52 protein-coding genes (1 of these 52 cut by a window edge) are annotated in these 56,629 nt (G+C 72.5%); 11 read left to right on the top strand and 41 right to left on the bottom strand.

What is annotated here, in order from left to right; translation table 11 throughout:
- Positions 1–688 precede the first annotated feature (688 nt).
- Positions 689–3,544 (bottom strand): DEAD/DEAH box helicase, encoded by a 2,856-nt coding sequence (locus ACFVXG_RS32295; protein ID WP_387932790.1) that lies wholly within the window; start codon positions 3,542–3,544, stop codon positions 689–691.
- Positions 3,545–3,800: 256 nt separating this feature from the next.
- Here ACFVXG_RS32295 and ACFVXG_RS32300 point away from each other — a divergent pair, with 256 nt between their 5' ends.
- Together ACFVXG_RS32300 and ACFVXG_RS32305 are read left to right on the top strand one after the other, a co-directional pair.
- On the top strand, positions 3,801–4,175 hold the full coding sequence (locus ACFVXG_RS32300) for a hypothetical protein (RefSeq protein WP_387932589.1): 375 nt from the start codon (positions 3,801–3,803) through the stop codon (positions 4,173–4,175).
- Between the two features lie 29 nt (positions 4,176–4,204).
- Positions 4,205–4,555 (top strand): ArsR/SmtB family transcription factor, encoded by a 351-nt coding sequence (locus ACFVXG_RS32305; protein WP_387932590.1) that lies wholly within the window; start codon positions 4,205–4,207, stop codon positions 4,553–4,555.
- Positions 4,556–4,592: 37 nt separating this feature from the next.
- Here ACFVXG_RS32305 and ACFVXG_RS32310 read toward each other — a convergent pair whose 3' ends face one another.
- On the bottom strand, positions 4,593–5,765 hold the full coding sequence (locus tag ACFVXG_RS32310) for an aminotransferase class V-fold PLP-dependent enzyme (protein WP_387932591.1): 1,173 nt from the start codon (positions 5,763–5,765) through the stop codon (positions 4,593–4,595).
- 168 nt (positions 5,766–5,933) lie between these two features.
- On the opposite strand from ACFVXG_RS32310, the gene ACFVXG_RS32315 reads away from it, so the two are divergent.
- Together ACFVXG_RS32315 and soxR are read left to right on the top strand one after the other, a co-directional pair.
- The gene (locus ACFVXG_RS32315; protein ID WP_387932592.1) at positions 5,934–6,311 is read left to right on the top strand and encodes a YrdB family protein; all 378 of its coding nucleotides are present in this window, start codon (positions 5,934–5,936) and stop codon (positions 6,309–6,311) included.
- Between the two features lie 298 nt (positions 6,312–6,609).
- On the top strand, positions 6,610–7,071 hold the full coding sequence (gene soxR, locus ACFVXG_RS32320) for a redox-sensitive transcriptional activator SoxR (protein WP_350507121.1): 462 nt from the start codon (positions 6,610–6,612) through the stop codon (positions 7,069–7,071).
- Between the two features lie 148 nt (positions 7,072–7,219).
- On the opposite strand, the gene ACFVXG_RS32325 is transcribed toward soxR, so the two are convergent.
- The 5 genes from ACFVXG_RS32325 to ACFVXG_RS32345 are packed head-to-tail and all read right to left on the bottom strand — an operon-like array spanning position 7,220 to position 12,998.
- The gene (locus ACFVXG_RS32325; RefSeq protein ID WP_387932593.1) at positions 7,220–8,242 is read right to left on the bottom strand and encodes an ABC transporter ATP-binding protein; all 1,023 of its coding nucleotides are present in this window, start codon (positions 8,240–8,242) and stop codon (positions 7,220–7,222) included.
- A complete protein-coding gene (locus tag ACFVXG_RS32330) occupies positions 8,242–9,249 on the bottom strand; it encodes an ABC transporter ATP-binding protein (protein ID WP_387932595.1) in 1,008 nt (335 codons plus the stop codon). The genes ACFVXG_RS32325 and ACFVXG_RS32330 overlap by 1 nt, the downstream gene beginning before the upstream one ends.
- The gene (locus ACFVXG_RS32335; RefSeq protein ID WP_387932597.1) at positions 9,249–10,235 is read right to left on the bottom strand and encodes an ABC transporter permease; all 987 of its coding nucleotides are present in this window, start codon (positions 10,233–10,235) and stop codon (positions 9,249–9,251) included. Before ACFVXG_RS32335 ends, ACFVXG_RS32330 begins: the two co-directional genes overlap by 1 nt.
- A 31-nt stretch (positions 10,236–10,266) precedes the next feature.
- Entirely contained in the window at positions 10,267–11,241 is a 975-nt protein-coding gene (locus ACFVXG_RS32340) for an ABC transporter permease (protein ID WP_387932599.1), read from the bottom strand.
- Between the two features lie 8 nt (positions 11,242–11,249).
- Positions 11,250–12,998, bottom strand: coding sequence for an ABC transporter substrate-binding protein (locus ACFVXG_RS32345; RefSeq protein ID WP_387932601.1), 1,749 nt, complete (start codon positions 12,996–12,998; stop codon positions 11,250–11,252).
- Positions 12,999–13,171: 173 nt separating this feature from the next.
- Here ACFVXG_RS32345 and ACFVXG_RS32350 point away from each other — a divergent pair, with 173 nt between their 5' ends.
- Positions 13,172–14,620, top strand: a complete 1,449-nt coding sequence (locus ACFVXG_RS32350; RefSeq protein ID WP_387932603.1) for an aminopeptidase P family protein — start codon at positions 13,172–13,174, stop codon at positions 14,618–14,620.
- Here ACFVXG_RS32350 and ACFVXG_RS32355 read toward each other — a convergent pair.
- The 3 genes from ACFVXG_RS32355 to ACFVXG_RS32365 are packed head-to-tail and all read right to left on the bottom strand — an operon-like array spanning position 14,613 to position 17,542.
- The gene (locus tag ACFVXG_RS32355) at positions 14,613–15,647 is read right to left on the bottom strand and encodes a nitronate monooxygenase (RefSeq protein ID WP_387932605.1); all 1,035 of its coding nucleotides are present in this window, start codon (positions 15,645–15,647) and stop codon (positions 14,613–14,615) included. The two genes, ACFVXG_RS32350 and ACFVXG_RS32355, sit on opposite strands and share 8 nt — an antisense overlap.
- A gap of 60 nt (positions 15,648–15,707) precedes the next feature.
- Positions 15,708–16,334: a response regulator gene (locus ACFVXG_RS32360; RefSeq protein ID WP_387932607.1), complete on the bottom strand. Its 627-nt coding sequence runs from the start codon at positions 16,332–16,334 to the stop codon at positions 15,708–15,710.
- On the bottom strand, positions 16,331–17,542 hold the full coding sequence (locus ACFVXG_RS32365; RefSeq protein WP_387932609.1) for a sensor histidine kinase: 1,212 nt from the start codon (positions 17,540–17,542) through the stop codon (positions 16,331–16,333). Before ACFVXG_RS32365 ends, ACFVXG_RS32360 begins: the two co-directional genes overlap by 4 nt.
- Positions 17,543–17,705: 163 nt before the next feature.
- Here ACFVXG_RS32365 and ACFVXG_RS32370 point away from each other — a divergent pair, with 163 nt between their 5' ends.
- Both ACFVXG_RS32370 and ACFVXG_RS32375 read left to right on the top strand, forming a co-directional pair.
- Positions 17,706–18,782: an ABC transporter permease gene (locus ACFVXG_RS32370; RefSeq protein WP_387932611.1), complete on the top strand. Its 1,077-nt coding sequence runs from the start codon at positions 17,706–17,708 to the stop codon at positions 18,780–18,782.
- Entirely contained in the window at positions 18,779–19,459 is a 681-nt protein-coding gene (locus ACFVXG_RS32375; RefSeq protein ID WP_387932613.1) for an ABC transporter ATP-binding protein, read from the top strand. Before ACFVXG_RS32370 ends, ACFVXG_RS32375 begins: the two co-directional genes overlap by 4 nt.
- 1 nt (position 19,460) lies before the next feature.
- Here the strand turns inward: ACFVXG_RS32375 and ACFVXG_RS32380 are convergent, their stop codons facing one another.
- From ACFVXG_RS32380 to arc, 25 genes are all read right to left on the bottom strand, one after another.
- A complete protein-coding gene (locus tag ACFVXG_RS32380) occupies positions 19,461–20,057 on the bottom strand; it encodes a Uma2 family endonuclease (protein ID WP_387932615.1) in 597 nt (198 codons plus the stop codon).
- Between the two features lie 100 nt (positions 20,058–20,157).
- A complete protein-coding gene (locus tag ACFVXG_RS32385; RefSeq protein WP_387932617.1) occupies positions 20,158–20,868 on the bottom strand; it encodes a GntR family transcriptional regulator in 711 nt (236 codons plus the stop codon).
- Between the two features lie 158 nt (positions 20,869–21,026).
- Positions 21,027–21,983, bottom strand: coding sequence for an ornithine cyclodeaminase family protein (locus ACFVXG_RS32390; protein ID WP_387932619.1), 957 nt, complete (start codon positions 21,981–21,983; stop codon positions 21,027–21,029).
- Positions 21,980–23,002, bottom strand: a complete 1,023-nt coding sequence (locus ACFVXG_RS32395; RefSeq protein ID WP_387932621.1) for a proline racemase family protein — start codon at positions 23,000–23,002, stop codon at positions 21,980–21,982. Before ACFVXG_RS32395 ends, ACFVXG_RS32390 begins: the two co-directional genes overlap by 4 nt.
- Positions 23,003–23,064: 62 nt before the next feature.
- The gene (locus tag ACFVXG_RS32400; RefSeq protein WP_387932622.1) at positions 23,065–24,429 is read right to left on the bottom strand and encodes an aldehyde dehydrogenase family protein; all 1,365 of its coding nucleotides are present in this window, start codon (positions 24,427–24,429) and stop codon (positions 23,065–23,067) included.
- Positions 24,430–24,466: 37 nt separating this feature from the next.
- On the bottom strand, positions 24,467–25,471 hold the full coding sequence (locus ACFVXG_RS32405) for a proline racemase family protein (protein ID WP_387932624.1): 1,005 nt from the start codon (positions 25,469–25,471) through the stop codon (positions 24,467–24,469).
- 110 nt (positions 25,472–25,581) lie between these two features.
- The gene (locus tag ACFVXG_RS32410; protein ID WP_387932791.1) at positions 25,582–26,445 is read right to left on the bottom strand and encodes a dihydrodipicolinate synthase family protein; all 864 of its coding nucleotides are present in this window, start codon (positions 26,443–26,445) and stop codon (positions 25,582–25,584) included.
- Positions 26,446–26,603: 158 nt separating this feature from the next.
- Positions 26,604–28,007: an NAD(P)/FAD-dependent oxidoreductase gene (locus tag ACFVXG_RS32415; protein ID WP_387932626.1), complete on the bottom strand. Its 1,404-nt coding sequence runs from the start codon at positions 28,005–28,007 to the stop codon at positions 26,604–26,606.
- Complete coding sequence (locus ACFVXG_RS32420) at positions 27,988–28,308, bottom strand: (2Fe-2S)-binding protein (protein WP_387932628.1); 321 nt, start codon at positions 28,306–28,308, stop codon at positions 27,988–27,990. Before ACFVXG_RS32420 ends, ACFVXG_RS32415 begins: the two co-directional genes overlap by 20 nt.
- Before the next feature lie 118 nt (positions 28,309–28,426).
- Positions 28,427–29,587: an NAD(P)/FAD-dependent oxidoreductase gene (locus ACFVXG_RS32425; protein WP_387932630.1), complete on the bottom strand. Its 1,161-nt coding sequence runs from the start codon at positions 29,585–29,587 to the stop codon at positions 28,427–28,429.
- 171 nt (positions 29,588–29,758) lie between these two features.
- A complete protein-coding gene (tatC, locus tag ACFVXG_RS32430; protein WP_387932793.1) occupies positions 29,759–30,652 on the bottom strand; it encodes a twin-arginine translocase subunit TatC in 894 nt (297 codons plus the stop codon).
- A gap of 156 nt (positions 30,653–30,808) precedes the next feature.
- Positions 30,809–31,108 (bottom strand): Sec-independent protein translocase subunit TatA, encoded by a 300-nt coding sequence (gene tatA, locus ACFVXG_RS32435; protein ID WP_387932632.1) that lies wholly within the window; start codon positions 31,106–31,108, stop codon positions 30,809–30,811.
- 212 nt (positions 31,109–31,320) lie between these two features.
- Positions 31,321–31,497 carry a hypothetical protein gene (locus ACFVXG_RS32440; RefSeq protein ID WP_387932634.1) on the bottom strand — a complete coding sequence of 59 codons (177 nt, stop codon included), beginning with the start codon at positions 31,495–31,497 and terminating at the stop codon, positions 31,321–31,323.
- A gap of 21 nt (positions 31,498–31,518) precedes the next feature.
- Positions 31,519–31,725, bottom strand: a complete 207-nt coding sequence (locus tag ACFVXG_RS32445; RefSeq protein ID WP_387932636.1) for a hypothetical protein — start codon at positions 31,723–31,725, stop codon at positions 31,519–31,521.
- 27 nt (positions 31,726–31,752) lie between these two features.
- Positions 31,753–32,679: a helix-turn-helix transcriptional regulator gene (locus tag ACFVXG_RS32450; RefSeq protein ID WP_387932795.1), complete on the bottom strand. Its 927-nt coding sequence runs from the start codon at positions 32,677–32,679 to the stop codon at positions 31,753–31,755.
- Between the two features lie 26 nt (positions 32,680–32,705).
- Positions 32,706–33,680, bottom strand: a complete 975-nt coding sequence (locus ACFVXG_RS32455) for a helix-turn-helix transcriptional regulator (RefSeq protein WP_387932637.1) — start codon at positions 33,678–33,680, stop codon at positions 32,706–32,708.
- A 199-nt stretch (positions 33,681–33,879) separates the two neighbouring features.
- Entirely contained in the window at positions 33,880–34,263 is a 384-nt protein-coding gene (locus tag ACFVXG_RS32460) for an FKBP-type peptidyl-prolyl cis-trans isomerase (protein WP_387932639.1), read from the bottom strand.
- 175 nt (positions 34,264–34,438) lie between these two features.
- Positions 34,439–35,758: an FKBP-type peptidyl-prolyl cis-trans isomerase gene (locus tag ACFVXG_RS32465; protein ID WP_387932641.1), complete on the bottom strand. Its 1,320-nt coding sequence runs from the start codon at positions 35,756–35,758 to the stop codon at positions 34,439–34,441.
- Between the two features lie 217 nt (positions 35,759–35,975).
- The gene (locus tag ACFVXG_RS32470; protein WP_387932643.1) at positions 35,976–36,965 is read right to left on the bottom strand and encodes an FKBP-type peptidyl-prolyl cis-trans isomerase; all 990 of its coding nucleotides are present in this window, start codon (positions 36,963–36,965) and stop codon (positions 35,976–35,978) included.
- Positions 36,966–37,114: 149 nt separating this feature from the next.
- Positions 37,115–38,476, bottom strand: a complete 1,362-nt coding sequence (pafA, locus tag ACFVXG_RS32475; protein ID WP_387932644.1) for a Pup--protein ligase — start codon at positions 38,474–38,476, stop codon at positions 37,115–37,117.
- A 120-nt stretch (positions 38,477–38,596) separates the two neighbouring features.
- Positions 38,597–39,352, bottom strand: coding sequence for a proteasome subunit alpha (gene prcA, locus ACFVXG_RS32480; protein WP_387932646.1), 756 nt, complete (start codon positions 39,350–39,352; stop codon positions 38,597–38,599).
- Between the two features lie 31 nt (positions 39,353–39,383).
- Positions 39,384–40,226: a proteasome subunit beta gene (prcB, locus tag ACFVXG_RS32485; RefSeq protein ID WP_387932648.1), complete on the bottom strand. Its 843-nt coding sequence runs from the start codon at positions 40,224–40,226 to the stop codon at positions 39,384–39,386.
- 162 nt (positions 40,227–40,388) lie between these two features.
- Complete coding sequence (locus ACFVXG_RS32490) at positions 40,389–40,607, bottom strand: ubiquitin-like protein Pup (protein WP_049652012.1); 219 nt, start codon at positions 40,605–40,607, stop codon at positions 40,389–40,391.
- Between the two features lie 183 nt (positions 40,608–40,790).
- Entirely contained in the window at positions 40,791–42,302 is a 1,512-nt protein-coding gene (gene dop / locus ACFVXG_RS32495) for a depupylase/deamidase Dop (protein WP_387932650.1), read from the bottom strand.
- A 228-nt stretch (positions 42,303–42,530) separates the two neighbouring features.
- Complete coding sequence (arc, locus tag ACFVXG_RS32500) at positions 42,531–44,297, bottom strand: proteasome ATPase (RefSeq protein ID WP_387932651.1); 1,767 nt, start codon at positions 44,295–44,297, stop codon at positions 42,531–42,533.
- Positions 44,298–44,582: 285 nt separating this feature from the next.
- On the opposite strand from arc, the gene ACFVXG_RS32505 reads away from it, so the two are divergent.
- The gene (locus tag ACFVXG_RS32505; protein WP_387932653.1) at positions 44,583–44,888 is read left to right on the top strand and encodes a ferredoxin; all 306 of its coding nucleotides are present in this window, start codon (positions 44,583–44,585) and stop codon (positions 44,886–44,888) included.
- A gap of 22 nt (positions 44,889–44,910) precedes the next feature.
- Here the strand turns inward: ACFVXG_RS32505 and ACFVXG_RS32510 are convergent, their stop codons facing one another.
- The 3 genes from ACFVXG_RS32510 to ACFVXG_RS32520 all read right to left on the bottom strand — a co-directional run bounded on the left by ACFVXG_RS32510 (position 44,911) and on the right by ACFVXG_RS32520 (position 47,895).
- Complete coding sequence (locus ACFVXG_RS32510) at positions 44,911–45,525, bottom strand: hypothetical protein (protein ID WP_387932655.1); 615 nt, start codon at positions 45,523–45,525, stop codon at positions 44,911–44,913.
- A 130-nt stretch (positions 45,526–45,655) separates the two neighbouring features.
- Positions 45,656–46,615, bottom strand: coding sequence for a tRNA (adenine-N1)-methyltransferase (locus ACFVXG_RS32515; RefSeq protein ID WP_387932657.1), 960 nt, complete (start codon positions 46,613–46,615; stop codon positions 45,656–45,658).
- Between the two features lie 65 nt (positions 46,616–46,680).
- Entirely contained in the window at positions 46,681–47,895 is a 1,215-nt protein-coding gene (locus ACFVXG_RS32520; protein WP_387932659.1) for a site-2 protease family protein, read from the bottom strand.
- Positions 47,896–48,107: 212 nt separating this feature from the next.
- Between ACFVXG_RS32520 and ACFVXG_RS32525 the strand changes: the two genes are divergently transcribed.
- Together ACFVXG_RS32525 and ACFVXG_RS32530 are read left to right on the top strand one after the other, a co-directional pair.
- Positions 48,108–49,016, top strand: a complete 909-nt coding sequence (locus tag ACFVXG_RS32525) for a RecB family exonuclease (RefSeq protein WP_387932661.1) — start codon at positions 48,108–48,110, stop codon at positions 49,014–49,016.
- Complete coding sequence (locus tag ACFVXG_RS32530) at positions 49,016–49,687, top strand: response regulator transcription factor (RefSeq protein ID WP_063346919.1); 672 nt, start codon at positions 49,016–49,018, stop codon at positions 49,685–49,687. The genes ACFVXG_RS32525 and ACFVXG_RS32530 overlap by 1 nt, the downstream gene beginning before the upstream one ends.
- 81 nt (positions 49,688–49,768) lie before the next feature.
- On the opposite strand, the gene ACFVXG_RS32535 is transcribed toward ACFVXG_RS32530, so the two are convergent.
- From ACFVXG_RS32535 to metH, 3 genes are all read right to left on the bottom strand, one after another.
- On the bottom strand, positions 49,769–51,373 hold the full coding sequence (locus ACFVXG_RS32535) for an ABC transporter substrate-binding protein (RefSeq protein WP_387932662.1): 1,605 nt from the start codon (positions 51,371–51,373) through the stop codon (positions 49,769–49,771).
- A 256-nt stretch (positions 51,374–51,629) separates the two neighbouring features.
- On the bottom strand, positions 51,630–52,334 hold the full coding sequence (locus ACFVXG_RS32540) for an HAD family hydrolase (RefSeq protein ID WP_387932664.1): 705 nt from the start codon (positions 52,332–52,334) through the stop codon (positions 51,630–51,632).
- A 139-nt stretch (positions 52,335–52,473) separates the two neighbouring features.
- Positions 52,474–55,983, bottom strand: coding sequence for a methionine synthase (metH, locus tag ACFVXG_RS32545; protein ID WP_387932666.1), 3,510 nt, complete (start codon positions 55,981–55,983; stop codon positions 52,474–52,476).
- A 142-nt stretch (positions 55,984–56,125) separates the two neighbouring features.
- On the opposite strand from metH, the gene ACFVXG_RS32550 reads away from it, so the two are divergent.
- Positions 56,126–56,629 carry the beginning of a hypothetical protein gene (locus ACFVXG_RS32550; protein ID WP_387932667.1) on the top strand. Its footprint extends 591 nt past the window's final position, so the window shows 504 of its 1,095 coding nt (coding positions 1–504); the start codon lies at positions 56,126–56,128; its stop codon lies beyond the right edge, outside the window.

The raw sequence follows: 56,629 nt of genomic DNA on the forward strand, positions 1-56,629 counted from the left end.
GGCCGCCCCCGCCGTATCACCCCGACGCCCCGCCCGCTGTAGCCTGCGGGGTGGAAACGAAGTCCCAAACCCGGGGGTGTTGTGGGCGCCCCCCGCCGGGGCCGAGCGAGGGCCGCCAACTGTCAAGGATGGAAGTCGAATCTCCAGCCTTGAGCATGCAAAGCGTGTGGGCAAGGGCAGTAACGGCAGTTGAACGGCCCAAGTCCGGTCTTCGAGGTCCTCGGAGACCGGCATCACGCCCCAGAATCACCCTCATTTCCCCTATCTGCGCAGGAAGTCGTTTGAATCGACTTCCTGCGCAGCCCTGCACAAGTCCGTCGACGCTTCGGTCCGCCGAAGCGGCGACGGAATGGACTCTCAGAGCTTCCTATGTTGCCTACGGCCACGTCCCCAACCTCTGGTGTGCAGTCTCTGCGCCTCTGCCTCCTGTCGACGGCAGGAGGCAGAGGCGCATTCATCTCCTTCTTCTGCACAGGAAGTCGGCCTGGCCGACTTCCTGTGCAGCGCCATCGCTGGGGGGTGGGGGGTGGGGGGTGGGGGGTGGGGGCCGCCAAGGCCGCAGGCCTGGCGGCTTCCACCCCCGTTCATCGTTAGAAGGTCGCCGGGAACGCCGAAGGGGCCCGCACGTCCGAAGTCGAACGTGCGGGCCCCTTCTGGTGTTTCGTGCGGGCCCCTTCGGGTATCCGGCTCAGCCCACCGAGGAGTAGGCGATGATGCCGCGGCGCAGGCCGTCGACGGCCTTGCGGGCGGTCTTGCGGAGTTCGGCGTCCCCGCCGGCCGCGTCCTGGATCTGGCCGAGGACGTCGATCAGCTGCTTGGTCCAGCGGACGAAGTCGCCGGCCGGCATCTCGGCGTCCCGCAGGACCTGGTCGAGGCTGTGGCCGAGCGCCCAGCGGTAGGCGGCCCAGGCGAAGCCGAGGTCGGGTTCGCGCTGGCCGACACCTTCGGCGGTGTTGATCCGGTGCTGCTCCTCGAGGGCGTCGAGGTGGCCCCAGATCCGGACCATCTGGCCGAGCGCCTCCTTGGCCGCGCCCTCCGGCACCCGGGGGGCGCCGGCGTCGTCGGACTGGCGCGACTCGTAGACCAACGCCGAGGCGCAGGCGGCGAGTTCGGCGGCGGCGAGGCCGCTCCAGACGCCCTCGCGGATGCACTCGGAGGCGAGCAGGTCGAGTTCGCCGTAGAGCCGGCCGAGCCGCTTGCCGTCGTCGGTGACGGTGTCGCCGCTGAGGTAGCCGAGGTCGGTGAGCAGGCCGCAGACCCGGTCGAAGGTGCGGGCGATGGTGTGGGTGCGGGAGCGCATCCGGCGCTCCAGCAGTTCGGTGTCGCGGTGCAGCCGGTGGTAGCGCTCGGCCCAGCGGGCGTGGTCCTCGCGGTCGCTGCAGCCGTGGCAGGGGTGCTGGCGCAGTTCGGTGCGCAGCCGGGTGATCTCCGGGTCGTCGGCGGCGGCCGCGCGGCCGCGCCGGAACCGGTCGGGCTCCAGGTGGCCGGCCTTGGTGCGCAGCGCGGAGGCGAGGTCGCGCCGGGACTGCGGGCTGCGCGGGTTGAAGGACTTGGGGATGCGCACCCGCTCGACGGCGACCACCGGGTGCGGGAAGTCGATCATCGCGAGCCGCTTGACCTGCCGTTCGGCGGTGAGCACCACCGGGCGCGGGCCGTCCTGGAAGTCGGGGTGGCGCGGGCCGCCCCGGCCGGAGCGGCTGACCGGCGGCAGGCCCGGGTCGAGGACCAGGGCGAGGCCGGCGAACTTGCCGGTGGGGACGTGGATGACGTCGCCGGGCTTGAGCTGCTCGATCGACTCGACGGCGGCGGCGCGCCGCTGGCTGCTGCCCTCGCGGGCCAGGTCGTTCTCGCGGTCCTTGAGCCGGCGGCGCAGCTCCATGTACTCGTCGAAGTCGCCGAGGTGGCAGGTCATGGACTCGCGGTAGCCGTCCAGCCCCTCCTCGTTGCGCTGCACCTGGCGGGCGATGCCGACCACCGAGCGGTCCGCCTGGAACTGGGCGAAGGAGGTCTCCAGCAGTTCCCGGGAGCGGTGCCGGCCGAACTGGGAGACCAGGTTGACGGCCATGTTGTACGACGGCCGGAACGAGGACTTGAGCGGGTAGGTGCGGGTGCCGGCCAGGCCGGCCAGCGCCTCCGGGTCGAGGCCGCGCTGCCAGAGCACCACGGCGTGGCCCTCGACGTCGATGCCGCGCCGCCCGGCCCGGCCGGTGAGCTGGGTGTACTCGCCGGGGGTGATGTCGGCGTGGGTCTCGCCGTTCCACTTAACCAGCTTCTCCATGACCACCGAGCGGGCGGGCATGTTGATGCCGAGCGCCAGGGTCTCGGTCGCGAAGACGGCCTTGACCAGGCCCTTCACGAAGAGCTCCTCGACCACCTCCTTGAACCGGGGCAGCATCCCGGCGTGGTGGGCGGCGATGCCGCGCTCCAGCCCGTCCAGCCACTCGAAGTAGCCGAGTACGTGCAGGTCCTCGTCGGGGATGTCGGCGCAGCGCTCCTCGACGAGGGCCCGGACCACGGCGCGGTCGGAGTCCTTGTTGAGCCGCAGGCCGGAGCTGAGGCACTGCTGGACGGCGGCCTCGCAGCCGGCCCGGCTGAAGATGAAGGTGATCGCGGGCAGCAGGCCCTCGGCGTCGAGCCGGTCGATGACGTCGACCCGGCCCGGCGTCCAGACCTTGCCGGGGCGGCCGTTGGGCATGGAGCGGCCCCGGCCGCGGCCGAACCGGTCGCGCGGGTTGCGGTCGACCTCGGAGCGGGCGAGCCGGACCAGCTCGGGGTTGACGGCCTTGCCGGGGTTCTTGAGGCTGTGCTTCGGGCGGCCGTCCCGGTCGGGGTCGGCGAACAGGTCGTACATCCGGTTGCCGGCCATCACGTGCTGCCACAGCGGCACCGGGCGGGTCTCGGAGACGATCACCTTGGTGCCGCCGCGGACGGTGTCCAGCCAGTCGCCGAACTCCTCGGCGTTGGAGACGGTCGCGGAGAGCGAGACGAGGGTGACCGACTCGGGGAGGTGGATGATGACCTCCTCCCAGACGGCGCCGCGGAAGCGGTCGGCGAGGTAGTGCACCTCGTCCATCACGACGTAGCCGAGGCCGTCGAGGGTGCTGGAGCCCGCGTAGAGCATGTTGCGGAGCACCTCGGTGGTCATCACCACCACGGGGGCGTCGCCGTTGACGGTGTTGTCACCGGTGAGCAGGCCGACCTTGGCGGCGCCGTAGCGCTTGACCAGGTCCCCGTACTTCTGGTTGGAGAGCGCCTTGATCGGCGTGGTGTAGAAGCACTTGCGGCCCGCCTGGAGGGCCAGGTGCACCGCGAACTCGCCGACGATGGTCTTCCCGGAGCCGGTGGGGGCGGCGACCAGGACGCCGGAGCCGGCCTCCAGGGTCTCGCAGGCCTCCACCTGGAAGTCGTCCAGCGGGAAGTCGTACAGCTGCTGGAAGCCGTACAGCGCGGTGGCCTGCTCCTTGGCCCGGCGACGGCTGGCCGCGTACGCCTCGGCGGGGCTGAGCTCCTGGTCTTCCTGGGGCTCTGGATCGGGGGTGTTCATCGCCGTCCGGGTGTGGTTGGTGTGATCTCGCATCTCAGCGAGAGGTTACCCGGGAGGAGTGACATCGATAGCACCGTTTTCCGTGCGAGGAGATCACTCCTCTCTCAGATCCATAGTTGCAAATGTCTTCAAGTGATCAGGGTCCAGCCAGATCCGAACGACTCCGGTCATTCGCGGTGGAGTCCGGGACTTGCTCCCTACCTTCATGAGCCACGGCCGTGCGCTACGGCCACCGACTCACGGGAGGACAGCCACGATGGCGAACCTGGAGACGTCCCTCAAGGACGCCATGTCGATCGACGGCGCGATCGGCGTCGCCCTGGTCGACTACGGCAGCGGCATGGCCCTCGGCAGCCTCGGCGACGGCGGCGAACTGGACCTCAACGTCGCCGCGGCCGGCAACACCGACGTGGTCCGCGCCAAGATGCGGGCGATGGAGATGCTCAACCTGCACGACAACGCGATCGAGGACATCCTGATCACCCTGACCAACCAGTACCACATGGTCCGGCCGCTCACGGCGCCCACCGCTCGCGGCCTCTTCCTCTTCCTCGTGCTCAACCGGGAGCGCTCCAACCTGGCGATGGCCCGCCACCGGCTCAAGCAGATCGAATTCTCGCTGGAGGTCTGAGCCCGCCGACACCAGGGAAGGGGGGCCTCGTGACGGTAGCCATCTACCAGGCCAAGGCCGAGTTCTTCCGGATGCTCGGCCATCCCGTCCGGATCCGGGTGCTGGAGCTGCTGCAGGCCGGACCGACACCCGTCCGCTGCCTGCTCGCCGAACTGGAGGTCGAGCCCTCCAGCCTGTCCCAGCAGCTCGCGGTGCTGCGCCGTTCCGGCATCGTCACCGCCACCAGGGACGGCAGCACCGTGGTCTACGCACTGGCCGGCGGCGACGTCGCCGACCTGCTGCGAGCAGCCCGGCGGATCCTCACCGGGCTGCTCGCCGACCGGGACGTCCTGCTCGCGGAGCTGCGGGCGGCGGGCGACCAGGGGCCGACCGCTCCTTGAGCAGCTCCACCGGCTACTCGTCGAGGAGCTGCAGCGACTACTCCTTGAGCAGTTCCACCAGCGCGTCCGCGAGCCGCTCGTAGTCCGCCGCCCGGTTGTACAGCTGGGCGCTCACCCGCAGCACCGCGCCCTCGGGCCCGGACCGGACGGCGACCCGGATCCGGTGCCGCCGCCACAGCTCGGCCAGCAGCGCCAGGTACTGCGCCTCGGTGTCGGCGAACCCCTCCGGCAGTCGTACGGTGCGCATCCACACCCCGGGCGTCGCGGGCAGCGCCCGCAGGCCCGCCCGCTCGACCAGCACCCGCTGGCCGTACGCGGCGAGCGCGGCGTTGTGGGCGGCGACCGCCTCCCGGCCCAGTTCGCGCAGCAGCCCGAAGCCCGCCGGGGCGGCCAGCCAGGGGGTGTAGTCGCAGGTGCCGCGCCATTCGACGTTGGCGGGGAAGCCCCGGTGGTGCTCCCAGGACAGCGCGAGCGGGCGCACCCGGGCGGTCCACTCGGGGCGGACGGACAGCACGCCGGTGGCGCGCGGGGCGAAGGCCCACTTGTGCAGATTGCCGAACCAGAAGTCGGCATCGGGGTCGACCGGCTCGGGCAGCATCCCGGGGGCGTGGGCGCCGTCCACCAGGGTGGTCACCCCGCGCCCGCGCAGCTCGGCCAGCAGGGCCGGGGAGGCCACCGTACGGGCGGTGAGCGAGGTGATCCGGTCCAGGACGGCGACGGTGGTGCGGCCGTCCACGGCGGCGAGCACCGCGTCGCGGACGGCGGCCTCGTCCGGGGCGTCCAGCGGCACCCGGGCGACCACCAGCTCGGCGCCGGTCTCGGCGGCCCTGCGGGCCGCGGCCTGGGTGACGGCACCGTAGCCGTGGTCGGTGACCAGGATCCGGTCGCCGGGGGCGAACGGGATGCTGTCCAGGGCGATCGCGGCCGCCTCGGTGACGTTGGCGACCAGCGCCAGCCGGTCCGGGTCGGTGGCCAGTTCGGCGGCGATCAGCTCCCGGGTCCCGGCGATCCGGGCCGGCAGGTCGGCGAAGAAGCCGTCCGGGTCCAGCTCGTGCTCGGTCCGCAGCTCCGCCTGCACCCGCTGCACCGGGAGCGGCACGGCGCCGAAGGAGCCGTGGTTGAGGTGCGCGGCGTGCGGCGACAGACTGAACAGGCCCTCGGCGGCGGGCAGCGGGGCCGGGGGCTCGGCGGTGCTCAGGTCGTCGACCACGGCGGTACTCCCTCTGGTGATGTGTGACATTGCATGCGCCAGGCTACGGCCCGGCCCCTGATCCGTACACGTCTTCGGGGCGATCCATTGAGTTCCCGCGGGCCGGACTGGGAAACTCCGGCTGACCGCCGCCCGACCGGGCGGCCCGGCGAACGGGGAGAGCACGGGATGAGGATCGAAAGACCGAAACCGGTCGGACAGCGGCAGTGGACCCCGCTGACCATGACCAACGCGGGACTCGCCTTCGGGCTGGAGCTCGCCCTACTGGCCTCGCTCTGCTACTGGGGGTTCAAGACCGGCTCCAGCCTGGCCACCCGGCTGCTGCTGGGCCTCGGCGCCCCGGCCCTGGCAGCCGCCTTCTGGGGGCTGTTCCTGGCCGCGGGCGGGCCCAGGTTCCGCCAGCCGCTCGGCGTGGAGATCGTGCTCAAGCTGCTGGCCCTGCTCACCGGGGCGCTCGCGCTGCACGCCTCCGGCCGGACCACCCTGGCGGTGGTCTACGCGGTGCTGGTGGTCATCAGCGTGACCGTGGAGTACACCGCGCACTGACCCGTGCCTCGCACCGACCCCGGACGGACCGGAAGGCCCGGACGGACGCGAAGGCCCCGGACGGACCGGAAGGCCCCGGATCCCCTCGACGAAAAGGGATCCGGGGCCAGGATCGACGCGGCCGCCGCGTCACGGCGGGAGAAGGGTTCGCGCCACCCGCCCGAGGCCCCGGCGGTCGGCGACTGCGGTGGGTAACTGGGCTTGTCGGCAAGGTCGGTGGCGGCTCGGACGGCGGTTGATTCGGTCACGTCCGATACGCTAGGACTTCAAGAGAGCTTGAAGTCAAGGAGTGGGGACCATGACCGGGACCGCGCCCGTCGACCTGCTGAGCGTGGGCGAGGTGGCCCGACGGGCCGGGATCGCCACCTCGGCCGTGCGCTTCTACGAGGAGCAGGGGCTGATCTCCTCCGAACGGTCGGCGGGCAACCAGCGCCGCTACCGGCGGCACGTGCTGCGCCGCATCTCGCTGATCCTGGTCGCCAAACGGCTCGGCATCCCGCTCGCCGAGGTCGCCGAGGTGTTCACCGGCCTGCCCGAGGACCGGATGCCGGGCAAGCACGACTGGGAACGGATCTCCCGCCGGTGGGCCGATCAACTACGCGCCCGCCGCACCGAGTTGGAGCACCTGGAGGCCGAACTGACCGGCTGCATCGGCTGCGGCTGCGTGTCGCTGCGCCGCTGCCGGGTGCTCAACCCCGGCGACGAACTCGCCACCGAGGGGCCCGGGCCCCGGCTGCTGCTGCCCCCCGAGGAGCAATAGCGGAGCAGTAAAGAAGTGGAACCCGGTCGGACGCGGCCCTCGTGAGGTTCCCCGCCGCGCCCGACCGGGGGCTTGTTCGCCGCTGCGGCGCTACCGCAGCTCTACTGCGGCTGCGCTGCGGCACTACTGCGGCTGCACTGCGGCTCCGCTACGGCCCTTCCGGGAAGTGGCAGGCCGCCTGGCGGCCGCCCGCACCGACCGGCTCCAGCAGCGGCCGCTCCGTCCGGCAGCGCGCCTGCGCCTTCGGACAGCGCGGGTGGAAGCCGCACCCGGTCGGCGGGTCGGCCGGGCTCGGCGGGTCGCCGAGCAGCACGATCCGCTCCCGGGCCCGCTCCGCCGCCGGGTCCGGCAGCGGGACAGCGGACAGCAGCGCCCGGGTGTACGGGTGCGCCGGGCTGCCGTACACCTCGGCCTTGTCGCCGATCTCCACGATCCGGCCCAGGTACATCACCGCGACCCGGTCGCAGACCCGCTTGACCACCGAGAGGTCGTGCGCGATGAATACGTACGCCAGGCCCAGCTCCCGCTGCAACTGCTCCATCAGGTTGACCACTTGGGCCTGGACCGAGACGTCCAGCGCGGACACCGGCTCGTCCGCGACCACCAGCTTCGGCGAGGTGGCCAGCGAGCGGGCGATGCCGATCCGCTGCGCCTGGCCGCCGGAGAACTCGTGCGGGTAGCGGTCGAGGTGCTCGGGGATCAGCCCGACCAGCTCCATCAGTTCGGCCGCCCGGCCGCGTGCCGCCGCGGCGCTCGCGCCCTGGACCAGCAGCGGCTCGGAGATGATCCGGGCCACCGTCTGCCTTGGGTTGAGCGAGGAGTACGGGTCCTGGAAGACCATCTGCAGGTGCCGCCGGTGCGGCCGCAGCCGGGCCTGGGAGAGGCCGCCGATCTCGGTGCCGTCGAAGGTGACGGTGCCCGAGGTGGGGTCGAGCAGCCGGACGATCATCCGGCCGGTGGTGGACTTGCCGCAGCCGGACTCGCCGACCAGGCCCAGCGTCTCGCCCGCGCCGAGGTCGAAGCTCACCCCGTCCACGGCCCGGACCGGCGCGCCGGCCCGGCCGGTGCGGCTGCGCCGGCCGGCGAAGGTCTTCACCAAGTCCCGTACGGACAGCAGCGGTTCAGTCGAGCGCGATGCAGTCGCCGGCTCGGACAGTACTGGTTCGGCCATCAGAGGGCCCCTTCCGGCACCAGTGGCAAGTGGCAGGCGGCCCGGTGGCCCACGTCGGGCGGGCCGAACGGGTCGAGCGGCGGGCGCTCCGCCAGGCAGCGGGCGTGCTCCTCGGCGGGCGCCGCGGTGGTGCGGGCGCAGCGCGGGGCGAAGGAGCAGCCGGGGGCGGGGGTGAGCAGCGAGGGCGGGCTGCCGGGGATGGCCCGCAGCGGCGCGTCGTCGGGGTCGTCCAGGCGCGGCAGCGAGTCCAGCAGGCCGCGGGTGTACGGGTGCGCGGGTGCGGCGAACAGCCGTTCCGCCGGGGCCTGTTCGGCCGCCCGGCCGCCGTACATGACCAGCACCTGGTGGGCGACCCGGGCGACCACGCCCAGGTCGTGGGTGATCATCACGACGCCGAGGCCGCGGTCCTGCTGGATCCGGGCGATCAGGTCGAGGATCTGGGCCTGGACGGTGACGTCCAGCGCGGTGGTGGGCTCGTCGGCGATCAGCAGGTCGGGTTCGCAGGCGAGCGCCATGGCGATCATCACGCGCTGGCGCATGCCGCCGGAGAACTGGTGCGGGTACTCGTCGACCCGGCGGGCCGGCTCCGGGATGCCGACCTCGGCGAGCATCTCGACCGCCCGGGCCCGTCCGGCCTTGCGGCCGGCCCGGAAGTGCACCCGGTAGTGCTCGGCGATCTGTTCGCCGACGGTGTAGAAGGGGTGGAGGCTGGACAGCGGGTCCTGGAAGACCATGGCGATCCGCCGGCCCCGGACGGTGCCCAGCTCCCGCTCCCCCAGCCCGGTCAACTCCCGCCCGTCGAGCCGGATCGAGCCGCTGACGGCGGCGCCGCGGTGCAGGCCCATGAGGGCCAGCGAGGTGACGGACTTGCCGCTGCCGGACTCACCGACCAGCCCGAGGGTGCGCCCGGCCTCGACGGTGAAGGAGATGCCGTCCACGGCCCGGACGGTGCCGCGCGGGGTGTCGAAGGCGACCTTGAGGTCCTCGACCTCCAACAGACTGGGCATCAGTACCTCACTCTCGGGTCGACGACCGCGTAGAGCAGGTCGACCAGCAGGTTCGCCGCGACGATGAAGAAGGCCGCGAGCAGGGTGACGCCGAGGATCACGGGCTGGTCGGAGCGGGCCAGTCCGTCGTAGAACAGCCGGCCGACGCCGGGCAGGCCGAAGATCGACTCGGTGATGACGGCCCCGGCCAGCAGTCCGCCGAGGTCCATCCCGAAGATGGTCAGGATCGGCGTCGCCGCGGAGCGCAGCCCGTGCTTGACGGTCACCGTGCGGGCCGGCAGCCCCTTCGCCCGGGCGGTGCGGATGTACGGCTCGGCCATCGCCTCGATCATCGAGGTGCGGCTCTGCCGGGCGTACATCGCCGCGTACAGCAGGGCGAGGGCGGTCCAGGGCAGCAGCAGGTTGCTCGCCCAGTCGAGCGGGCCGTCGGTGAACGCGTGGTACGAGGGGTAGGGCAGCAGCCCGGCCGTCCGGACCAGGCCCCAGATCAGCATGATCGAGGTGAAGTAGACCGGCAGCGAGGCCGCCCCGACCGAGAGCACCATCAGGGTCCGGTCGGTGAAGCCGCCCTTGCGCAGTGCCGAGGTGACGCCCGCGCCGAGGCCGAGGAGCAGCCAGAGCACGGCGGCACCGAGGGCCAGCGAGATCGAGACCGGGAGGCGGTCGGTGAGCAGGTCCCAGACCGGCAGCCCGTACTCGTAGGAGTAGCCGAGGCAGGGGAAGCCGCAGTGCACCGCGCTCGGGCCGGTGCCGTAGTCGCGGCCCGCGAAGATCCCGGTCAGGTAGGCGGCGAACTGGTCCCAGACCGGCTTGTCCAGGCCCATCGCCGCCTTGACGTCGGCGAGCCGCTCGGGGCTGCAGGTCTTGCCGCAGGCGGCCGCGGCCGGGTCGTTGGGCAGCAGGTAGAAGATGGTGAAGGTGATGGCGCAGATGGCGAGCAGGATGCCCGCCACGCCGAGCAGGCGGCGGCCGAGGTAGAGGATCACGACCGGCCTCCGCGGGGGTCGGGGTAGCGGATCACGATCGGGCTCCCCGGGGGTCGAGGATGTCCCGCAGCGCGTCCCCGAGCAGGGTGAAGGCGAGCACGGCGAGGAACAGGAAGGCCGTCGGGATGAGGAAGTACGTCGGGTCGGTCTCGTAGTGGACGATGCTCTCGGCGATCATCTGCCCCCAGGACGGGGTCGGCGGGCGCACGCCCACGCCGAGGTAGCTGAGCGCGGCCTCGGTGGCGATCATGCCGGGGATCAGCAGCGTGGTGTACGCGATGACCGGGCCCGAGACGTTCGGCAGGATCTCCCGGGTGAGGATGCGCCAGGAGCGGGCGCCGCCGACCCGGGCGGCCTCGACGTACTCGCGGTGCTTGAGCGAGAGGGTCTGGCCGCGCACCACCCGGGCGATGCCGGGCCAGGTGAACAGGCCGATCACCAGGGTGATCAGCAGGATCCGGTTGACGTCCTTGGCCACCGACATCATCGCGATCATGAAGATCAGCGAGGGGAAGGACATCGTGAGGTCCATCAACCGGGACAGCACGGCGTCGGTCCGGCCGCCGAAGTAGCCCGCCGCGACGCCCGCCAGGGTGCCGGTGACCACGACGACCGCGGTCGCGGTGAACGCGATCAGCAGCGACACCTGCCCGCCGTGCAGCACCCGGGCGAACAGGTCGCGCCCGGTGATCGGCTCCACGCCCAGCCAGTGCCGGGTGCTGATGCCGCCGAAGTCACCCCTGGGCATGCCGCCCAGGTAGGCGTCCACGGCGCGCTTGTCGAACTCCTCGGGGGTCCAGCCGCCGAGCGCGCTCAGCGGGCCGGCCAGGGCGGCCGCCAGCAGCAGCACGCCGACCGTGATCAGGCCGAACCGGGCCGAACCGCGGGCCCACAGCTGGTCCAGGACCAGCCGCCACGGCCCGCGCCCGGCGGCCTTCGCGGGGACAGCGGCCGCGGCTTCCGCCGCGCCTTCCGCTGCGGCGGGAGGCTCAGTGGTCGTACTCATGGAGCCGCTCACTTGCCCTTGGCCGGGTCCTTGAGGCCCACCACGGCCAGGTCGATCATCCCCGCGTAGCCCGAACTGCCGAACGCCCCGGCCACGTTGGTGCCGACCATCAGCGGGCGGCGCTGCCACATCAGCGGGACGGCGGGCGCCTTGCGCATCAGGTCCTCGTCCAGCTGCTGCCAGGCCTTGTTGGCCTCGTTGACGTCCGGCATGGCCGCGATCGCGTCCATCCGGTCCATCGTGGCCTGGTCCCGGAACTGGCTGAGGTTGCCCTGGTTGCCCTTCTCCTTGATGGTGCGTCCGTCGAACTGGAACGGCAGGAAGGTCGCGGCGGACGGGTAGTCCGGGCACCAGCCGTTGATGGCCAGCTCGGGGGCGTTCTTGGTGTCGCCGAGGGTGTCGGTGAAGGCGGACGGGTCCACGGTGTTGACGGTGACCTGGACGCCGGCCTTGGCCAGCGACTGCTGGACCGCCTCGGCGCGGGTCTTGTCGCCGAGCGAGACGGTGAGCCCGATCTTGAGGTCGGTCTTGCCCGCCTCCTTGAGCAGCGCCTTGGCCTTCTCCGGGTCCCCGGTGGCCGGGATCTTCAGCGGATCGGCCTTGACCCCGCCGGTCAGCGACGGCGGGAGGAAGGAGGTCGCCACGTCGGCCATCGCCGGGCCGCCGAACGCGGTCACCTGGGCCTCGCGGTCGACGGCCCACATCATCGCCTCGCGCGCCTTCGGGTCGTCGAACGGCGCCTTGGCGGTGTTCAGGTAGAGCATGTCCGTACAGCCGGTCCGCTCGGCCGCCATCCGGGCTTTGACGTCCGCCTTGGGCAGCACCTTGGCGACCGACTCGTGCTGCATCCAGGGCATGTTGATGGCGTTGGCGTCGGCGCCCTCGCTGGCGATGATCCGGTCGTCCGCCTGGCCGCCCTTGATGCCCTCGGTGACCACGATCCGGTCCGGGTAGGCCTTGCGGACGGTGTCGGTCCCCGGGTCCCAGCTGGTGTTGCGGACCAGGACCAGCTGCTTGCCCCGGTCGTAGGTCTCGATCTTGTACGGGCCGGAGGAGAACGGCCGGGAGTCGTACTGGGTGCCCTTCTCCTGGGACTGCGGGACGGGCGCGAAGGTCGGCAGGGTGACGGTGTCCGAGAACTCGGCGACCGGGCGCTTGAGGTGGAAGACGATCGTCTTCTCGTCCGGGGTCTCGATGCTCGCCAGGTGCTCGCCGGTGAGCGGGCCCTTGTAGTTCTCACCGCCGGCCAGGTACTGGATCGCGTAGTCCGGCCCGCCGGTGAGGTCCGGGGAGAAGGAGCGCTCGACGTTGTACTTGATGTCGGCGGACTTGATCGTGCTGCCGTCCTCGTACTTGAGGCCGTCCTTGAGGGTGAAGGTCCAGGTCTTGCCGCCGTCCGAGGACTTGCCCAGGTCGGTCGCGAGGTCCGGGACGATCTCGCTGCCGGCGGCTCCCGGCTCGGACTTGAAGGTCGTCAGGGTGCGGTAGAGCAGCCGGGTGCCGAAGTCCATGTGCGGGACGGTCCAGTTGCGCGCCGGGTCGAGGTGGGCGAAGTCCTGGTTGGTCAGGACGGTGAGGGTGCCGCCCTTGGCCGGGGTGCCGCCGATGACCGAACCGCTCTCCGCGCCCGGGCCCTTGGTGCTGGTGGCGGCCGCGTCGTCGCCGCTGTCGCTCTTGTCGTTCTTGCAGGCCCCGAGGCCGAGGGTGAGGGTCGCCGCGAGGGCGGCGGCGAGGAGGGCATGGGTGCGCCTGGTCATGTGGCAACTCCGCTGTGGGGGGCCTGCATCGGTCCGCGGGCCGGCTCTGGCCGCACCGCTGTGTGACCCGTAACATAGTAATGTGAAATTGCACTGCACAAGAGGTGGCGCCCGCCGTTACCCAGCTGTGTCCCACCAACCCCAGCTCCCCACCCCCGCCTAGGAGTTCACCGGTGACCCGACCCCGCCCCGGCCTCGCCGCCGGCAGCCACGACCTCGCGGTCTCCCCCGCCCTGGACGCCTTCATGGGCACCGCCTGGGCCGCGACCCCGCTCCCCGCCGACCAACGCGTCCCCGGCTACCCCGAGTTCGCCCGCCGCCGGGCCCGGCTCTCCGCCGCCTTCCCCGGCGAACGGCTGATCGTCCCGGCCGGCCGCCTCAAGGTCCGCTGCAACGACCTCGACCACCGCTTCCGCCCGCACAGCGCCTACGCCTGGCTCACCGGCCTCACCGGCGAGGACCAGGCCGACCACGTCCTCGTCCTCGAACCGGCCGGCCCCGAAGGCCACGAGCCGGTCCTCCACGTACGCCCCCGATCCCCGCGCAGCGGCGGCGAGTTCTACCGCGACCGGCGCTACGGCGAGTTCTGGGTCGGCCGCCGCCCCGACCTGGACGAGACCGCCCGGCTCACCGGGCTGCGCACCGAACACCTCGACGACCTCGGCAAGTTGCTCAGCGGACCGCAACCGCCCACCCGGGTGCTGGCCGGCACCGACGCCCTCGTCGACGAGGCCACCGGGCGCGGCTCCTTCACCCAGGACGACGAACTCGCCGCCGTGCTCTCCGAGTTGCGCCTGGTCAAGGACACCTGGGAGGTCCAGCAGCTGCAACTCGCCGTCGACCACACCGTCGCCGGCTTCGAGGACGTCGTCCGCGCCCTCCCCGCCGCCCTGCGCCACCACCGCGGCGAACGCTGGATCGAGGGCGTCTTCGACCTGCGCGCCCGCGCCGAGGGCAACGGCCCCAGCTACACCACCATCGCCGCCTCCGGCGCCCACGCCTGCGTCCTGCACTGGATCCGCAACGACGGCGCCCTCGACCCGAACGCCCTGCTCCTGCTCGACGCCGGCGTCGAGACCGACACCCTCTACGCCGCCGACATCACCCGCACCCTCCCGCTCAGCGGCACCTTCACCCCGGTCCAGCGCCAGGCCTACGAACTCGTCCTCGCCGCCCAGAGCGCCGGCATCGCCGCCCTGCGCCCCGGCGCCCGCTTCCGCGACTTCCACCGCGCCGCCATGCGGGTCATCGCCGAAGGCCTCGCCGACTGGGGCGTCCTGCGCATCCCCGCCGACCAGGCCCTCGCCGAGGACAGCGGCCTCTACCGCCGCTACACCCTCTGCGGCAGCGGCCACATGCTCGGCCTCGACTACCACGACTGCGCCAAGGCCCGCGCCGACCGCTACGTCGACGGCACCCTCGAAGCCGGCATGGTCCTCACCGTCGAACCCGGCCTCTACCTCCAGCCCGACGACGAAACCCTCCCCCTCGAACTCCGCGGCCTCGGCATCCGCATCGAGGACGACCTCGTCATCACCGAGGACGGCGCCCACCTGATGTCCGCCGCCCTCCCCAGGACCGTCCCCGCCATCGAGTCCTGGATGTCCACCCTGCTCAGCTGAGTCCGGCCCCCCGCGCGCTCCGCCACAGGTCCGTGACGAGGTGCTCGGCCGGGCCGGTGGCGGCCAGGTGGTGGGCGGTGCCGGCCCAGAGGTGCATGGCGTCGGTGTCGGCGCGGCGGGTGGCGGCGGCGCGCAGCGGGGCGGTGAGGTGGTGGACCTCGGGGTAGGCGGGCGGGGCGTACGGGCCGTGGCGGTCGATGAAGGCGTTGCGCAGGCCGCGGGCGGGGCGGCCGGTGAAGGCGCGGGTGACGACGGTCTCCGGCCGTTCGGTGAGCGCGGCCCGGTGCGCGGCCGAGGCGCCGGACTCGTCGGAGCGCAGCAGCGCCGTCCCCAGCTGCACCGCGGCCGCCCCGGCCCGCAGCGCCGCCGCGACCGCCGGGCCGTCTCCCAGTCCGCCCGCGGCGATCAGCGGCAGCGGCGTCACCGCCCGTACGGCGGCCAGCAGTTCCAGCAGCGGCAGCTCCCCCGGCCGGTCCGTCACCCGGTGGGTGGCGCGGTGCCCGCCGGCCTCCGGGCCCTGCACGCACAGGGCGTCCATGCCGACCGCCTGCGCCGCCCGCGCCTCCTCCGGCGTGGTGACGGTGCCGACCTGCAGCGTCCCCGCCGCGCGCAGCGCGGCCGCCTCCTCGGCCGTGGGCAGCCCGAAGGTGTAGGAGACGACCGGCACCGGGTCGGCGAGCAGCGCCTCGAGCTTGGCCTCCCAGTCGTCCCGGTCCGGCCCGATCCGCTCCGGCAGCGCCACCCCCCAGTGCTCGGCCTCGGGCCGCAGCCGTTCCCGGTAGGCGGCGACGGCCGCCGGGTCCCCGGGCGGGGCCGGCACGAAGAGGTTCACCCCGTACGGCCGGTCGCTCGCCTTCCGTACCGCGGCGATCTGTTCGGCCATCGCGGCGGCCGACTTGTAGCCCGCCGCGAGGAACCCGAGCCCGCCGGCCCGGTTCACCGCGGTCACCAGTTCGGGGGTGGAGGCCCCGCCCGCCATCGGGGCGCCAATCACCGGGACGGCGAGGTCATCGAGACGGACGGTCATCGGGGACGGCTCCTCACACGGTCACGGGCACCGGACGCCCCCACCCTACGCCCGGCCCGGTCAGCGGATCAGTCCGCGCCCGCGCGCCTCCCGCACCGCCGCGGTGCGCGAGTCCACGCCCAACTTCGTGTAGATGTGCACCAGATGGGACTTCACGGTGGCCTGGCTCAGGTGCAGCCGCTGGCTGACCTGCTGGTTCGTCAGCCCGTCCGCGACCAGCCCGAGCACCTCGGTCTCCCGCGCGCTGAGCGCCGCCGCGGGCGTCCGCATGCGTTCCAGCAGCCGGTCCGCCACGCTGGCCGCCAGCGCGCTGCGGCCCGCCGCGGCGGCCCGGACCGCCTGGGCGAGTTCCTCCGGCGGCGCGTCCTTCAGCAGGTAGCCGGTGGCGCCCGCCTCCAGGGCCGGCAGGGTGTCGGCGTCGCTGTCGTAGGTGGTGACGACCAGGACCCTCGGCGCCCCCGCCCGGGCGGTGATCGCGGCGGTGGCCTGGGCCCCGTTCATCGCCGAGCCGGGACCGAACTGGAGGTCCATCAGCACCACGTCCACGCCGGGTTCGGCGGCCAGCTCGACGGCCCGCTCGGCGGTCGCGGCCTCGGCGACGATGGCGAAGTCCGGTTCGCTCTCCAGCACCGCCCGCAGCCCGGCCCGCACCACCGGGTGGTCGTCGGCGATCAGCAGCCGGATCACGGTCCGACCTCCGGCGACGGGGCGACGGGCAGCTGTACGGCCAGCGCCGTCCCCTCCCCGGGTGCGGACTCCACGGTGAAGCTGCCGCCGAGCGCCCGGGCCCGGGCCCGCATCGAGGGCAGTCCGAAGCCGCCGTCCCCGCCGGTGCGGCCGGCGACCGCCGCCGGGTCGAACCCGGCCCCGTCGTCGAACACGTCCAACGCCACCTCGCCCTCCATGTAGCTGAGTGTCACCTCGGCCCGCGAGGCCTTCGCGTGCCGCACGGTGTTGCCGAGCGCCGACTGCGCGATCCGCAGCAGCGCGACCTCCTGGGGGGCGGGCAGCCGCACCTGGTCCCCGGAGACGTGCAGGTGGACGGGCAGGCCGCTGTGCGCCGTGGTGGTCGCGCACAGCCGCTCCAGCGCGACCGGGAGCGGATCGCCGTCCAGCGCGGGCGGGGTGAGCGCGCGGACGAAGCGCCGGGCCTCGTCCAGGTTGTCCTGGGCGGCCTGCCGCGCCTGCTCGACGTACCCGGCGGCGGCCTCGGTGCGCTCGGGCAGCGCCCGCTGGGCCGCGCGCAGCAGCAGCTGGATGGAGCTGAGGCTCTGCGCGAGGGTGTCGTGGATCTCCCGGGCCAGCCGCTCCCGTTCGGCGAGCACGCCGGCGGCGTGGTGGGCGGCGGCGGCGTCGGCGCGGGCGGCGGTCAGTTCGTCGATCAGCCGGCGCCGTTCCTCGCTCTCCCGGTACAGCGCCTGGTAGCCGAGCACGGTGGCGGTGGCGACGGCCGCGCCGAGCGCGGGCCCGATGGCGGCGGCCGGGTTGAAGCCGTGCTGGTGGAAGGACCACCCGGCGATCGCCGCCGCCGCTGTCAGCGCGACGGCGGCCAGCCCGCTGCGCCGGCCGAGCAGGTGCAGTTCCAGGAAGTACAGCGGGAACGCCAGCCACACCCCGTCCTGGGTGGCGACCAGCAGGCCCGCCCAGGTGACGCCGAGCAGCGCCAGCCAGAGCGCCGCGCCGCGGCGGGACCGGTGCACGGCGGCCAGCCGCGGCCCGATCGCGTACACGGCCGCCATCGCGGAGGCCGCGGCCGCGACGGCGGCCGGGTCCCCGCCCCGGTCGGCGAACGCGGCCCGGGCGACGGCGAGCGCCAGCAGGCCCGCCACCAGCAGGTGCAGGCAGACCCGGAGGACGAGGGCGACGGGGGTGGTTCTGGATCGTTCGGTCGCCATCCCTCCAGCCTAGGTTCCGACCCGGGCCCCGGCATCAATCAAAAGGTTGAACTCCGCTTCTGCCCTTTGATGCCCAGGATGCAATCCCCGGCGCGATGCCCGCGGACCCCCTTCTCCGGGACCGTGGGGACATCGCTCGCTCCGTCCGGCAGAAAGGCCCACCGTGTTCGTCGCCTGGAGGGATCTGGGGTTCGCCAAGGGGCGGTTCGCCCTGATGGGAACCGTCATCGTGCTGATCACCGTGCTGGTCGGCATGCTGTCCGGGCTGACCGCCGGGCTCGGCCGGCAGAACATCTCCGCGATCAGCGGCCTGCCCGCCGACCACCTGGTCTTCGGCAAGCCCGCCGACGGGCAGGAGCTCAACTTCACCGACTCCCAGGTCACCCCCGACCAGTGGCAGGCCTGGTCCCGGGAGCCCGGCGTCACCTCCGCCCAGCCGCTCGGCATCACCACCACCAAGGCCGCCGCCGGGCAGCGCACCGCCGCCCTGTCCGCCTTCGGCGTCCCCGACGGCTCCGGCCTGGCCCCGCAGGGCGGCCTGATCGCCCCCGGGAAGGCCGTGCTCTCCAAGGCCGCCGCCGAGAAGCTCGGCAACCTCACCCCCGGCGCGGGCTTCACCCTCGCCGGGCACCCGCTGCAGGTGGCCGCCGTCGACGGCGACGCCGCGTACAGCCACACCCCGGTGATCTGGACCAGTCTCACCGACTGGCAGCAGTTCGCCCCCGGCGGCGCCGGCCACGCCACCGTCATCGCGCTCCGCACCGCCGGGGGCGCCGACCTCGCCGCCGCCGACACCCACCAGGGGACCGTGACCCGCACCCGGGACGACGCCCTCGCCGCGATCGGCTCCTACACCTCCGAGAACGGCTCGCTCCAGCTGATGCGCGGCTTCCTGTTCGCCATCTCCGCCCTGGTGATCGGCGCCTTCTTCACCGTCTGGACGATCCAACGCAGCGGCGACATCGCCGTGTTGAAGGCCCTCGGCGCCTCCACCCGCTACCTGCTGCGCGACGCCCTCGGCCAGGCCGTGCTGCTGCTGGTGCTCGGTACGGCCGTCGGCACCGCGATCGCCCTCGGCGCCGGCTCGCTGATCGGCTCCGCCGTCCCCTTCGTCCTGGACGCCCCGACCCTGCTGCTGCCCGCCGCCGTCATGATCGCCCTCGGCGCGGTCGGCGCGGCCCTGTCCATCCGCCGGATCACCTCCGTCGACCCGCTGACCGCCCTGGGGAGCGCCCGATGAGCCTCGAAATCGACCGCATCACCTTGACCTACCCGGACGGCGACGGCCGGCTCACGGCACTGAACGACGTCTCGCTGACCGTCCCCAAGGGCACGCTCACGGCCGTCGTCGGCCCCTCCGGCTCCGGCAAGTCCAGCCTGCTGGCGGTGGCCGCCACCCTGATCGCCCCGGACTCCGGCCGGGTCGTCGTCGACGGTACCGACACGGCGGGCCTCAGCCGCGCCGAACTCACCGCCCTGCGCCGCACCAGGATCGGCATCGTCTTCCAACAGGCCAACCTGCTGCCCTCGTTGACGGCCGCCGAGCAGCTCCAGGTGATGGCCCACCTCGACGGCCGCTCCCCGCGCAGCGCCCTCCCCCGCGCCCTGGAACTCCTGGACGCCGTCGGCCTGCGCGACCAGGCCGCCCGCCGCCCCCACCAGCTCTCCGGCGGCCAGCGCCAGCGGGTCAACATCGCCCGCGCCCTGATGAACGACCCCACCGTGCTGCTGGTCGACGAGCCCACCAGCGCCCTCGACCACGAACGCGGCGCGGCGGTACTCGACTTGATCACCGAACTCACCCACCGCCGGGCGACCGCCACCGTCCTGGTCACCCACGACCGCACCCACCTGACCGCCGTCGACCAGATCGCCGAGGTACGGGACGGACGCCTGACGGTCCCGGCAGTCGCCTGAGCTACTTCTTGGCGGTGAGCACATCGTCCACCGAGAGCGTCACCGACGCCCCGATCGACTCCGGCAAGGTGAACGACTGCCCGGGGTGGTGGACGGCGTGCACCCGGTACTCGCCGTCCTTGGGGTCGGTCAGCACCATCACACGTTGATTCGTCCGGTCCACGATGACGTAGACCGGCACCCCGGCCTCGGCGTACAGCGGTGGCTTGACCTTCAGATCAGTCGTGAAGTTCGACGACGTCACTTCCAGTGCAAGACGGAAGACCGCTGGGTCATAGCAGTTGCGTTCGATCAGGTGTTCTCGGTAGTCAGCATCAACAACACACAGATCCGGAATCGCGTAGTCGGACGGTCCGCCCGGCAACCACAGGCCCATCCCTTGAACCACTCGGGACGTGTCACCATGGAGCCCCGCTGCCAACAACGGGATCATCAGGTCCGTGAGCGTCTCTCCATGCGGCCCGTCCGGAGGCGGCGTCACCGTGATCTGACCTCCAAGAATCTCGACCCGGTGCCCCACGAGTCGATCAGAGATCAGCTCTGCGGCTTCGAGCAACGTCATCTGCTCGAAGGGCTCTTCCACTGCGGCGGCGGACATGGAGTTCCTCCTGACTGCCGATGTCGAGATCATCATCGTAGAACGCGAGCGCCTTCCCGTACCCGATCCCCATCCTTCACCCGAACGGGTGGTTTAGCCCCTACCGGGCCCGCAGCCGCAGCCCCGGCTGCTCCGCTTCCGCCGCCTCGTCCTGGCCCGCCCAGAGCGAGCGGACGTGGCTGAGGTGGCGGGTCATGCAGGCCTCCGCCGCCGCGGCGTCGCCGCTCAGCATCAGGTCGAGCAGCTCGAGGTGCTCCTCCGCCGAGGAGACCAGCTGCCCCTGCTCGTCCAGCCGGGTCAGCCCGTACAGCCGGGAGCGCTTGCGCAGGTCGCCGACCACCTCCACCAGCCGTGCGTTGCCGGCCAGGCCGAGCAGGTCGAGGTGGAACTGCCGGTCCGCCTCGAGGTAGCCGATCAGGTCGTGCTTGCGCGCGGCCGCGACGATCGCCTCGGCCTGCGGGCGCAGCCGCTCCAACTGTTCCTTGGTGGCGGTGCGGGTGACCAGGCCGACGGTCGGGACCTCGATCAGGGCGCGGATCCCGGTGTAGTCGTCGAGGTCGCGCTCGGTGAGTTCGGTGACCCGGAAGCCCTTGTTGCGGACGGCCTCGACCAGCCCTTCCCGGGCGAGGTCGAGCATGGCCTCGCGGACGGGGGTCGCGGAGACGCCGAAGTCGGCGGCGAGGGCGGGCGCGGAGTAGACGACGCCGGGGCGCAGTTCGCCGGAGATCAGGGCGGCCCGGAGCGCGTGGGCGACCTGGTCACGGAGCCGCTCCTGCACGGAGATCAGGGTGCGGGACTTGAGCTCGGCCATGGTGTTCCTCCGGTGGGTGCAGAACACCAGCGTACAATGTCACGTTACGTTGAGCGTGCAACATTCCACGATCCGAACGGCCGGGTCGAGGCCGACACCGCCGCCGACGTTCATGGTGGCAGCGACCACCGGCCGGCACAACGGTCGCTCTACGGCGACTATTCCGACTGAGGCGACGACACCCCGGCCCGGTACACCTCCGCCGCCACCGCGAGGTCCTCCCACGCCATCCCGACGCTCTTGAAGAACCGCGGCCGCCCGTCCGGCACCAGCGCGTCGCCGCGCAGCAGCTCGGCCAGGTTCCACACCTGCCGCCGCCCGAGCGCGCCCGCCAGCAGCAGGTCCCCGGCCTCCCGGGCCGCCACGGCCCGTGCCTCCACGTACAGTTCGGCCCGTCCGACCAGCACCTCGTCCACCTCCCGGGCGTCCGGCTCGTGCGAGCCGACCGCGGCGACGGCCGCGTGCGCGGGCACCAGCGCGCCGTCGAACAGCGGGGTGCGCGCGGTCGTGCAGCAGACCACCACATCCGCCTGCCCGACCGCCTCCGGCCCGCCCGCCGAGGCCGCCAGCCCGAGCCCCCGCGCGTACGCGACCAGTGCGGCCGCCCGGCCGGCGTGGCGCGCCACCACGGTGAGCCGCCGCAGCGGCCGGACGGTGAGCAGCGCGTCCAGGTGCCCGTAGGCCTGCGGCCCGGAGCCGAACACCACCAGGTGTCCGGCCTCCGGGACCGCGAGCCGCGCCAGCGCCGCCGCCGTCACGGCGGGCGTGCGCAGGGCGGTGAGGGCGGCGCCGTCCAGCAGCGCCAGCGGCTGGAGCGTCGGCCCGTCCAGCAGCAGGTAGCTGCCGGTGATCCGGGGCAGCCCGCGCGCGGGGTTGGCCGGCGCGACCCCGGCGATCTTCACCCCGGCGTACGGCCCGGCGGCGGCGGGCATCAGCAGCAGCTCGCCGGCGGGGACCGGGACGGCCGACCGGGCGGGCGCCGCCTCCGGGTCCAGCCCGTCCAGCAGCGCCCGCTCGATCGCCCCCACCGCCCCGGCGGGCCCGACTCCGCCGGTGCCCGGCACGGTGTACTGGAGCGGCTCAGCCCCCGCACCGGGCAGCACAGTGGCTGTCACAGCGTGAACCCCGCCCCGAGCGAGTCCCCCGGCTCCAGGACGAACAGGTGCTCGCCGGTCCGGAACGCCGTGCCGCCGACCTCGGTGACGACGCCCGCCCCCAGCGGGTCACCGCCCGCCACCACCCGCCCGGTGAACACCGTGCCGATGACGGACTCGTGCCGCAGCTCCTCCCCCGGCGCGATCCGCCCTTCGGCGGCGAGCACCGCCAGGCGCGCGGAGGTGCCGGAGCCGCAGGGCGAGCGGTCGATCTGCCCGTCCGCGAACACCACCGCGTTCCGCTGGTTCAACACCCCTTCGGCCGACGGCAGTTCGTCGTACAGCACGACCCCGTACACCCCGGACAGCCGCGGGTCGGTCGGGTGCGCGACGGCCTCCGAGCCGGCCAGCAGCGCCCTGATCTCCCGCCCCACGGCGACGAGTTCGGGCAGCAGGCCGGGTTCGACGGCGAGCCCGAGCGCGGCCGCCGGCACCGACACGTAGCACGCCCCGGAGTGCGCGACGGCGACCTCGACCGTGCCCCGCGAGGTCTCGACCGGCAGCTTCAGGGCGCTGACCCGGCTCGGCACGTTGCGGAAGGTGACCCCGGTGGTGCGCCCGGCGGCCCGGTGCACCAGGGCGGTGACCCGCCCGGAGGGCACGTCGATCCGCACCCGGGCCACGCCGTCCGCGGGGGCCGGGACGAGCCCGGAGTCCACGGCCCAGGCGCCGAGCGCGATGGTGCCGTGCCCGCAGGCGGTCGAGTAGCCGTCCTTGTGCCAGAACAGCACGCCCAGGTGGGCCTCGTCGTCGTCCGGCGGCACCAGGAACCCGCCGTACATCCCGGCGTGCCCGCGCGGCTCCCGGACGAGCAGTTGCCGGACATCGTCCAGCGCGCTCGGCCGGGGCGCGGTCGCGCTGCCGCCCGCGCCGATCGCGATGGCCCGCCGCTCGGCGACGCTGTCACCGGGGATCGGGGGCACCCCGTCCAGCACGATCCGGAACGGCTCGCCGGCGGCGTGGTAGTCGACCGTGCTCACGCACAGCACCGGCCCCGCGCCCGCGCCCGACCCCGACCCCGACCCCGACCCCGTACCCGGCATCACAGCCCCCCGCCCGGCAGCACGCTGATCGTCCGGCTGACGGTGTAGAACTCCAGCGCCGCCCGGCCCTGTTCGCGCTCGCCGTGGGCCGCCCCCTTGGTCCCGCCGAAGGGCAGGTGGAAGTCGACGCCGCTGGACGGCGCGTTGACCCGGATCATGCCCGCGTCGAGCCGCTCGGCGGCGGCCAGGGCCGCGTCCAGGCTACGGGTGTGCACCGAGGTGGCGAGGCTGTGCGGGGTGTCGTTGGCGAGCGCGATGGCCTGGTCCAGGTCGGCCGCCGCGTGCAGCACCGCGACCGGGCCGAAGAACTCCTCGCGCGCCAGCGGGTGTTGGGCGGGAACGTCGGCGAGCAGGGTCGGCTCGACGTACCAGCCGGCCCGCTCGGGCACCCGCCCGCCGGTGAGCACGCTCGCCCCGGCGGCGACGGCCGACTCCACCGCCGTGACCATCCGCTCCCGCGCGGCAGCGGCGATCACCGGCCCGCACACGGCGTCGTCCACCGCCGACAGCGCCTTCACCAAGGCCTCGCGCAGCGGCCCGTACGCCGCCCCGACCGCGATCACCCGGCTGGTGGCGGTGCACTTCTGCCCGGCGTACCCGGCGATCGCGGCCGCGATGTGCCCGGCGGCCAGCTCCACGTCCGCGTCCGGCAGCACCAACGCGGCGTTCAGGCCGCCGAGTTCGGCCTGCACCGGCACCCCGCGCCCGGTGGCGGCCCGCACCACGGCCCGGCCGACCCCGGTCGAGCCGGTGAAGGACAGCACGTCCGCCGCCTCGACCAGCGCCGCACCCTCCTCGGCGCCGCCGGGCAGCACCGTGAGCACGTCCTCGGGCAGGCCCGCGGCCGAGGCCAGCTCGGCGAGCCGCAGCGCGCACGCCGTCGCCTCCGGCGCGGGCTTGAGCACCGCCGTGTTGCCGACCGCCAGGGCCGGCGCGGCCTTCCAACTCGGGATCGCCAGGGGGAAGTTCCACGGCGCGATCAGCCCGGCCACCCCGTGCGGGCGGCGCCGGGTGAGCAGCAGCCCGGGCCCGGCGGCGGTCTCGTGCACCGCGCCGGAAGGCTCGTACGGCGCCTGGGCGTAGTAGCGCCAGATCGCCGCCGTCCGGGCGACCTCCCCCCGGGCCTCGGCGAGCGGCTTGCCGACCTCGCGCACGATCAGTGCGGCGAGCTCGTCGGCGTGCGCCTCGACGGCCTCGGCGATCCGGCCCAGCGCGGCCGACCGGGCGCCCGCCCCGGCCGCGAGCCAGCCGCGCTGGGCGGTCCGGGCCCGTCCGACGGCGGCCCGCACGGCCTCGGCGCCGGGCGCCTCGACGGCGACCACGAGGTCGGTCGGGTCGGCGGGGTTGTACGAGGTGATGGTCACAACTACCAGCCCTTCAGAGCACGTTCAAGACAAAGCGTCAGAGCAGGAAGCCCGCCGGGAACGGGTCGTCCGGGTCGAGGAAGTACTGCGCGGTGCCGGTGACCCAGGCCCGCCCGGTGACGGTGGGCACCACGGCCGGCCGCCCGGCCACCTCGGTCTCCGCCACCAGCCGGCCGGTGAAGGTCGTCCCGATGAAGGAGTCGTTGCGGAAGTCCCGGTCCAGCGGCAGTTCGCCGCGCGCGTGCAGCTGTGCCATCCGGGCCGAGGTGCCGGTGCCGCAGGGCGAGCGGTCGAACCAGCCGGGGTGGATGGCCATCGCGTGCCGGGAGTGTTCGGCGGTGGAGCCGGGGGCGAGCAGCTGGACATGGTGGCAGCTGTGGATGGACGGGTTCTCCGGGTGCACCGGCCGGTCGGGGCCCGCGTTGATCGCGTCCATCAGGGCGAGGCCGGCGTCCAGGATCTCCTGCTTGCGCTCGCGCTCGAACGGCAGCCCGAGCTCGGCGAGCGGCAGGATCGCGTAGAAGTTGCCGCCGTACGCGAGGTCGTAGCCGACGGTGCCGTAGCCGGGCACCTCGATCTTGCGGTCCAGCGCGACGGAGTACGAGGCGACGTTGCGGATGGTGACGGCCTTGGCGGCGCCGCCCTCGACCCGCACCTCGGCGACCACCAGTCCGGCGGGGGTGTCCAGCCGTACCGTCGTGACCGGCTCGACCACCGGCACCATCCCGGTCTCGACCAGGACGGTGGCCACACCGATGGTGCCGTGCCCGCACATCGGCAGCAGCCCGGACACCTCGATGTAGAGCACGCCGAAGTCGGCGTCCGGCCGGGTGGGCGGCTGCAGGATCGCGCCGCTCATCGCGGCGTGCCCGCGCGGCTCGTACATCAGCAGGGTGCGGAAGTGGTCCAGGTGCTGCTGGAAGTGCACCCGGCGTTCGGCCATGGTGGCGCCGGGGATGACGCCGAAGCCTCCGGTGATCACCCGGGTCGGCATGCCCTCGGTGTGCGAGTCGACGGCGTGGAACACGTGACGGCTGCGCATTCCTGACAACTCCTCTGACGGTACGGTCGGTTGAGGCCGGCTGCCCCCGCAGCCGGCCGGCCGGCAGGAACTGCCGACGGGAACTGCCGGACAGGAACCACCGGCAGGAACTACGACAGGCCCTCGGCCAACGCCTTCTCGGTGGCCGCGCGCACGGCCGCCTCGATCTCCGGCTCCAGCGGCCCGCGCGGCGGACGGACCGGGCCGCCGGGGCGCCCGGCGATGTCCATGGACAGCTTGATGGCCTGGACGAACTCGGTCTTGGAGTCCCAACGCAGCAGCGAGTGCAGCGACTTGTAGAGCGGCAGCGCGGTCTCCAGGTCGTGCCCGACGGCCGCGCGGTAGAGCGCCACGGAGGCCTCCGGCAGCGCGTTCGGGTACCCGGCGATCCAGCCGACCGCACCGGCCAGCGCCAGTTCCAGCAGCACGTCGTCGGCACCGATCAGCAGGTCCAACCCGGGTGCCAGCTCGGCGAGTTCGTACGCCCTGCGGACGTCCCCGCTGAACTCCTTGACCGCCACGATCGAGCCCTCGCCGTGCAGTCGGGCGAGCAGCGCGGGCACCAGGTCGACCTTGGTGTCGATCGGGTTGTTGTACGCGACGACGGGCAGGCCGGCCCGGGCGACCTCGGCGTAGTGGGCCAGCACCGAGGCCTGGTCGGCCCGGTAGGCGTTGGGCGGCAGCAGCAGGACGGAGCCGGCCCCGGCCTCGGCGGCCTGCTCGGCCCAGCGGCGGGATTCGGCGCTGCCGTAGGCGGCGACCCCGGGCATGACCCGGGAGCCGTCGCCGGCCGCCTCGACCGCCACCTCGACGATCCGGGCGCGCTCCTCGGCGGTCAGCGTCTGGTACTCGCCCAACGAGCCGTTGGGGACGACGCCGTCACAACCGGACTCGATCAGCCAACGGACGTGCTCGGCATAGGCGTCGTAGTCGACGGAGAGGTCCGGGCGCAGCGGGATCGCGGTGGCGACCATGATGCCGCGCCAGGGGCGGGTGGTGTCGTGCGGGGTGATGGACACGTTGGGCTCCTTGGTGAGGTGTGACATTTTATAAACAGCGACAGGTCGGAGACAAGAGTCCCCGCCCGACGCGTTCCGACGGATCGGGCGCGGCCTGATCCACAAGACCCGGCCTACTCCCCTGGGCCCGCCGCCAGTTGCGAGAGCGGCACCGGGCAGGCCATCGGCCGCCGGTCCGCCCCCGGCGCCGCGGCACCGGACAGACAGGCCACGGCCGGACCGCACATCCGCCCCTGGCACCAGCCCATCCCCGCCCGGGTGAGCAGCTTGACGGTCCGGGGGTCGCCCGCGCCCAGCTCCTCCACCGCCTCCCGGATCCGCGCGACCGGCACCTCCTCGCACCGGCACACGTCGGTGTCCGGCCGCAGCCACCCGGTCCAGCCGGACCCGGGCCGGTGGGCCGCCGCCATCAGCGCGGCGAACTCCCGCAGCCGCGACCGGCGGCGCAGCAGCGCCCGCCCGGGCAGCACCCCGGCGACCGCGTGCGCGGCCAGCTCCCCCTCGACGAGCGCGAGGTCCGCGCCGCCGACGCCATTGGTCTCCCCCGCGGACCAAAGACCCGGGACGGAGGTGCGCAGCCGGGCGTCGACCCGCAGCGCGACACCGCCGTCCGGCCCGGCGAGGGTGTCCGCGCCGAGCTCGGTGGCCAGGTCGATCTGCGGCAGCAGCCCGTGGCCGACGGCGAGCGCGTCGCAGGCGATCCGCCGCTCGGTGCCGGGCAGCGGCCGCCAGTCGGCGTCCAGCCGGGCCACGGTGACGGCGGTGACCCGGTCCGTCCCGTGCACCTCCACCACCGCGCTGCGCGGCCGCAGCCGTACGCGGTGCCGCAGCAGCGCGCCGCCGTGCCCGGCGCCCTCGACCAGCTTGGCGGGGACGGCCGCCAGCACGCCGGGGCGCCGGGCGTACCCGAGGTAGTCGCTCGCCTCGACCACCGCCGGGACTTCAGCCCCGGCGGCGACCAGCGAGGAGGCCGCCGCGAGCAGCAGCGGCCCGCTGCCGGCCACCACGATCCGCCGCCCGGGCAGCACCAGCCCGGCCTTGAGCATGGCCTGCGCGCCGCCCGCGGTGACCACCCCGGGCAGGGTCCAGCCGGGGAACGGCAGTTGCCGCTCGTACGCCCCGGTGGCGAGCAGCACCGCCCCGGCCCGGAGGGTGGTCCGGTCCTCAGGTCGCGGTCCGACGGTGACGTGCACCGCGAAGCCGTCCGCGGTCCGCTCCAGCGCCCACACCTGGTGGCCGCCGCGGAAGTCGGCCCGCGGGTGGGCGGAGAGCCGCGCGGCCAGCCCGGCGTACACCGGCCAGCGGTGGTGCAGCCGGTCCGGACGGCTCGCGCCGAGTCCGGGCGCCGGGTGCCGGTAGTACTGCCCGCCGGGTCGGTCCGCGCCGTCCAGCAGGACGCAGCGCAGCCCGAGGTCGGCGGCGGTGACGGCGGCGGCCAGCCCGGCCGGCCCGGCCCCCACCACGGCGAGGTCGAAGGGTTCGTACGTCCCGGAGGACTCAGACGGCGAGGTCGGCACGGCCGTGACCCTCCTGGGTGGTGACGATGGTGCCGGGCTCGGCGGGCAGCAGGCACAGGCGCTGGTTGGCCCGGCCGTCCACGGTGGCCAGGCAGTCGAAGCAGGAGCCGATCCCGCAGAACGCCCCGCGCGGGCGTCCGCCGGTCCGGGTGGTGCGCCAGGCGAGCACGCCGTCGGCCCAGAGCGCGGCGGCGATCGACTGCCCGGGCAGGGCACGGACGGGCCGCCCGTCGAACTCGATGTGGTGGCCGGGCCCGGGTTCGGCCCCGACCAGCCCGGCAGGGGTTCGGCGACGCGTCACCGGCTGCTCCATTCCGTCGTCTCCGTCGTCCAGCTCATCCGATCCATCGCCCGCAGGCCCTCCACCGACGCCACCCGCACTCCCACCCGCACCCGCACCCGCACCCGCACCCGCACCGTCATTCCGCGGGGAACCGGTCCGCCCGGAACGGCGCGAGGTCCAGCTCCGGCCGTTTCCCGGTCAGCTGCTCGGCGATCAGCAGCCCGGTGGCGGGCGCCAGCCCGATCCCGGCCCCCTCGTGCCCGCAGGCCTGGTACAGCCCCGACACCCGGGGGTCCTCCCCGATCGCGGGCAGGTGGTCCGGCAGGTACGGGCGGAAGCCCCGGTAGGTGCGCAGCACGGCGACCTCCGCGAGCACCGGGAACAGTCGCGCCGCCTCGGCGGCCAGCCGGCCGATCGCCTCCTGGGAGAGGGTCCGGTCGAAGCCGACCCGCTCCCGGCTGGCCCCGATCAGCACCGGCCCGCCCGGGGTGCCCTCGATCACCGAGGAGGTCTGCAGCCCGGCCGAGCCGCTCGCCACGTCGGCGACATAGTCGGCGGAGTAGACCTTGTGCCGGACGACCCGCGGCAGCGGCTCGGTGACCAGGACGAAGCCGCGCCGGGGCAGCACCGGCAGGTGCACCCCGGCCAGCGCGGCCAGTTCGGCGCCCCAGGTACCGGTGGCGTTCACCACGGCGGGGGCGGCCAGCCGGCGCCGGGCGGTCCGCACGCCGCGCACCGCGCCGTCCGGGCCGCGCTCCACGGCCGTCACGTCCTCCCCGGTGATCAGCTCGGCGCCCATCCGGCGGGCCGCGCGCAGCAGGTGGGCGGCGGCGAGCGCGGGCTGCACCTGGGCGTCCTGCGGGTAGTGGTAGCCGCCCGCGAGCCCGGGGGCGAGGTGCGGCTCCAGCTCGTGCAGCCGCTCGGCCGGGACCTCCTCGGCGGTCACCCCGGCCGCGGCCTGCCCGGCGGCGAAGGCCCGCAGCGCCTGCTGGCCGGCCTCGGTCGAGGCGACCACCACGCCGCCCTTGGGCTCGTACTCCACGGCCGGGCCGAGTTCCTCGGCGAGTTCGTGCCAGAGCCGGGTGCTGAGCAGGGCGAGGTCGAGTTCGGGCCCGGGTTCCTTGTCGGAGACCAGCAGGTTGCCCTCGCCCGCCCCGGTGGTGCCCCCGGCGACCGACCCGCGGTCGACGACGGCGACGGCGAGGCCGGCCCGGGCGGCGTAGTAGGCACAGGCGGCGCCGACGACTCCGGCGCCGACCACGACGACGTCCAGCGGAGGTGTCCAGGTCTTCAGCACGTCAGTAATATGTCACATGCCATCAACCCTGCCAAGAGCCGAGCACCCCCCTTACACAGCCGACCGGCCCGGAACAACAGGAAGCCCCGGCCCCCGCACGAAGCGAGGACCGGGGCCACCGGCTCAATCGATCACCGGCCGAACCACTCACCGGCTCGACCGCTCACCGACTCAGGTGATGTCGTCCATCTGCTCCCGGCGCGCCCCCGGCACCGGCGCGGCGCCCGCCGCCGGCGCCGACGAGGCCTCGACCAGCTCCGCGCCCGCCACCGCGTCCACCGAGAGGTCCACGTGCGAGGCCTCCTCGTCGTCCAGGTCGGCGTCCGGGTTGTTCCGGCGCTTGCGCCGGTCGTTCATGATCGCGATGCCCACCGCGACGAAGTACAGCGCCCAGATCGGCGCGGCCAGCGTCAGCATGCTCACCGGGTCGGCGCTCGGGGTCGCGAAGGCCGCGAACACCGTGATGCCCATGACCATGCCGCGCCACCAGCCGAGCAGCCGCTTGCCGGTGACCATGCCGACCTGGTTCATCATCACCAGCAGCAGCGGGAACTCGAAGGCCAGACCGAAGACCAGCACCATCCGGGTCGCGATGTCGAGGTAGTCCTCGGGGGGCAGGATCGGCGTGGTCTTGTCCGGGGTGAACGAGATCAGCACGTCGACCGTGGTCGGCAGCACCAGGATCGCCACACCCACACCGGCGAGGAACAGCGGCGCCCCGCAGAGCATGAAGACGACCGCGTACTTCTTCTCGTGCTTGTGCAGGCCGGGCGCCACGAAGGCCCACACCTGGTACAGCCAGATCGGCACCGTGGCGACCACACCGGCCGTCAGCGAGACCTTCAACATCCAGGTGAAACCGGCGGTCAGACCGATGTTGGAGACCTGGGCGCACTTGCCGTGGTACTGCGCCGCGGTGTCCGCCGTACAGCGCGGCAGCGGCTGCAGCAGGAAGTTCTCGATCTGGCGGTGGTAGAACGCCGCGGCGATCGTGATCACCACGATCGCCAGGACCGACTTGACCACGCGGTTGCGCAGTTCCCGCAGGTGGTCGGCGAGGGCCATCCGCCCCTCAGGATCCTTGTCCGCCTTCGGCGCCTTGGAGAGCTTGCTCAACCCCGGTCCTCAACTCGTGCGTCGAGGCCCGCCGGTCGACGGGCCTCCGTGGTCACGTACGTCACACGCGTCACATGCCTCACACATGCCTCACGCGCGCCGCGCTCAGCGCGGCCGGTCACCGTCGGGCGCACCGGGCTCGGCCACCGGACGGGCCGTCGCCGAGGCGCCGGGAGCCGACTGGACGGTCCGGACCGTCGGCGCCGAGACCTCCGGCGGGGCCGCCGACCGGGCGGACGGCGCGCTCCCGTCCTGCTCACCGTCGGAGCGCATCGCCTTGGCCTCGCTCTTCAGGATCCGCAGCGACTGCCCCAAGGAGCGTGCCAGCTCGGGCAGCCGCTTGGCCCCGAACAGCACGATGGCAACCACCACGACCAGCACGATCGCGGTCATCGAGAAGCGCATGCGTCGACCACCTTCAGCATCCGCGGCCCGGCAGGCCGCCCGCGGCGGATGGTAACCGCTGCGAATGACGCCCCGACGACGGCCGCCCGAACAGGACAGCGGCCCCCGGTCGGCGGTTCAGGAGCCACTGGAGAGCGTAACCCGCCCCTACCTCCGGGCAGCAGCCCCCGTACCCACCGATGCCCCGGCTGTGCTAACGGCCGACGGCCGCACTAACGGCCGGGGACGGCCGCGGCCAGGTCCCCCGCCGCCTCGGTCAGCGCCCGGGAGGCCGCGTCCACGCCCTTGGCGAGCGCCCGCACGCCCAGCCAGAGCCGGATCGCGAGGACCCCGAGGACCAGCAGGCCCGCGGTGGCGAGCAGGACGGCGGCGACGAGCATCCAGGACATGCGCCCCACCCTATACGGGGGTCACCCCTCCGCCGGGACGAGCCGCATGGTGCGCACCCCCGCCGCGGTGAGCGCCTCGACGATCTTCTCGCCGGCCGCCTTGCGGACCGCCGCCCCGCAGAGCGGGCAGCCGAAGCTGTAGTGCGCCTGCGCCGGGGTCCGGCCGAGGGTCAGCCGGAACTCCTCGGCCGGGAGCTCGACCTTCTCCCGGCACTGCGAGCAGTACACCTTGAATCTCGTCCCGGGCTCCACCGCTCAGACCCGCCCCTCCCCGTAGGCGGCCAGCGCCTCCAGCGCGGCCGAGCGCGCCTGCTCGGCCAGTTCGGGCGGCGAGACGATCCGGCCGTCCCGGCCCAGCCGCAGCGCCAGCGGGCGCAGCTGGGAGGGGTCGGCGCTGCGCAGGGTGATCCGCAGCCCGCCGTCGGGCAGTTCCTCGGCCCGGTCGTGGGTGTAGTACTCGGCGACCCAGCGGCCGCCGGAGGAGACCTCGACCACCACCTCCGGGTCGTCCGCCGCGGGGTTGACCAGCCCGCCGCTCAGGTCGCGCGGCTCGCGCCGGGGCGGGTCGGCGGGGACGTCCAGGACGCGGATCTCGGCGACCCGGTCCAGCCGGAACATCCGGTGGTCCTCCGAGGTCCGGCACCAGGCTTCCAGGTACGTGTGGCCCTCGGTGAGCAGCCGGATCGGGTCGACCTCGCGCTCGGTCATCCCGCCGCGCCCGTGCGAGTAGTAGCGCAGCCAGAGCCGGCGGCCCTCGCTGAGCGCGCGGTCGATGTCGGCGAAGACGTGGCTCTCGGCCTCGAAGGTCACGCCGACCCGGGCGCTGCCCTCGGCGCTCTCCCCCGCGGCGTTCTCGATCTTGGCGACGGCCCGGGTGAGGGCCTCCCGGTCCCCGGCCCGCAGACCGGGCAGCCCGGCCACCGCGCGGGCGGCGACCAGCAGCGCGGTGGCCTCGTCGGCGGCCAGCCGCAGCGGCTGGGCCACGTCGTCGACGTTGTGCCACCAGATCCGCTCGCCGTCGGTGTCGATGTCGAGCAGGTCACCGCCGCGGAAGCTGGTGCCGCACATCGGCAGCACGTTCAGGTCGGCGATCAGCTCGCGCTCGCTGATCCCGAACGCCCGCGCCACTTCGGCGACCTCGGCCCCGGGCCGCTCGCGCAGGTAGGTGACCAGCGACAGCATCCGTCGCGTCTGGTCGATGGCGTTACTCACGCGCCCACTCCTTCAAGCCCTGCGACCGCCCGCAGCCGGTCGACCACATCAGCCCGCAGCTCCTCCGGCCCGAGCACCAGCACATCGGGCCCGAACTCGGCCAGGTCGGCGCCCAGCCCGTTGCCGTACGGGATCTCCAGCTCGTCCCAGACCTCGTCCACCCGGGTGCTGCCGAGCGCCTTGGTGCGCAGCGGGAAGCCCGCACCCCGGCGGACCCGGACGGTCGCGGTGGCGGTGGCCCCCTCGCCGGCGAACTTGGCCACGGTGGCCCGGACGTCCACGTGCTCGGGCACGGTGCCGAGGAAGGCCCCGCTCCTGGCCTTGACCCGGCCGGTGATCCGGCTGAGCCGGAACACCCGGGCGTCGCCGCGGTCCCGGTCGTACCCGGCCAGGTACCAGTGCCCGCGCCAGCACTCCAGCGCCCACGGCTCGACGCTGCGCTGCTCGACGGCGGAGGCCCCGGCCTTGCGGTACTCGAAGGTGACCGGACGGCGGTCCCGGGCGGCGGTGAGCAGCGGCTCGAACGCGGCCTCCCGGGCGGGGATGCGCGGCTCCAGGGCGGTCCGGCCCTCGGCCTCGGTGAACGGCACCCCGGCCGCGCGCAGCTTCTGCAGCGCGCCGCTGGCCGCGCCGGACATCTTGGCCTGCTGCCAGACCCGGGCGGCCAGGGTCAGCGCGGCGGCCTCCTCGGCGTCCAGGGCGATCTCCGGCAGCCGGTTGCGGTCCGCCCGGGCGAGGTAGCCGAGCTCGCCGTCCAGCGCGCTCTCGTCGACGTCGATCACCAGGCCGAGCTCGCGCAGGTCGTCCTTGTCCCGCTCGAACATCCGGTTGAAGGCGTCCTCGCTGCTGTTCTGCCAGGCTTCGCGGTAGGCCTCGATGGATTCCCGCAGCTCCTTCTTGGAGAGCGGACGTCTGGTGTTCATCAGGCACAGGGCGAGATTCATCAGCCGCTCTGCCTTGGCGATCGCCATCGCTGACCCTTCCGGTGTGCCGCGCCGCGCGCGGGGTGCGCCAACCGGGCGATGCCCACCCGGCGGGACCGACCGTACCGGTAGCGGTACGCACTGCAAAAGCCGCGTCCCGCGACCGGCCCCCACGGCGTACCCTCCGGGCCCGGAGACGCCCTCGGGCCGGGCCCCCGAAGGGGTCCGGCCCGAGGTCACAGCAGGCTCAGACGGCCAGCAGGTCGACCACGAAGATCAGGGTCGAGTGCGGCGGAATGGCCGAGGTCGGCGACTGGGCACCGTACGCCAGGTGCGAGGGGATGGTCAGCTCGCGACGGCCGCCGACCTTCATGCCGACGACGCCCTGGTCCCAGCCCTTGATGACCCGGCCGCCGCCCAGCGGGAAGCGGAACTCGTTGGGGCTCCGGTTCCAGCTCGCGTCGAACTCCTCGCCGGTCTCGAAGGTCACGCCGACGTAGCGGACGCTGACGTTCTGACCCTTCTTGGCCTCCGCGCCGTCACCGACGACGATGTCGCGGATCTTCAGCTCGGTCGGGGCGTCGCCGATCGGGAAGTCGATCTCGGGCTTCTCGTTCAGGTTCACAGCCATGGTCCCTCTTCTCACGTTCGCAATTCCCTACACGACCAAGCGGCGGGCGCCCGCACCCGGCCCGTCCGGGCCTCAGCCCGGACGGACCACAGTACGGTCACCCGCCGCCCGTCGGGACGCGGCCACGCGGCCGCCCCCGAAGGTCACACACGGTCCATTGTCCCCGAAAAGTGGATCAGCCCTGACCGGCGTCGAGGATGTCCACCACGAAGACCAGGGTCGCGCCGGGCGGGATGTCGCCCTGGCCCTTGTCGCCGTAGCCCAGCGAGGCCGGGATCAGCAGCTCGACCCGGCTGCCGACGGTCTGGCCCGTCAGCCCCTGGTCCCAGCCCTGGATGACCTGGCCGCCGCCGACCGGGAAGGAGAACGCCTGGCCCTTGCTGAGCGAGGAGTCGAAGATCTTGCCGTCCTTGGCGAGCGCGCCGGTGTACTGGACGACGACCTTCTCGCCCTTCTCCACCACCGGGCCGGTGCCCTTGATCAGGACGTGGGTCTTCAGCTCGGTCGGGTCCTTGGCGCCGGCCACCGGGGTGATGTCGGCCGGCTTCTTGCCGTTGTCCTTGACCTGCGGGAAGTCCGCCGGCGGCGGGGTGACGGTGCCGCTGACCACCGCGTCGGGCGCGTTGGTGTTGCGGATGTCGATCACGAAGATCAGGTTGTCCTTGGCGCCGATCGACATGTCCGGCTTGCCCTGGTCGCCGAAACCGGCCGCCGGCGGGGCCACCACCAGCAGTCGGCTGCCGGCCTTCTTGCCGATCACGGCCTGGTCCAGCGCGGGGATCAGCGCGTCGGTGCCGGCCTGGAAGATCTGCGGCTTGCCCTTGTCGTCGTACGAGCTCGGGATGTCCTTGCCGGTGTTCCAGTCCTTGGCGGTGTAGTCCACCGAGGTCCAGTTGTTCTTGTCGACCTTGGGGCCGCTGCCCTCGGACAGCACCTTCACCACGAAGGAGCCGTCGGAGGCCTCGCCCGGCACCTGGATGTCGGCCTTCTTGCCGAAGTCACCGGTGACGGTCGGCAGCACCTTGGCGCTGTCCTTGATCGGCGGCACCGGGGCGGCGGTCGGCGTGGGCGGCGCGGACTTCGTCGTGTCCGGCTGGGCCGCCGTGGTGGTGTCCTTCGACGAGTCCTTGTTCACCAGGTACAGCGTGATGCCGCTGCCGACCAGCAGCACGGCCAGCACCGTGCCGAGGATCACGCCCAGCTTGCCGACCCCGGGCGGGTTCTCGTCGTACCCGGCCTCCGAGCTGTCGGCCTTGCGCACATTGCTGGCGAAGATCTGCGGGGCGTCGTCTTCCTCCGACTTGGTCCCGGTCGCGCGCGGCTTGTCGCCGGGCTGCGCCCAGCCCGCCTGCTGCGCGAGGATCGCCGGGGGCACGACGATCGACTCGCGGTCCGCCGCGATCTGCCCGCCGGGGCGAGAGGCGGTCGGGTCACCCGCAGAACCGTCGTTCGCCGCGGTGCCGGCCCCGCCCGGGCTCGGCGTCTTCTCAGTCATGACTCCCCATCCATCTCGCCACGAGGTCTTCCAGGTCTGCGCCCGGCGTGGTGAGCGCCGGCCTGCCGCCGTACCCGTCCGCCCCGGACCTCGGCGCCGGGCGGCGCCTGCCACAGTGCGAGGGCAGTATGACAGCTCAGGATGAGGGCGGACGCTTCGTTGTACGAGCGTCCGCCCAAGCGTACGGAATCCTCCCGGCGACTTCCTAGAGCGCCCGCTAGACCGCTTCCAGAATGTCGATCACGAAGACCAGCGTGGAGTTCGGCGGCACCGACCCCTGTGCCTGGTCCTTGTACCCCAGCGCCGGCGGCACCACCAGCAGCACCCGGCTGCCCACGTTCTGCCCCACCAGCCCCTTGTCCCAGCCCTCGATCACGCTGCCGGTGCCGATCTGCACGGCCTGGGCGCCGCCGTGGGTCCAGGAGGCGTCGAACTGCTGCCCGTTGCCCCACAGCACCCCGGTGTACTGCACGATCAGGGTCTGCCCGGACTTGACCTGCTTGCCCTCGCCCTTGATCAGCACCGCCTGCTGGAGGTCGGTGGGGGCGGCCTGCCCGGCCGGGACGGTGATCCCCGCCGCCGCCTTGCCGTTGTCCTTGACCTGCGGCAGCGTCGCGGCCGGCTCGGTCATGTTCCCGGTCAGCGTGGAGTCCTGCGGCAGCGCCTCGACGATGTCCAGCACGAACACCACGGTGTCGCCCTTGTTGACGCCCAGCTGGGTGGAGCCCTGCTCGCCGAAGGCGGCCGCCGGCGGGGCCACCACCAGCAGCCGGGTGCCCACCTTCTTGTCGATCACGCTCTGGTCCAGCGCCGGCACCAGCTGCCCGCTGCCGGCCTGGTAGAGCTGGGGCTTGCCGTTGTCGTCGTAGGAGCTGGGCAGGTCCTTGCCGGTGGTCCAGTCCTTCGCCGTGTAGTTGACCGTCACCCAGTCGCCCTTGTTGACCGTCGACCGCTCGCCGTCACTCACCGTGTTCACCACGAACTGGCCACTGGGCTGCTGGCCCTCGGGGATGGTGATGGTGGCCTTGCTGCCGAAACCGCCACCCGAAAGGGTGGGCATCGGGGAGGCCTCGCCCACCGGCGCCGGCACCGTCGGGGCGGCGCTCGGGGTGGACGGCGTCGCCGGTCCGGCTGCCTTGGTCGAGCTGCTGCAGGCGACCGCGAGCAGCAACGGCAGGGTGAGAAGCAAACCGGCGGTGCGACGCACGGGGGTCCTAACTGTCGGTCGAAGTCGGCTCTCCTGACTCGACGGACAGCGTATGCCCGGCATGCGTCCGGCCCCGGTAGACACCACCGGGGCCGGACAACGCCTGGGGCTCAGCAGCCGATCACCTGCCGGCGATCACATGCACTCGATCACATGCCGGCGATCAGCTTCTCCACCCGCTCGTCCACCGAACGGAACGGGTCCTTGCACAGCACGGTGCGCTGCGCCTGGTCGTTCAGCTTGAGGTGCACCCAGTCCACCGTGAAGTCCCGGCGCTGCTCCTGCGCCCGGCGGATGAAGTCCCCGCGCAGCCGGGCCCGGGTGGTCTGCGGCGGGATCGACTTGGCCTCGAAGGTCTTGAGGTCGGTGGTCACCCGCTTCGCCTGGCCCTTGCCCTGGAGCAGGTAGAACAGCCCGCGCCGACGGTGGATGTCGTGGTACGCGAGGTCGATCTGGGCCACCCGCGGGTTGGACATGCTCATCTCGTGCTTCTCGCGGTAGCGCTCGATGAGCTTGTACTTCATGATCCAGTCGATCTCGGTGGCCACCGTGTCCAGCCGCTCGCTGCGCACCGCCTCCAGGGTGCGGCCCCACAGTTCGAGCACCTGGGCGATGGTGCCGGTGTTGATGCCCTTGCGGTCGGCGAACTCCAGGGCCTTGGTGTAGTACTCCTCCTGGATGTCCAGCGCGCTGGCCTCCCGGCCGTTGGCGAGGCGCACCTGGTGGGTGCCGGTGAGGTCGTGGCTGACCTCGCGGATCGCCCGGATCGGGTTCTCCAGGGTGAGGTCGCGCATCACCACGCCGGCCTCGATCAGCCGCAGCACCAGGTCGGTGGAGCCCACCTTGAGCAGGGTGGTGGTCTCGGACATGTTGGAGTCGCCGACGATCACGTGCAGCCGGCGGTAGCGCTCGGCGTCCGCGTGCGGCTCGTCCCTGGTGTTGATGATCGGGCGGGAGCGGGTGGTGGCGGAGCTGACGCCCTCCCAGATGTGCTCGGCCCGCTGGCTGACGCAGTACACCGCGCCGCGCGGGGTCTGCAGCACCTTGCCCGCGCCGCAGATCAGCTGCCGGGTCACCAGGAAGGGGATGAGCACGTCGGCCAGCCGGGAGAACTCGCCGTGCCGGGCCACCAGGTAGTTCTCGTGGCAGCCGTAGGAGTTGCCGGCCGAGTCGGTGTTGTTCTTGAAGAGGTAGACGTCCCCCGCGATGCCCTCCTCGTGCAGCCGCCGTTCGGCGTCCACCAGGAGTCCTTCGAGGATGCGCTCGCCCGCCTTGTCGTGCGTGACCAGCTCGGTCACGTCGTCGCACTCGGGGGTGGCGTACTCGGGGTGGGAGCCGACGTCGAGGTAGAGCCGGGCACCGTTGCGCAGGAAGACGTTGCTGCTGCGGCCCCAGGAGACGACCCGGCGGAACAGGTACCGCGCGACCTCGTCCGGCGACAGCCGCCGCTGCCCGCGGAACGTGCAGGTCACGCCGTACTCGTTCTCCAGCCCGAAAATCCGGCGGTCCATGAGCACTCCCATCTGGTCGGAGCTGTCCGAAACCGCCTCCACGACGACTGGGCCGCCGCAGGGGCACCGGAGTCCCGTACGCCGGCGGTCCGGCCGCCGTACGGGACTCCGCAGGCACTGCTACTCCGGCGCACCGCCCGCCGGGTTCTCGTCGTCGTCCGCCTCGGCGGACTGGTCCCCGTCGAGCAGCCGGCCGAGCTGGTTGCCCAGGATCCGCTTGAACTTGCGCTGCTGGAACCGCTGGCGGTCGAGGACCGCGACCTCCAGCTGCTCCGGGGTGAGGGCGCGCGGGCTGCCCCCGTTGGGGTCGCGGGCGAGCGAGTCGACCGCGACCTTCACCGCCTCGGTGAGGCTCAGGCCGACGCGGTGGCGCTGGCCCAGGTAGTTGCCGATCGAGTCGGCGTTGCCGCCGACCACGACGTAGTTCTTCTCGTCGACGACCGAGCCGTCCGGCGTGAGCCGGTAGATCTGGTCGTCGTCGCCGGTGCGGCCGACCTCGGCCACGACCAGCTCGACCTCGTACGGCTTCTCGCCGACCGAGGAGAAGATGGTGCCCAGGGTCTGGGCGTAGACGTTGGCCAGGCCGCGGGCGGTGACGTCGGCCCGGTCGTAGGAGTAGCCGCGCAGGTCGGCGTAGCGGACGCCGCCGATGCGCAGGTTCTCGAACTCGTTGTAGCGGCCGACCGCCGCGAAGGCGATCTTGTCGTAGATCTCGGAGACCTTGTGGAGCGCCCTGGAGGTGTTCTCCGCGACGAAGACGATGCCGTCGGCGTAGGTGAGCACGACCACGCTGCGGCCGCGAGCGATGCCCTTGCGGGCGTACTCCGCGCGGTCCGCCATGGCCTGCTGGGGCGAGACGTAGAACGGTGTCGACACCGGCGGTCGTCCCTTTCCTGTGAGGTGGTGGCTAGAGCAGCGGGGCCTGCGGGCCGTTGGGGTGGATGAGCCGCTCGTCGGTGATCGAGACGGCGATCTCGGCGACCTCCGCGTCGGTGAGGCGGCGGAAGCCGTCCTCGGTGATCAGCGAGACGAGCGGGAAGATCTTGCGGGTGAGGTCGGGGCCGCCGGTGGCGGAGTCGTCGTCCGCCGCGTCGTAGAGCGCCTGGACGACCAGGGTCGAGGCCTGTTCGGCCGTCAGGCCCTCGCGGTAGAGCTTCTTCATCGAGCCGCGGGCGAAGACCGAGCCCGAGCCGGTGGCGGCGAAGCCGCGCTCCTCCGAACGCCCACCGGTGACGTCGTAGTTGAAGATCCGGCCGCGGCCGAGGTCCAGGTCGTAGCCGGCGAAGATCGGCACCACCGCGAGGCCCTGCATCGCCATGCCGAGGTTGCCCCGGATCATGGTGGTCAGCCGGTTCGCCTTGCCCTCCAGGGAGAGCACCGCGCCCTCGATCTTCTCGTAGTGCTCCAGCTCCAGCTGGAACAGCCGGACCATCTCGATCGCGAGGCCGGCGGTGCCGGCGATGCCGACCGCGCTGTACTCGTCGGCCGGGAACACCTTCTCCATGTCGCGCTGGGCGATGACGTTGCCCATGGTCGCCCGGCGGTCACCGGCGATCACCACGCCGCCGTCGAAGACCGCGGCCACGATCGTGGTCCCGTGCGGGGCCTCGACGACCACGCCCTCGGGCAGCCCCCGGAGGCCGGGGATCAGCTCGGGCTTGTGCTCGGCGAGGAAGTCGAGGAACGAGGACGACCCCGGGGTCAGGAAGGCAGCCGGTAGACGCCCGGTGCCACGAGTGTTGGCTTCCACACGATTCCTTCCAGGTAGCTTGAAGCGCGCATTGCCCGCACCCTACCCGCCGACGATCAACGTCCTCGTGCGGAGGGGCCGGTGCCGGGACGGCCGGGCGGACGGCGCCGCCCGACCGTCCCGAACGGTCGCGACCGTGAATTCCCGATTACCGGGTGCGGGCTACTGCCCGCCCTTCTGCACGAATCCCCGGACGAAATCCTCGGCGTTCGACTCGAGCACTTCGTCGATTTCGTCGAGCACCGCGTCGACGTCGTCGCTGAGCTTTTCCTGGCGTTCCTTGAGGTCCTCGGAATTCTGGCTTTCCGCGGCCTGCTCCTCGACCTCCTCGGAGGAGCGGTTTGCCCGCTGCTGGCCGCCGCCGGTGTCCTTGCTCGCCATTTCCCTCACCCCGCTCGAATCGTCTGGCACGGTTTGGTCGGTCGGTCGTTGCCGGTTGGCACCGACCCTATACACAAGGTGCGACTGCCGCTCCCGGTTTGGCGGTGGCGCTTCCTGTCCAACACCCGCTGCCACCCCGGATGATTCCCATTCGGCGGACGTTCACCCGTGGTGATCGAAAAGTTACCCGCCGGACAGGACGCGCAGCAGGTCCTCGGCCGTGCGGCAGCGGTCCAGCAGTTCCTTGACGTGGTTGCGGGTGCCGCGCAGCGGCTCCAGGGTGGGCACCCGCTGCAGCGAGTCCCGGCCCGGCAGGTCGAAGATGACCGAGTCCCAGGAGGCCGCCGCGACGTGCTCCGCGTACTGCTCCAGGCAGCGCCCGCGGAAGTACGCCCGGGTGTCCTCCGGGGGCTTGGAGACGGCCCGCTCGACCTCCTCCTCGGTCAGCAGCCGCTCGAACCTGCCGCGGGCCACCAGGCGGTTGTAGAGGCCCTTCTCGGGCCGTACGTCGCTGTACTGGAGGTCGACCAGGTGCAGCCGCGGGTTGTCCCAGTCCAGGCCGTCCCGGCTGCGGTAGCCCTCCAGGATCTCCCGCTTGGCGATCCAGTCCAGCTGCTTGGAGAGCGACATCGGGTCTCGCTCCAGGCGCCCCAGGACGTCCTCCCAGCGGGCCAGCACGTCCAGGGTCTGCTCGTCGGCGTCGGTGCCGAAGCGGTCCTCGACGTACTTGCGGGCCAGTTCGAAGTACTCGAGCTGGAGTTGGACCGCGGTGAGCTTGCGCCCGTTGCGCAGGGTGATCAGGTGCTTGAGGGTCGGGTCGTGGGAGACCCGGTGCAGGGTGCGCACCGGCTGGTCGACGGCGAGGTCGGAGGCGATGAAGGAGTCCTCGATCATCGACAGGACCAGTGCGGTGGTGCCCAGTTTGAGGTAGGTGGAGATCTCGGAGAGGTTGGCGTCCCCGATGATCACGTGCAGCCGGCGGTACTTCTCGGCGTCGGCGTGCGGTTCGTCCCGGGTGTTGATGATCGGGCGCTTGAGGGTGGTCTCCAGGCCGACCTCGACCTCGAAGTAGTCCGCCCGCTGGCTGATCTGGAAGCCGTTCGACGAACCGTCCTGGCCGATGCCGACCCGGCCGGCGCCGGTGACCACCTGGCGGGAGACGAAGAACGGGGTGAGGTGGCGGACGATGTCGGCGAACGGCGTCGCCCGCTTCATCAGGTAGTTCTCGTGGGTGCCGTAGGAGGCGCCCTTGTTGTCGGTGTTGTTCTTGTACAGGTGGATGGTCTGCCCGTTGGGCAGTTCCAGCGCGCGCTGCGCCGCGGCCGCCATGATCCGCTCGCCGGCCTTGTCCCAGAGCACGGCGTCGCGCGGGTTGGTCACCTCGGGCGAGCTGTACTCGGGGTGCGCGTGGTCCACGTAGAACCGGGCCCCGTTGGTCAGGATGACGTTGGCGAGACCGATGTCCTCGTCGGTCAGCTGGCTGGCGTCCGCCACCTCGCGCGCGAGGTCGAAGCCCCGCGCGTCGCGCAGCGGGTTCTCCTCCTCGAAGTCCCAGCGGGCCCGCCGTGCCCGGTGCATCGCCGCCGCGTACGCGTTGACGATCTGGGACGAGGTGAGCATGGCGTTGGCGTTGGGGTGCCCGGGCACGGAGATCCCGTACTCGGTCTCGATGCCCATCACGCGCCGTACGGTCATGCGGCCCTCCTTGCCCGGTGCCCCGCCCCCGACGGGCGGAACACGCTGACGTACCGCTGAACAACACCGCGCCGGCGGTCTGCCCGCGGACGGTGGGTCGAGCCTAGAACCCGGCGCCGACCGGCGGGCCCCGAGACGCGCCGTCCGGCTGCGGGGCCGCGAGGCGCCACAGCCGGACGGGGTGCGTACAGCTCCGGGGACCGTCGCCGGCCCGGACGAACGGCGTGCTTACAGGTACTGCCCCGTGTTGGCGACAGTGTCGATCGAGCGGCCGGACTCGGCGCCCTGCTTGCCGGTGACCAGCGTGCGGATGAAGACGATCCGCTCGCCCTTCTTGCCGGAGATGCGGGCCCAGTCGTCCGGGTTGGTGGTGTTGGGCAGGTCCTCGTTCTCCTTGAACTCGTCCACGCAGGCGGCGAGCAGGTGGGAGACGCGCAGACCGCGCTGACCGTGGTCGAGGAAGTCCTTGATGGCCATCTTCTTCGCCCGGTCGACGATGTTCTGGATCATGGCGCCGGAGTTGAAGTCCTTGAAGTACAGGACCTCCTTGTCACCGTTGGCGTAGGTGACCTCCAGGAAGCGGTTCTCCTCGGTCTCCGAGTACATCCGCTCCACGACCGACTGGATCATCGCCGCCACCGTGGCCCCGACGGAGCTGTCGTGCTCCTTGAGGTCGTCCGGGTGGAACGGCAGCGAGTCCTTGAGGTACTTGGAGAAGATGTCCTTCGCGGCCTCGGCGTCCGGGCGCTCGATCTTGATCTTGACGTCCAGGCGGCCGGGCCGCAGGATCGCCGGGTCGATCATGTCCTCGCGGTTCGAGGCGCCGATGACGATGACGTTCTCCAGGCCCTCCACGCCGTCGATCTCGGCGAGCAGCTGCGGGACGATGGTGTTCTCCACGTCCGAGCTGACACCGGAACCGCGGGTGCGGAACAGGGACTCCATCTCGTCGAAGAAGACGATGACGGGCGTGCCCTCGCTCGCCTTCTCCCGGGCCCGCTGGAAGACCAGGCGGATCTGCCGCTCGGTCTCGCCCACGTACTTGTTGAGCAGCTCCGGGCCCTTGATGTTGAGGAAGTAGCTCTTCCCCTGGGGGCGGCCGGTCACCTCGGCGACCTTCTTGGCCAGCGAGTTGGCGACCGCCTTGGCGATCAGCGTCTTGCCGCAGCCGGGCGGGCCGTAGAGCAGCACGCCCTTGGGCGGGCGCAGCTCGTACTCCTTGAAGAGGTCGGCGTGCAGGTACGGCAGCTCGACCGCGTCGCGGATCAGCTCGATCTGGTTGCTGAGGCCGCCGATCTGGCGGTAGTCGATGTCCGGGACCTCTTCGAGGACCAGTTCCTCGACCTCGGACTTCGGCACCACCTCGTACACGTAGCCGGAGCGGGGCTCCAGCAACAGGGCGTCCCCCGCCCGGACGGTGATGTCCCGCAGCGGTTCCGCGAGGCGCACCACCCGCTCCTCGTCGGTGTGGCCGACGACCAGGGCGCGCTCGCCGTCCTCGAGGACCTCCTTGAGGGTGACGATCTCGCCGATGCGCTCGAAGGCCATCGCGTCCACGATGTTGAGGGCCTCGTTGAGCATCACTTCCTGGCCGCGCCGCAGTTCGTCGAGGGCGACGTTCGGGCTGACGTTGACGCGGAGCTTGCGACCGCCGGTGAAGATGTCGGCGGTACCGTCCTCGTTCGCCTCGAGGAAGGTGCCGAATCCGGCCGGGGGCTGTGCCAGCCGGTCCACTTCCTCCTTGAGGGCCACGATCTGGTCGCGGGCCTCGCGCAGGGTGGAGGCGAGTCGTTCGTTCTGGGCGGTCACGCCCGCCAGGTTGGTCTGGAGCTCGACGATCCGCTCTTCGAGGATCCTCGAATTGCGCGGCGAGTCGGCGAGCTTGCGGCGCAGTACGGCGATTTCCTGCTCAAGGTACGAGACCTGAGCGGCCTCGTCGGAACCACGAGCGGGCCTGCCGGTGCTGCGGTTGTAGTCGTCATCGTGGGCTGCCACGGTCCTCACCTCCTCCGGGGAGCTGGACGCTTCCAGACCCTACCTGGGACCAGGGGTCCGTAAACCCCTAGATCAAGAAAGATGGAACGGGCGTGTCCGATCTTCGCCCCAGCGTGCTTCCCCTCTGCTAAGGGGATACCCACCGCGCACCACCCAAAGCGGGCCAGATGTATCGTCGAGCGAAGTGATATCCGATCGCGACCGCGGTGCTGGGTCCGATCGTTGTACGAATGGCGGGATTGCTCCAGGAATAGGGGCGACCCGGGACAGAAACGGCAGGGGACCATGTCGGTGACCGAGCAGACCGCGACGGCGGGCGAAGCGCTGGAGGTGTGGATCGACCAGGATCTGTGCACCGGCGACGGCATCTGCGTCCAGTACGCCCCGGAGGTCTTCGAGCTGGACATCGACGGACTCGCGTACGTGAAGGGCGAGGACGACGAACTGCGCCAGCAGCCCGGGGAGACCGCCCCGGTGCCGCTGACGCTCCTTCAGGACGTGGTGGACTCGGCGAAGGAGTGCCCCGGCGACTGCATCCACGTGCGCCGGGTCGCCGACCGGGTCGAGGTCTACGGACCGGACGCCGAATAGGAGTTCAGGACGCGCGGCCGGTTCAGGCCGCGCCGGCCGGGGCGGCGGCCTGGGAGCGTTCCCAGCCGCCGCCCCGGTGCGTCCAGGTGAGGTCGAGCGAGAGGTCCGGGCGGAAGCGCGGCACCTCGTCGCTCGAATACCCCTGCGCGCGGCCGGTGATGGCGCCGTCGGAGCGCACCGAGAGCCGGCTCAGGGTGAGGTTCTCGCGCTCGGTCAGCAGGGTGGCGACCACCACCGGGCGCTCGCCCGGGCCGAAACCGAGCAGGTAGACGGAGTCCGGCGGATTGCCGGTGTCGGTGGCGCACTGCGCGGCGACGACCGTGCCCGGGCGGCCGTCGCCCAGTTCGGCCGGCACGCTGAGCACCGTCCTGACCGGGAACGGGCCGCAGTCCATGGGCAGTTGGGCCTTGGCCGGATCGGGGGCGGCACTCGCCGCGAGGGCCTTGGGGGTGCCGCCGCGGGCGGGCAGCGGGGTGCCGGTCGCCGGGGAGGCGGCGAGTGCGGCGGCCACCACCGCACCGCAGCCGGCCAGGGCGAGGGCCCAGTGCCAGGGTGCGGTGCGCGCGTGACCGGGCCGGGTGCGGCCCTGCGGTGTCTGCTGTCCGGCCGTCGCCGTCGTCCCGACCGCGGTCTCCACCAGGCGTCCCCTCCAGAGCTCCAGGAGCTGGTCTGCGTGTGAGCGAGCATCGTCCCACACCGGGGTGAGCACGGACGAAAGGGGTGGCTACGAGCTGTGCTCGTAGCCACCCCCGGTGTTCGGGCCGGGCTCAGCCCAGGTCGGGCTGCTCGGAGTCGGTGTCGCGGGCCGCCTTGCGGGCCGCGGCGCGCTCCTGGAGGGACGGCTCGGGCGTCCCGTTGTCGTAGTCCTCGCCGTAGGCGCCCTTGGCCGGGCGGCGGCGGCGCAGCGGCGGCTCGACGCCGTCCGCCAGGCGGCGGGCGGTGAGCAGGAAGCCGGTGTGGCCGATCATCCGGTGGTCCGGGCGGACGGCCAGGCCCTCCAGGTGCCAGGTGCGGACCATGGTCTCCCAGGCCTGCGGCTCGGTGAAGGTGCCGTGGTCGCGCAGTGCCTCGACGGTCTTGGACATCTGCGTGGTGGTGGCCACGTAGCAGCAGATGAGGCCGCCGGGGACGAGCGCCTTGGAGGCGACGTCCAGGCACTCCCAGGGCGCCAGCATGTCCAGGATGACGCGGTCGACGTCGGTCTCGACCAGGTTGTCCTGGAGGTCGCCGACGGTCAGCTTCCACGCCGGGTGCGGGCCGCCGAAGTAGCGCTCGACGTTGCCCTGGGCGATGTCCGCGAAGTCCTGGCGGCGCTCGTAGGAGGCCAGCATGCCCTGCTCGCCGACGGCGCGCAGCAGGTACGTGCTGAGCGCGCCCGAGCCGACACCCGCCTCGATCACCCGGGCACCGGCGAAGATGTCGGCCATCGCCAGGATCTGCCCCGCGTCCTTGGGGTAGATCACGGCGGCGCCGCGGGGCATGGACAGGACGTAGTCGGGGAGCAGGGGGCGCAGCGCGAGGTACGGGACGTTCCCCGTGGTGCGCACGACCGTGCCTTCAGGAGCGCCGATCAGCTCGTCGTGCGGGAACGCACCCTTGTGGGTGTGGAACTGGTTCCCGGCCTGGAGCGTGAACGTGTAGTGGCGACCCTTGGGGTCGGTCAGCTGGACCTGGTCCCCGACCTGGAAGGGCCCGCGTCGGCGGGCGGCACCGGTCGGTTCGGACATGCGGCCAATCCTAAGGGAAGCGGGCCGTCCCGCCTCACCAGGGGCCTGGGGTCCGTCCCCGGACCCTAGGCCCGCCCGGAGACGGCCGCGGTGAGGCGCTGCTCGATGTCGCTGAGCGCGGCCACGCCGTAGACCCGGCCGTCCGCCTCGACCACCAGGTACTCCCCCGCCGGGGTGGCCTGGATGGCCCGCAGCAGGTCCTCGCCGCCGAGGTCGGCGTCCAGCCGCATCCCGGGTTCGAGGTCGCGGGCGAGCGGGCCGACGGCCACCCAGGGGCGCCGGTGCTCCGGTACGGCCCGTACCGCGGACTCGCGGACGATGGCGATCGGGTCGCCCCGGCCGTCCACCACCACGACGGCGCCGGCCTGGGCCTCGCGGGCGCGCCGCATCGCCTCGCCGAGCGGGGTGTCGGCGGTGACCTCGACGGTGCGGCGGGCGAGGTCGCGCAGCCGCAGGGCGGGCAGCGCCTCCTTGAGCCGGGCGTTGCGCAGGCTCCCGGTGGCGCCGTTCCAGATGATCGCGGCCAGCACGGCGGCCAGCACCGCGTCCACCAGGGTGTCGGTGGTGGTGCGCTCGGCCCCGCGGGAGGCGCTGACCAGCGGCAGGCCGAACAGCACCGCGACGGCCAGCGCCCGGCCGATCCAGGCGGCCGCCACGGTGCCGGTCATCGCCTTGCCGGTGATCGCCCAGACCACGGCGCGCAGCATCCGGCCGCCGTCCAGCGGCAGTCCGGGCAGCAGGTTGAAGGCGGCGACCACCAGGTTGGAGACCATCAGGCCGGTCAGCAGCACCCCGGGCACGCTGGACAGGTCGACGGCGCGCAGCGCGAGGTAGAAGACCCCGCCGAGCACCAGCGACAGCAGCGGGCCGACGAAGGCCAGCCAGAACTCGCGCCAGGGGCTCTCGGCCTCGTTCTCGATCTCGGAGACCCCGCCGAAGAACTGCAGCTGGATCCGCCGCACCCCGAGCCGGTAGCGCAGCGCGACCAGGGTGTGGGCGAGTTCGTGCACCAGGACGGAGGCGTAGAAGGCCACCGCGAAGAAGAAGGCGAGCAGGTAGCGCTCGCCGCTGCCGAGTTCGGGCAGCACGTCGCCGAGCTGCCCGCCGAACACCCAGGTGATCAGGGCGGCGATGACGAACCAGGACGGGGTGACGTAGATGGGCACGCCGAAGGGGCGCCCCATCAGGAGGCCGCCGCCGCGCTCCGGCGGCCGCCCGCTCGGGCGTCCGCCGTCCTGCGGTGGCTGGTCGGAGGTCTGCTGCCCCCTGGTGTCGCTCACCGTGATCCCTTCGGTCGTCGCCCGTCGTGTCCCCGGTGCGCCCACGCTACGTGATCGCGGCCACTTGGCGGCGCGCGCCCCTCTGTCAGGCTTCATACCCACTGGGCCGCTCCCGGACCGGCCCAGGGCGCACTCCGGGCGGACTCCGGGGAAGGCCGCCGCGGCAGCACCGTGGCAGCGGGATGACAGCAAAGGGCAATAGGGTCGTAGCCATGCAGCAGACCGACACCAGCAGCGCCGCCGGGGCCCCGGCGCGCCCGGCGGCGCCCCCGACCGGGCTGTCCCCGTCCCGAGCGGGGGACTTCCTCACCTGTCCCCTGCTGTACCGACTGCGGGTGATCGACCGGCTGCCGGAGCCGCCGAGCTCGGCGGCGACCCGGGGCACCCTGGTGCACGCGGTGCTGGAGCGGCTGTTCGACAGCCCGGCGGCCGAGCGGACGCCGGAGCGGGCGCTGGGCCTGCTGCGCCCGCAGTGGGAGCGGCTGCTGGGCGAGCGCCCGGAGCTGGGCACGCTGTTCCCCGACGACCCGGACGGCGCGGCGCTGACCCGCTGGCTGGCGGACGCCGAGAAGCTGGTCGGCCAGTGGTTCCGGCTGGAGGACCCGACCCGGCTGCACCCGGTGGAGCGGGAGCTCTACGTGGAGACGGCCCTGGAGTCGGGGCTGCTGCTGCGCGGCTACATCGACCGGGTGGACGTCGCCCCGACCGGCGAGGTCCGGCTGGTGGACTACAAGACCGGCCGGGCGCCCTCGCGGGACTTCGAGGGCAAGGCGATGTTCCAGATGAAGTTCTACGCACTGGTGGTGTGGCGCTGGAAGGGCGTGATCCCCAAGCGCCTCCAGCTGGTGTACCTGGGCGGCGGCGGGGACGTGGTCAGCTACGACCCGGACGAGGCCGACCTGCTCGCGGTGGAGCGCAAGCTGCAGGCACTGTGGGAGCGGATCGCCGAGGCGGTGGCCACCGGGGACTTCCCGGCGACCCGCAACCGGCTCTGCGACTGGTGCGACCACCAGGCCAGCTGCCCGGAGTTCGGCGGCACCCCGCCGCCGTACCCGCTGCCGCTGGCCCGTACGTCGGATGAGAGCGATCCCACGGGGGATCCGATGAGCAAGGAGTCCTAGTGACGATCCGAGTGCTGCTGGTCGACGACCAGCCGCTGCTGCGCACCGGTTTCCGGATGATCCTGGAGGCCGAGTCCGACCTCGTGGTGGTCGGTGAGGCCGGCGACGGCCAGCAGGCGCTGGACCAGGTCCGGGCGCTGCAGCCCGATGTGGTGCTGATGGACATCCGGATGCCGCGGATGGACGGCGTCGAGGCGACCCGCCGGATCGCCGGTCCGGGGCGGGACGGCCCGGCCAAGGTCCTGGTGCTGACCACCTTCGACCTGGACGAGTACGTGGTGGAGGCGCTGCGCGCGGGTGCCAGCGGCTTCCTGCTGAAGGACGTCCCGGCGGAGGAGCTGGTGCAGGCGATCCGGGTGGTCGCGGACGGCGCGGCGATGCTGGCGCCGAGCATCACCCGCCGGCTGCTGGACATGTACGCCACCAAGCTGCCCTCCGGCGAGGAGGCGCCGCCGCAGGCGCTGAGCGCGCTGACCGAGCGGGAGTTGGAGGTGCTGAAGCTGGTGGCGCGCGGGCTGTCGAACGCGGAGATCGCGGCCGAGCTGTTCGTCAGCGAGACGACCGTGAAGACCCACGTCGGCCATGTGCTGACCAAGCTCCAGCTGCGCGACCGGGTGCAGGCGGCGGTGTACGCCTACGAGAGCGGCCTGGTACGGCCGGGCGCGCTGTAAGCGGGCGGGAACACGACGGCGGCCCGCCCGCTCCCCCTGGTGGTACGAGGGGGGAGCGGGCGGGCCGCCGTGCGTGGCGGGCTACTTGCCGCTGCGGCTGATCTCCCAGAAGCGGAAGAAGCCGGTGGTGTCGACGGTGGACTCGACGCCGGTGATGTCCGGGCGGGCCGCGTAGAAGGACTTGTTCTGGTACAGCGGGACCATCGGCACGGTCTCGGCGACGATCTGCTGGATCTGCGCGTAGCCGGCCGAGGCGGCGCTGCGGTCGGCCTGCTTGAGGCCGTCCGGGATCAGCTTCTGGCTGATCCGCGGGTCGTCCCAGCCGGTGTGGAAGATGCCGCCGTCGACCAGCAGCGGGGCGATGTAGTTGTCCGGGTCCGGGTAGTCGGCGAACCAACCGACGATGTACGCCTGGTACTTGCCCTCGGTCCAGCCCTTCTTGTAGGAGTCCCAGTCGGACTCCTGCTGGACCGTCACCTGGAAGAGGCCGCCGGTCTCCAGCTGCTTCTTGATCGTCTCGGCCTCGCCGCTGCCGGCCCGCGAGCGGGACCAGGTGAGGGTGAGCTTGACCGGGGTCTGGACCTTGTTGTCGGTCAGGGCCTTCTTGGCCTTGGCCACGTCCTGGTCGCCCCAGCGGTCGAAGAAGGCGGTGGTGTGGCCGGTGACGCCGGCCGGGACCATCGCGTACAGCGGCTGGACGGTGCGGGCGAAGACGTCGCGGGCGATCGCCTTGCGGTCGAGCAGCGCGGCGGCGGCCTGGCGGACGCCGACGTTGCTCAGCACCGGGTCCTTGGTGTTGAAGGCCAGCGAGCGGGTGTCGTTGCTGTCGCCCTCGACCACCTGCAGGTCGGTCTTGCCGCCCTGCTGGTCGGAGCGGATCTGGGCGGCGGTGTTGGGCTCCAGGCTGTTGTCGGTGACGTCGACGTCGCCCTTGTCCAGCGCGGCCTTGAGGTCGGCGGGCTTGTCGAAGTACCGGACGGTGAACTTGTCGTTCCGCAGCTTGGCGTCGCCGCTGTACTTGTCGTTGGGGACCAGTACGACCTTGCCCAGCTGCTTCTCGCCGGCCATCTCGACCGAGTCGAAGCGGTACGGGCCGGAGCCGACGACCTTGTCGTTGGCGAGCGCCTTGTCGGCCGGGAAGACCTGGTGGTCGACGATGGCGCCGGCCGGGGAGGCCAGCTTGGCCGGCAGGGTGGCGTCGGGGGTCGACAGGTGGAAGACCACCTCGCTGTCGCCCTTGGCCTCGACGCTCTTGATCGAGGCGAGCAGGCCGGCCGGGCCGTTCGGGTCGTTGATCTTCTTGGTCCGCTGGATCGAGAACACCACGTCCTCGGCGGTCAGCGGGTGGCCGTTGGAGAACTTCAGGCCGGGCCGCAGGGTGCAGTGGTACTCGGTGGCCTCGCCGCCGGAGAACTCGCAGGACTTCGCCGCGTCCGGGGTGGGCGTGCTGGCGGCGGCCGGGAAGGTCAGCAGCGACTGGAAGGTGTTGCGCAGCACCAGCCAGGAGCCGGAGTCGTAGACGGCCGCGGGGTCCAGCACGCCGGTCAGCTGGACGGTTCCCATGGTGATCGACTTGCCGCCGCTGCCCCCCTTGACGGCGTCGGTGACCGATCCGCAACCGGCCACCGTCACGGCGACCAGACCGGCGCAGCCGAGTGCTGCCAGGCGTTCAGCTGAAGTCTTCACAGGGAGCGTCCTTCGGGGGTGTCGCGAACCCGAGTAGCGTGCCATATCGAACACGCACGACCGATACCCGTGCAGATGACGTTTGGGACACGGTCGTTGGGGGCATCACGGCGCGCCCGACGAGTTGTCAGTCAATGCCCGATTTCTCCCCGGTCGACCACCGGTGGAGACCCCGCCGGGCCGCTTACCGGCCGGTAGGGGCGGAAGGCAATGAGATGACAATCACATCCAGGGGGCGGCTTTCGGCCCCGTTCCGCTAGACCCGCGAGGCGACCAGCGACCGCAGCAGTTCGAGATCGACCTGCTCCAGCGAGGAGAGCACCAGCCGTCCGGGAGCCTCCTCGATCGGCGCCACCGAGGGCACCGCGATCACCGGGCAGCCCGCCGCCTCGCCCGCCCGCACCCCGGTCGGGGTGTCCTCGACCACCACGCAGCGGGCCGGCTCCGCGCCCAGCCGGCGGGCCGCCTCCAGGTACGGGTCCGGGAACGGCTTGGTACGCGGCACCTCGTCCCCGCCGATGGTGAAGGCGAAGCGCTCGGCGCCCAGCGAGCGCAGCACGATGTCGATCACGTGCCGGTGCGAGGCGGACACCAGCGCGGCCGGAATCCCGTGCGCGGCAAGGGTGTTGAGCAGCCGCTCGGCGCCCGGCATCAGCGGCACCCCGCCGGCCAGCAGGTCGACGAAGCGCTGGTTGACCAGCACCCCCAGGTCGGCCGGGGCGATGTCCACCCCGGTCCGGGCGACCAGGTAGTCCATCACCCTGGTCATCGGGCCGCCGACGACGTGCGCCCGGTCCTGCTCGTCCAGCCGGTGGCCCAGCTCGGCGAAGAGCGTGACCTCGGCCTGCCACCAGAAGTCCTCGGTGTCCACCAGCGTCCCGTCCATGTCCAGCAGCACCGCCTGAAGGCCCCGGTCGTACCCGTGGTCGAGCGCCTGGACGGCGGTGGAACTGGTGGTCATGGCGGGTCCTTCCGGCTGCGCCCAGGACGTTCCCGGGGATGGCACGGGCCGGCCCGCTGGTGAGCGGACCGGCCCGTTCAGGATCATCCAGCTTACGCCCGCTTCGCCCGGAAAGAGCGAACGGAGCAGGGCGTCAGGGTTACCGCGCGTTGAAGTACTTGGCCTCGGGGTGGTGGATCACGATCGCGTCGGTGGACTGCTCCGGGTGGAGCTGGAACTCCTCGGAGAGCACCACGCCGATCCGCTCCGGCTTGAGCAGCTCGGCGATCTTGGCGCGGTCCTCCAGCTCGGGGCAGGCCCCGTAGCCGAGCGAGAAGCGGGCGCCCCGGTACTTGAGCGCGAACATGTCCTTGACGTCCTGCGGGTCCTCGCCGGAGAAGCCCAGCTCGAAGCGGACCCGGGCGTGCCAGAACTCGGCCAGCGCCTCGGCCAGTTGAACCGAGAGGCCGTGCAGCTCCAGGTAGTCGCGGTAGGAGTTCCCGGCGAACAGCTCGTTGGCCGCCTCCGAGATCCGGTTGCCCATGGTGACCACCTGGAGGCCGACCACGTCCCGCTCGCCGGACTCCTCCGGGCGGAAGAAGTCCGCCAGGCAGAGCCGGCGCCCGCGCCGCTGGCGGGGGAAGGTGAAGCGGGTCCGCTCGGTGCCGTCCTCGTGGAAGACGATCAGGTCGTCGCCCTTGGAGTTGGCCGGGTAGTAGCCGTAGACCACGGCCGCCTCCAGCCAGCCCTCGGTCTGCAGCCGGTCCAGCCAGGCCCGCAGCCGCGGCCGGCCCTCGGTCTCCACCAGCTCCTCGTAGGACGGGCCTTCGCCGCTGCGCGCGGCCTTGAGGCCCCACTGGCCCTTGAACAGCGCGTCCTCGTCCAGCCAGGAGGCGTAGTCGGCGAACGGGATGCCCTTGACGATCCGGTCGCCCCAGAACGGCGGGCTGGGCAGCGCGTTGTCCAGCGCGACGTCCGAGCGGATCTGGCCCAGGTTGACCTCGGGCTCCGGCTCCGCCACCTCGACCCTGGCGTGCCGGCGCTGCTTGAGCTCCGGCAGGGCCGCGCCGGGCACGCCGCGCTTGACCGCGATCAGCGCGTCCATCAGCCGCAGGCCCTCGAAGGCGTCCCGGGCGTAGCGGACCTCGCCCTCGTAGATCTCGTGCAGGTCCTGCTCCACGTAGGCGCGGGTCAGGGCGGCGCCGCCGAGGATCACCGGGAAGCTGGCGGCCAGCTTGCGCTGGTTCAGCTCCTCCAGGTTCTCCTTCATGATCACGGTGGACTTCACCAGCAGGCCGGACATCCCGATCACGTCCGCCTTGTGCTCCTGCGCGGCGTCCAGGATCGCCGAGACCGGCTGCTTGATGCCCAGGTTGACCACGTTGTAGCCGTTGTTGGACAGGATGATGTCGACCAGGTTCTTGCCGATGTCGTGGACGTCGCCCTTGACGGTGGCCAGCACGATGGTGCCCTTGCCCTCGCTGTCGGACTTCTCCATGTGCGGCTCCAGGTGGGCCACCGCGGTCTTCATCACCTCGGCGGACTGGAGCACGAACGGCAGCTGCATCTGGCCGGAGCCGAACAGCTCGCCGACCACCTTCATGCCGGACAGCAGGGTGTCGTTGATGATCTCCAGCGCCGGGCGCGCGGTCAGGGCCTCGTCCAGGTCGGCCTCCAGGCCGTTGCGCTCGCCGTCGATGATCCGGCGCTGCAGCCGCTCGTCCAGCGGGAGCGCGGCCAGCTCCTGCGCCTTGGAGGCCTTGACCGAGGCGGTGGAGACGCCCTCGAACAGCTCCAGCAGGCGCTGGAGCGGGTCGTATCCGTCCCGGCGGCGGTCGTACACGAGGTCCAGGGCGGCCTCGCGCTGGTCCTCGGGGATCCGGGAGATCGGCAGGATCTTGGAGGCGTGCACGATCGCCGAGTCCAGGCCGGCCTCCACGCACTCGTGCAGGAAGACCGAGTTGAGCACCACGCGGGCGGCCGGGTTGAGGCCGAAGGAGATGTTCGACAGGCCGAGGGTGGTCTGCACCTTCGGGTGGCGGCGCTTGAGTTCGCGGATCGCCTCGATGGTCTCGATGCCGTCCCGGCGGGACTCCTCCTGGCCGGTGGCCAGGGTGAAGGTGAGGCAGTCGACCAGGATCGAGCCCTCGTCGATGCCGTAGTCGGCGGTGAGTTCGGCGATCAGCCGCTCGGCGATCTCGACCTTCAGGTCGGCGGTGCGGGCCTGGCCCTGCTCGTCGATGGTCAGCGCGATCAGGCCGGCGCCGTGCTCGCGGGCCAGCGAGGCGATCTGCCCGAAGCGCGAGTCGGGGGCGTTGCCGTCCTCGTAGTTGACCGAGTTGAGCACCGCGCGGCCGCCGAGCGCCTCCAGGCCGGCCCGCAGCACGGGCGGCTCGGTGGAGTCCAGCACGATCGGCAGGGTGGAGGCGGTGGCCAGCCGGCCCGCGATCTCCTTCATGTCGGCGACGCCGTCGCGCCCGACGTAGTCGACGCACAGGTCCAGCAGGTGGGAGCCGTCCCGGATCTGGTCCCGGGCGATCTCCACGCAGGCCTGCCAGTCGCCGGCCAGCATCGACTCGCGGAACTTCTTCGAGCCGTTGGCATTGGTGCGCTCGCCGATCGCCAGGTACGAGGTGTCCTGGCGGAACGGCACCGCCTGGTACAGCGAGGAGGCCGCGGGCTCCGGCTGCGGCTCGCGCCGCACGATCGGACGGCCCTGGACCCTCTCCACCACCTGGCGCAGGTGCTCGGGGGTGGTGCCGCAGCAGCCGCCGACCAGCGAGAGGCCGTACTCCCGGGTGAACACGTCGTGCGCCTCGGCCAGTTCGGCCGGGGAGAGCGGGTAGTGGGCGCCGTCCTTGCCGAGCACCGGCAGGCCCGCGTTCGGCATGCAGGACAGGCCGATCCTCGCGTTCTTGGCCAGGTAGCGCAGGTGCTCGCTCATCTCGGCCGGGCCGGTGGCGCAGTTGAGGCCGATGTAGTCGACGCCGAGCGGCTCCAGCGCGGTGAGCGCGGCGCCGATCTCGGAGCCGAGCAGCATGGTGCCGGTGGTCTCCACCGTGACCTGCACCAGCACCGGGAGGTCCAGCCCGGCCTCGGCCAGGGCGCGCTTGGAGCCGAGGATCGCGGCCTTGGTCTGCAGCAGGTCCTGGCTGGTCTCCACCAGCAGCGCGTCGGCGCCGCCCGCGATCAGGCCGGCCGCGTTCTGCTGGAAGCCGTCGCGCAGCGTCTCGTACGGGGCGTGGCCCAGGGTCGGCAGCTTGGTGCCGGGGCCGATCGAGCCGAGCACCCAGCGGGTGCGGCCGTCGGCGGCGTGGGCGTCGGCCACCTCGCGGGCGATCCGGGCGCCGGCCTCGGACAGCTCGAAGATGCGCCCGGCGATCTCGTACTCGCCCAGGGCGGAGAAGTTGGCACCGAAGGTGTTGGTCTCGACGCAGTCCACGCCCACCGCGAAGTAGGCCTCGTGGACGGAGCGCACGATGTCCGGCCGGGTGATGTTGAGGACCTCGTTGCAGCCTTCGAGGTTCTGGAAGTCCTCCAGCGTCGGGTCCTGCGCCTGGAGCATGGTGCCCATCGCTCCGTCGGCCACCACCACCCGGGTGGCGAGCGCTTCACGCAGCGCGTTCGCGCGACTCTGCTGAGTGATGGACGGGTCGGCTGCAGTGGCCATGGGGCGTCTCCCTGGTGCGACGGCTGTCGGCTTTGCGGGCCCGCTTGCTCGGGCCCACACGTGGCCAGGGTATCCGGCCCGCGGCCCGGCCTGCCGTGCATTCCGTATCCTGAACGCTCGACCGCAAGGGGGGAGCAACCGCGTGGCCCGATTCGGGACCGGCGCGCGGCGGATCGGGCGGGCCGCGACGGCTCCGTTCCGGGCGCTGCGCGACCGCTGGAGGCGCTGGTCCTGGTGGCGCCGGGCCCTGCTCGCGCTGGTGCTGGCGGCGGCCGTGCCGGTCGCCGCGCTGGGCTCCGTGTTCATCGCGATCCGACTGCACTACTCGGGTGAACCGGCCGCCGAGGCCCGCACCCGGGGCCGGGACGCCGTCTGGCTCGGCCACGCCTGGGTGGACGGCCGCAAGACCGACGCCGACATCGCCGCACTGGCCCGGCAGCTGGCCGGCACCGGCGTGCGCGACCTGTACGTGCACACCGGCCCGCTGGAGCACGACGGCTCGCTGCCGCCGTCCGTCCACCCGCAGGCCCGCTGGTTCACCGAGGCCGCCCACCGGGCGCTGCCCGGGGTGCGGCTGCAGGGCTGGCTGGGCGACGAGGTGAAGCCGGAGCGGGACGCCCTGGACCTCGACGACGCGCCCACCCGG

The sequence above is a fragment of the Kitasatospora sp. NPDC058162 genome, from assembly GCF_042884005.1.
Lineage (GTDB): Bacteria > Actinomycetota > Actinomycetes > Streptomycetales > Streptomycetaceae > Kitasatospora.

Bases quoted from the DNA above. Each gene is read 5' to 3' on its own strand.
- ACFVXG_RS32295 (WP_387932790.1), bottom strand. From the start codon at position 3,544: ATGAACACCCCCGATCCAGAGCCCCAGGAAGACCAGGAGCTCAGCCCC.
- ACFVXG_RS32300 (WP_387932589.1), top strand. From the start codon at position 3,801: ATGGCGAACCTGGAGACGTCCCTCAAGGACGCCATGTCGATCGACGGC.
- ACFVXG_RS32315 (WP_387932592.1), top strand. From the start codon at position 5,934: ATGAGGATCGAAAGACCGAAACCGGTCGGACAGCGGCAGTGGACCCCG.
- soxR (WP_350507121.1), top strand. From the start codon at position 6,610: ATGACCGGGACCGCGCCCGTCGACCTGCTGAGCGTGGGCGAGGTGGCC.
- ACFVXG_RS32325 (WP_387932593.1), bottom strand. From the start codon at position 8,242: ATGGCCGAACCAGTACTGTCCGAGCCGGCGACTGCATCGCGCTCGACT.
- ACFVXG_RS32330 (WP_387932595.1), bottom strand. From the start codon at position 9,249: ATGCCCAGTCTGTTGGAGGTCGAGGACCTCAAGGTCGCCTTCGACACC.
- ACFVXG_RS32340 (WP_387932599.1), bottom strand. From the start codon at position 11,241: ATGAGTACGACCACTGAGCCTCCCGCCGCAGCGGAAGGCGCGGCGGAA.
- ACFVXG_RS32345 (WP_387932601.1), bottom strand. From the start codon at position 12,998: ATGACCAGGCGCACCCATGCCCTCCTCGCCGCCGCCCTCGCGGCGACC.
- ACFVXG_RS32355 (WP_387932605.1), bottom strand. From the start codon at position 15,647: ATGACCGTCCGTCTCGATGACCTCGCCGTCCCGGTGATTGGCGCCCCG.
- ACFVXG_RS32365 (WP_387932609.1), bottom strand. From the start codon at position 17,542: ATGGCGACCGAACGATCCAGAACCACCCCCGTCGCCCTCGTCCTCCGG.
- ACFVXG_RS32375 (WP_387932613.1), top strand. From the start codon at position 18,779: ATGAGCCTCGAAATCGACCGCATCACCTTGACCTACCCGGACGGCGAC.
- ACFVXG_RS32380 (WP_387932615.1), bottom strand. From the start codon at position 20,057: ATGTCCGCCGCCGCAGTGGAAGAGCCCTTCGAGCAGATGACGTTGCTC.
- ACFVXG_RS32385 (WP_387932617.1), bottom strand. From the start codon at position 20,868: ATGGCCGAGCTCAAGTCCCGCACCCTGATCTCCGTGCAGGAGCGGCTC.
- ACFVXG_RS32405 (WP_387932624.1), bottom strand. From the start codon at position 25,471: ATGCGCAGCCGTCACGTGTTCCACGCCGTCGACTCGCACACCGAGGGC.
- ACFVXG_RS32410 (WP_387932791.1), bottom strand. From the start codon at position 26,445: ATGGTCGCCACCGCGATCCCGCTGCGCCCGGACCTCTCCGTCGACTAC.
- tatC (WP_387932793.1), bottom strand. From the start codon at position 30,652: ATGGCCCTCGCCGACCACCTGCGGGAACTGCGCAACCGCGTGGTCAAG.
- tatA (WP_387932632.1), bottom strand. From the start codon at position 31,108: ATGCGCTTCTCGATGACCGCGATCGTGCTGGTCGTGGTGGTTGCCATC.
- ACFVXG_RS32440 (WP_387932634.1), bottom strand. From the start codon at position 31,497: ATGTCCTGGATGCTCGTCGCCGCCGTCCTGCTCGCCACCGCGGGCCTG.
- ACFVXG_RS32450 (WP_387932795.1), bottom strand. From the start codon at position 32,679: ATGCTGTCGCTGGTCACCTACCTGCGCGAGCGGCCCGGGGCCGAGGTC.
- ACFVXG_RS32455 (WP_387932637.1), bottom strand. From the start codon at position 33,680: ATGGCGATCGCCAAGGCAGAGCGGCTGATGAATCTCGCCCTGTGCCTG.
- ACFVXG_RS32460 (WP_387932639.1), bottom strand. From the start codon at position 34,263: ATGGCTGTGAACCTGAACGAGAAGCCCGAGATCGACTTCCCGATCGGC.
- ACFVXG_RS32465 (WP_387932641.1), bottom strand. From the start codon at position 35,758: ATGACTGAGAAGACGCCGAGCCCGGGCGGGGCCGGCACCGCGGCGAAC.
- pafA (WP_387932644.1), bottom strand. From the start codon at position 38,476: ATGGACCGCCGGATTTTCGGGCTGGAGAACGAGTACGGCGTGACCTGC.
- ACFVXG_RS32490 (WP_049652012.1), bottom strand. From the start codon at position 40,607: ATGGCGAGCAAGGACACCGGCGGCGGCCAGCAGCGGGCAAACCGCTCC.
- dop (WP_387932650.1), bottom strand. From the start codon at position 42,302: ATGACCGTACGGCGCGTGATGGGCATCGAGACCGAGTACGGGATCTCC.
- ACFVXG_RS32505 (WP_387932653.1), top strand. From the start codon at position 44,583: ATGTCGGTGACCGAGCAGACCGCGACGGCGGGCGAAGCGCTGGAGGTG.
- ACFVXG_RS32515 (WP_387932657.1), bottom strand. From the start codon at position 46,615: ATGTCCGAACCGACCGGTGCCGCCCGCCGACGCGGGCCCTTCCAGGTC.
- ACFVXG_RS32525 (WP_387932661.1), top strand. From the start codon at position 48,108: ATGCAGCAGACCGACACCAGCAGCGCCGCCGGGGCCCCGGCGCGCCCG.
- ACFVXG_RS32540 (WP_387932664.1), bottom strand. From the start codon at position 52,334: ATGACCACCAGTTCCACCGCCGTCCAGGCGCTCGACCACGGGTACGAC.
- metH (WP_387932666.1), bottom strand. From the start codon at position 55,983: ATGGCCACTGCAGCCGACCCGTCCATCACTCAGCAGAGTCGCGCGAAC.